Here is a 57,671-nt window from a genome sequence, read left to right as displayed (position 1 = left end):
CTTTGATATTCTTCTAAAGGTTCTGCAACACTATCAAAACCTCTATCTAGTGCTTTTTGATTTACATTTTGAACAGCGTGCCTTCCTTCATAAATGATCGGTACAATTGCGCCATCTTCAACGGCTTGAATTATAGTATAAGCATCAATAATTCCACCGAATTTTTGTGCTGTACTTTTTTCTTTTTTCATTAAAGGTGTTCCTGTAAATGCAAGAAAACAAGCATTAGGTAAAACCTTTTGCATTTTTACGTTGAATGTTCCGTATTGTGTTCGGTGACCTTCATCAATTAATACAAAAATATTATTACTTACTAAAGGTGTTGAACCTAGTTGATTTACAGCTGCTTCAAACTTATTAATAATTGTAGTTACAACTGCATCGCTTTTACTTTGCAATAAATCTACTAATTGATTTCCTGTTTTGGCATTATGAACTGGTACTTGAACTTTCTCAAATGTATCAGTAATTTGATGATCTAAGTCTGTTCTATCAGTAACTAATATTATTTTAGGATTTTTTACAGTCAAATAAATTTTCTTTGCAAGCATTGCCATTGTTAATGACTTACCACTTCCTTGAGTATGCCAAACCACTCCACCTTGTCTTTTACCTTCATCAATAGATTGAATTCTTTCGATAATTTTATTGATTGCAAAAAACTGCTGGTAACGTGCAATTTTCTTGAAAGATCCTCCTTCAAAAAGCACAAAATCTTTTATTAATGGCAATAATCTTTCAGGACGACAAAGCCAATATAAATAACGGTCTTGCTCACTTACTGAAATCGTTTCTTTTTCTTTTAATTCAATAATTCGTTGCTCCCAATCTTTTCTACTTAAAAAAAGTTTTTGCTTTTGCTCGTTCGATAAAGGTTGGTTTACAAGTTTAAAAATTTCACCCTCTGTATATTCTTTACTTTCTTTCCACGATGCCCAAAACTCTTCTTTAGTATCTGTAGTTGCATATTTAGCCTGCAAAGTAGCCAAACTTAAAAGTAATTGACTGTAAATATAAAGATGTCGTATTCCATCTTCTTGTTGGTTTCTTGTATGTTGTGAAATAGCTTCTGTAAGAGGTTCTTTTATATCTGGTCTTTTGCATTCTATAACACATAACGGAATTCCATTTACAAACAAAACAACATCTGGTCGGTAATGATCTTTACTACCTGTTCGCATAACACTATATTCTTCTGTAACATGGAAAACATTGTTGTTTAAATTTTTCCAATCAATGTATTGCAAAGTGAAACTTTTTTTATCTCCATCAATACTTTGCTCTAAAGCTTTGCCTAAAGTGATAAGCTCATACGCTTTTTTACTTGCAGCCATGTAGCCTTCATTCATAGGAATATCTTTTAGCGACTGAATACCGTTTTCGATATTAGCATCACTAAAAAAAGCCGTTTTAGTGGAACTTACTTGAATACTATTAATTTCCTGTAACTGCTTTCTTAAAATAGGCTCCAGTATAACCAAACCTGTTTTATTACCTCGAAGTTCTTCTGCTTCTATTGGAGTTAAGTACGTATAGCCCAACTTTTGCAACATTTGCAAAGCAGGAATTTGAGAAACTTGGTCTTCTTTGAAGGATGGAATTTCCATTTTTTAAATTTTTAATAAAGTTTCATAACCTTCCTTTTCAAATTCATAACTTGTCATAAAAGGAATAGGAAGTTTTTGTTTTCTCAGATATGGAGTTAACATATCTTCATTTGTAACGAAAACAGATTTTATTTCAAAATCTGAAACATCAATTTTATATTTATTACTTAATTGATCTCTATTTGCTAAAAGCCATTCATGTCTTCTAAGATGCTTATCAATCCATCCCATTTCAGAATTACTACCGAACAACTTTTGCACTTCTTCAATCATCTCTTTAATATTTCTGCTAGGTGACATACTTTTACACTCAATGCTAAAAATAATTTTCTTTTTTGTATCAATAATCAAAATGTCAATGTCTCCAATATCAATATTGTTTTTGAGCGAATAACTTGGCCCAATAAATACATCATTCTCGATTATCAATCCATCGGGATCAATTGAATTCTTTATTTTCTTAACTAAGGCTTCACCTCTTTCGTTAGCAAATTTACCTAGTAACCTTTTTACGTTGCTATTTTCAAAAACTCTTAATCTATCTGAATAGAATTGTCCAGCTAAATAAATCCTGCTATCTAAAAGATTTCTAACACCCCAATAAACAACTTTACTTTCTAAACTTTTTTCAGAATCTACAATAACTATTGGTTTTCTCAAAAAAGAAAGCATCCTATTAAATCGCCATGGCATAATATCAACATAATCATAACCTTCAGGTAATTTATCCACTTTGCCACGATTAGTGATTGACAAATAATCAATAGCGCATTGAAATTCAACTTTATCGAAATCATTCACATATTTGTTTACCTCATCCCTTAATTTATTTAGAAAAAAAGAAGCGTATGGGGTAGTTTGAAAAAAACCAATATGACAAAGACCTTCTATAAATTCACAAATTCTAGAAAAAGATATACCATAATCTGCAATAAAAGCATTGTCTAAATTTTCAGGAACATCTTTCCCTTTAGAATTTTCATTTTGAGGAAATACTTGGTTAAATGTAGAGATCGCATCTGTAATGTTTTCATTTGTTTTTGATGTATAATATGGATCAAAAATATCTTTAAATTGAGTTTTTTCTACTCCAATTCTTCCAGAATTTAGAACACTCAATTTAACATCGAACAAGTTATAATGAATTTGATCACTAATTGAACCCCATGAAATAATCTGATCCATTATCGCAACGAGCTCATCAATTCCTCCATCTGAAATAATCTTTTCGCCTTTACTTGGTTCTGCTCCAACATGTTCAATTAGACATCTTAAAGCCATAGAGGACTTATTTATCTTTTTTAAGTCCTCTTGCAAATCAATTTGATGCTGGTCAACAGTAACAAAACATGCTATACGAGTTGGAGTATGAACTCTTAATTCTTCACGTTTTCGTATTATACTTTCATATTGACTAATAAAACGTTTGAGCAATTCAGTTGAATCATATTTAATAATTTCACTTCTTAAATGAGGGAGAAGAGCTTTTTGAACAATCTTGAACGACAAATCATCTTTAGCGTTCTGAGTTACAATTTCGCCTACAGAAGGGCATAAAGTTCCCAATAATGGTACAATAGAATCTAAAACAATACTTGTATCATATTCTTGTACATAACGATGTCCAATGAGATTTCTTGGATCTAGTAATAAATTGTCATTCGTATCAAGCACAAAAAATTTCTTTTTCATACCTAATGGAGCTTTACTTTCAATTATTTGAGTTATTCTATCGTTAGAAATTAATTGTTGATTATTAACCTCTAAAATTTTATTAATTCCTATTATCAGATGTTTGACAATTTCTCTTTCGCCAGCATTATCTGAACCATACAGATAAGGTATAATTAAATCTGGGATAACAATATTAAATGAATCCTCGACAGCTATCGTTTGGAATTTATCTGATAAGCCTTCTTCTCTTTTAAAATCTCTTTCAATTGTTTCAAATTTCTTAATAGAATCCAAATCAAAAGTTACTGTTAAAGGCATACTGCCTATTACTCTCAAATCTTCTTTAATGTCTGCTTGTATTTGCCAAAGCCAGTATACAATAGCATCATTAACTTGCCACAAAACATTACGTATTTCACCAGTTAAATCCTCTAATCCAAACTTAGGTGTAACCCAAATAGGTTGATAAAATCCTTCAATTAAAAACTCAAGTTTTGAGCTAAGCAACCCCATTGGATCAACATAAACAGGCATATATGAGTCTTTTTGAACAACTTGTACATTAACCAATCTTCCTTCTATGTTTTTAAGAGCTGAGTGCTTATCTGTTTTATGTTTAGACTGTTTTATCAAATCGTCAGCATAACCAACCTGAACACTTATAGAGTCATATTTTCTTTCATCAGTAAGATAAAAAGAGTCGTGATGATCTTTATAGATTTTATATTGATCTAGAAACGAAAAACTAATCATTCCAATAGGACTTACTTGCTCTTCTCGTGCAATTGAAAACTTCCAAAGATCTAAAGCGTCCATATCTTTAAGATTCCATAAAACATCAAATTCAAAAATTGGGATTGCAATAGTTCTTGCAAATTCACTTTTCATAACTGGATACATAAATTCTCTCCCAATTGGCGAAATAATAGTCAAATCTAAAATCTCATAATCCGCATACTCTGGTATGGCTAATAGTTTAGATTTAATATCTTTTTTATGTATTTCTTTATCCTCATTGTCGTCAAATACATTTTTGCTAATGGTTTTACTCATTTTAAAATTTAAGCCTTCATCAGATAGATATTGAATGTAAGCTATTTTATCATCATCAAATCGATATAGTCCTTCTCTAACATGATTTTTTTTATTTATTGGGACTCCAATCACATCTATATAATTAAATTTCATATGACCTAACTGCATTTGCAAGTTATTCCATAAAAAATTATGATAAGCATCATTCAATTCTTTCATACATCCCATTCTTTCTGCGATCGACCATATATAATCTGTAATTGCAAAGCTTAAAGTTGAAGGTGAAACAACAATAAATTGGTTATCGATTTTTAATATCGGTTTATATATTAATGGACTTTCTTCAACAAATCTAGAATGTATATCTGGCGAATTAATATCTAACAAAAACTCATCTATTGCTCCAAATGCAATTCCATTTTCAAGACACAATTGTTTTATCTCTTCCTCAGAAAATATTACAGCTTCTTTTAATCTATCAAGAGAATTATCATTTGGTACAATTATCTTTTCATTTACTTCGAGACCTTCTTGATATCTTTTGTATCCTAGCCTCAGCGCAATTTTATTTGATATAGCAAGGATTAGTGTAATCGTGTGAGTGGAATTAATTCTAAACTGCTTAGGAAGTTTTGAATCAGGCCAATGATAAATTGCAGCAAGTAAATTATCCAATGTAAAAATTCCATTTTCGGTTATTCCAGGAAACAACAAATAATCACCCCCATAAAATGTAACTAAATCAGAAAACAAATTAACTGTTGGATCCTCTAAGTAATGGGAAGGATACTCAGCCTCTAAAAATTCTCGCAGGATTATTGCACTAGGCACTTCTTCACTTTTATTAAAGTTTTGAACAGCCATTCGTGCTAATTCTTCCATTCTCACATTTTTCCCATGATTTTCGGGAAGTAATGAAAGTCCAGCAAACGATTTAAGTAATGAAGCAGTATTATATTTAGTAAAAAAAGTATCTACGTCATTATCTTTTTTATGGAATGATTTAGCACCTTTTACATAGTCTTCCTTAGGCTTATTTATACAACACCTTTTATATTTTTCACCACTACCACATGGACATTTATCATTTCTTCCTATTTTCATTTTTATCATTTATTACCACAACTCAGGCTTTAACCATTTAGCGAGTGTTGATTCTTCATACTTATCGTTAAATCCAAATTCGTTTATTTTTGCTATACAATCGATATAAACCCTACTTCCTAATAGAGAATTAACCAAAATTGCAAAGTCAAGAACCTTCATAGATTTTCAATATTTATATTTATGCCTAAATTATTTGTTTGATTTTTTTAAAGTAATATCAAAACGGTATTATATTTCACAAGCAAAAACATATTCTTTTGCCATTTAGCAATCTCTATTTAATATTCTTAATTGCAATGTAAGCTCCTAAAATAAGAAAAAGTACATTAACTAAATACCGAATATTTTCCTCCTTTTGTAACCAATGTTTATTTTGTATCCAAAAAAATTTATGGTTTTGCCATTTGGTTAATCCTATGTGAATTCCTTTAACAGGATGTTCTGTATTACCATAATAATTTAAAAAATATATTTTCTTATTTTTAAATTCTAAACAATAGATCCTTTTAAAATATAACTCTTTATCAGAATAAAGAGGATGTGAAGTATCATTCAAAATGTACCTGCCTTTTTTGATTTCTATGATTCTACCTTCCGATCCAATAAATTTACCTGTATTGGGTTCATCACATTTAAGTACTGCTATTTTCATATCAATTTATTTTCAACCTTTTCTTCCCCGTTAACAAAACCTGCATCAACCCTTTTTTCTGTTCTTTTAGTTGCTCAAGCTTCTTTTTTAGCAATTGTAATTCATCATCAGTACATTGCAATACATTTGCAATTGCGCTTTGTTCTTCGATTTCAGGTAATTTTATATCCAATTTCAAAAAATCTTTTTTACTCATTACTCTATTCCTACCTGCCCCTCCAGGTGAAATTAAATCTAACATACTTTTAAACTTCGTGCCAAGTATAAAAAACTTAAAATAAAGAGGGATTGCTTGTACTTCATTAAAAGTATAAGTAGGAAATCTATGAGACACAAGACCTCCTTCATCCTTTTTTGTAGCAATTGCAACTGCTTGTTCCCATGCAAAAGTGATATTAATTACTAAATCATTTTCTTTTACAACAAATAATTTATCCATTGCTATTGATTTGGGATCAAAATCATGTTTATGAAAAACCCCTTTCCCATGACTTCGTAATCCTAAAGCTAAAAATGGTTTTGAGGGTTTTTCTATTTCTCTAGGAGTATAAATCAATAATTCATTCAAAGATTTGACCTTCCATTTATCATTACACCCTTTCAATCGTTTTTTACCCGAAAGTAATTGCTGCATCAATGCTTTTTTAGAGAGTTCTTTTTGAGCAATTAATGCATTTTGTTTTTCAATGGCTTTATCCCAAGTGGAGAGGCAATTGGCTATGGCGGCTTGTTCTGGAATTGGTGGAATTGGAAATTTAAACTGTTTTAAATCACTTCCATTTATTGAATTTATTGTAGCCCCTAAATTTTTATGAATTTCACAATTAAAATAATCTGTATCAAATAATTGAAATAAATATTTATTTTGAACACTTCTAAAAACCGTCATGAATGCACCAAAAGCAACTCCTTCAACTTGCTCTGTAATTAAAGTGTTCTTTCCAATCAATGATTTACTGCCATTTCTAACGCAAATAAGTATGTCATCTACTTTCACAGGATTATATTTCCCCTCTTTTACATTTACATAAACATTATCATTAAATTCAAGTTGTCTATTTTGAACATTTGACGACCTTAATACTAAAATTCCATTTTCATTTATATCTTCTGGAGAATAAGTCAAGCCCGAAACTATCTCTCCTAATTTTCCTAACTTCTTCACTTCCCAATCCTCAGGAATTAAACCTAAAGGAGAGTTTTTGTATTTGGTGGTAGGTTGTATTGTTGTGTTCATTTATTTATTTTTTAAATTTGATAGGTATAGAAAAACGTTGTTTTCTATATAGGTTATTTTAATATGTACATGAAATAGTATTTTCGCATGCATGTTTTTTTAATATGTATACAAAATCATGTTTTCGTATACACGTTTTAACTAATATGCATGCAAAAAGGCGTTTTTGTATACATGTTTAATTATCCTTTCCCGTTTACATTACTCAAAAGAGTATAGAGAGCAACATTAATATAATAGTTATCTCTTCCAAATTTATGCTTCTCTAACAATCCTATACGAACCAACTCATCTAAATATTTCGTGGCTGTAAGTCTATGAATATTCAATTCCTTCATCACAAACTCAATTTTAGTATAAGGATGTCTAAAAAGGTTATTTAATAAATCTTGGCTATATATCTTTGGCAATTCCAACCGCATTTTCTTTTTAAAATTCAGCATTTCAATCTTAATACCATCTATCAATAAAATAGTTTGCTTTGCCGTTTGCTCAACTCCATCAAGCATAAACATGATCCAATCTTCCCAATTGTCATTATCTCTAACTTCTTGAAGCAATCGGTAATAAGTTGTTTTGTTTTCATTGATATATCTACTCAAATAAAGAATTGGTATTTTCAACAAGTCCTGTTTAACCAAATATAGAATATTAATAATACGTCCTGTTCTACCATTACCATCATAAAATGGGTGAATACTCTCAAACTGATGATGAATAATTGCCATTTTAACCAATGGATCCAAGTCACTCATTTCGTCATCATTGATAAAAACTTCTAGGTTTTGCATTAAAATAACAATTTCTTCTGGATGCTGTGGTGGTGTATAAACCACTTCTCCAGTCTTATCATTTTTTAAAGCGGTTCCTGGAATTTTTCTGAAACCTGCTTTGTTTTCTTCTAATTCAGATTGCATTTCAAGGATAAATGAATTTATTAAAAGTTTGTTTGTTTTCACTTTTGCAAAACCCGATTGTAATGCTTTTGAATAATTATAAACTTCCTTTGCAGCTAAAGATTTAAAATCGTGAGCTAAAAAATCACTTTGAAAAAGTTCATCATGAGTGGTCACAATGTTTTCAATTGCAGAACTGTCTTTTGCTTCTTGCAAAGACAATGTATTTATTAAAATACTCTCATTAGGAATCGCATTAGCAGCACCTTTCAATTCAGCTAATGCTTGATGCGCCTTTGCTACTTTTTTTAAAATTGCTTTATTTTCGACATCCCGTTGCAATGGTAAAAGTGAAATAGATGGTTTCATAGTCTTAATCAATTAATTCCTGTAAGTATACATTCATTTGTTTTTGCACGTTTTGCAAATCCAATTCTAGTTTTGCAATTTCTTGTTGCACTGCTTTAATGTCTATAGCCGCTTCTTCTTCAAAAGTATCTACATAACGAGGTATATTGAGATTGAAGTCGTTTTCAATAATTTCTTCAACCGTAGCCACATAACTGTATTTATCTTCACAAATACCGTTTTGCAAAATACCTTCATGGAATTTGTCATATGTTGCAACTATTTTTGCAATATCCGTATCTCGTAATTTATTTTGGTTTTTACCACTTTCAAAATGTTTACTTGCATCAATAAATAATACATCGGTGTTTTTACCTTTATCTTTATTAAACACTAAAATGGCAGCAGGAATACCTGTACCAAAAAACAAGTTGGATGGCAAACCAATAACTGCTTCAAGCAAATTATCTTCAATTGTTTTTTCTCTAATTTTCCCTTCGCTACTTCCTCTAAACAAAACTCCATGAGGCACAACTACACCTGCCTTACCTGTTTCATTCAAAGTTTCAATCATGTGGCTAATAAATGCCCAGTCGCCTTTACTTTTAGAAGGAACACCTCTCCAAAAACGATTATAAATATCTCCAGAAGCCATGTCAGCACCCCATTTATCTAATGAAAAAGGTGGGTTTGCAACAACAGTATCAAACTTCATCAATTGATCTCCTTCTTTAAGTTTTGGATTTCTTATAGTATCTCCCCAACGAATAGTTGCATTATCAAATCCATGCAAAAACATATTCATTACTGCTAATGCCCATGTACTTCCGTTGGCTTCTTGACCGTAAAGAGAAAAGTTATTACTTCCAACTTCTCTACCTGCTTTAATTAGCAAAGAACCAGAACCGCAAGTTGGATCACATATCCTTGCGCCTTCTTTAGATTTGGTCAATTTAGCCAACAAAGTAGAAACTTCACTTGGAGTAAAAAATTCGCCAGCTTTTTTCCCAGCATCACCTGCAAAATTTGCAATAAGGTATTCGTAAGCATTACCTATTACATCTTCACGCTCTAAATGTGAAGGAGACAAATCTAATTCTGCAAAATCTCCTAATAGATTTTTTAATCGGGTATTTTTATCTTTTACATCACCTAGATTGCTACTATTAAAATCAATATTTCTAAAAATTCCGCTGCCATCTTCACTGCTCAATTTTTCTCGATTGGCTTCTTCTAAATCTGCTAATGCAATATTGATAAGTTCCCCAACATTGGCTTCGCTCCTATTATCAAATAAGTAATCAAAACTACAATGTTCTGGAACTTGAAAACGCTCCATTTTCAAGGCTCTATCTGTACGAGTTGCATCACCATTGTACTTTTGCAAATAGTCTGCTCGCTTTTCTTTATTAACATCACTAATGTATTTCAAGAACAACATAGTCAGGATGTAATCTTTATATTGAGAAGGATCAATAATACCTCTAAAAGTATCACATGCTTTCCAAACTGTTTGATTTATTTCCTTTTGATTTATTTTCTGGCTCATTTTATTGAATTGATTTGTAGGTTAGTTCGTTAATATATTCTTGTCTAAGTTTTCCTATTTGCTTATGAATACGTTTCTCTATGACTTGTAATTTAGAGACTTCTAATATAGCCATTTGTTTTGATATTTGTGGAATAGAAATTTCAATTTGCTCTAAGATAGTTTTGCTAATAGAGGGTATCGCAGATCCTTTTGCAAAACTCCAAAGCAGACTTTGCGTTTGCGGATGGTTTAAATACCATGCTATATAATCTGAAGTAACATTTTCAGACTGCATTTGCAAAACTAAAAAAGTCGTAGAAGCAACAGCAGGTTGAAATTTGCCATCATATACAACAGCAAAAAAATCTCTACCTTTAGATGCAAATAACACATCACCAACATTGAGTATATGACTTGTGAATTTAGTTGTATTACTCAAAATAGGATTTAATGTTTTATTCCAATAACGTTGTTTATCAAAATCAGTTGATTGAATATAAAACAAATCAGGATTTGCACCACCTTTAGCAAATACTCCCGATTTAATTTTTATAACTTCACCTAGTTTTTTTATCATAATTAATTTTAGTACAATGATTACTTTAATAAATATTATACAAATTTAATAAAAATTAATTAACTTTACACTTTTATTTTAAAGTATATTGCGTACTAATTTTATTAATAATTAAAAATCATTTTAAATATGAGCTATTTTGGACATCTAAAAGACATACAGTTTAACAAAAAAAACCAAAGTGATGTTATTGATGTTTTGATGAAGGAAGGGCTATTTATAGCCGCCGACAGAATCAAAAGTTCTGGATTTAAAGATGGAATTCTTGATTTCGACTATAGTACATTAACAAAATGTATAGAACCAACAGAAGAGTTTAGGGATGAGTTTTATTTCTTCATAATCAAAATATGCAAAAACGACATTGATAAAGAGAAAATGCTTTTCTTTAAATCATTTAATGAGGAAATATATGGTTTAGATAAAATAAACCAAAAAAATATAGGTCTAAAATATTTCAAGAAATTATACGATGAGATTTACCTAGATGAAATAACATTCTTTACCGAACAAAAATCCTATAATGGAATTGTACACAGTGTTAACTTTAGCAAACTTGAAATGCTATATTATCAATACAACACCTTCAAATCAAATTTATTTTATAAAATAAAAGCAAATAAATACTTAGATGGTGATCACAACTATTTTGCAAAAGAGAATTTGCAAAAGAAATATGATCTATCTGAAGAGATAAACTTTGAAACTAAACTTCAAATTTTAGTAGAATTAAATGATCGATTTATTTTTGAAGAAGATTTATTTTTTGCTGAAATACGATTTGACAAAGCTGTATTCAAAAAGTATCGTGAAATTTTTACCACTTTAGAGTCTTACCAATTTGCCAACAAAAAAATCAATAGCTTTTTAGAAAATAAAAAAGCCAATATTGAGAGTTTATATGAAGTATTAATAAATGAAAAAGTAATTTTTGACAACAAAACAAGCTTCATGAAATTTTTAAAAAATGAGTATGATTTAGTCCTAACAAAAATTATTAGTTATGATAAAAATGTAAACTATTTTCATGACGAAAGAGTGGTGCTTTTTCAAGAAGAATGGAGCAATCTGGCGTCCAAAAAAGAGCGAAATTAACCATCTGACATATTTCAGCCTTTTTCTGACATATATTTACTATATTCTGACATACATCTGACATACATTTAATTTTTTGTTAATCTGAATGTTAAGTTAATTGCAATCAATTAATCTTAACAAATATTAACATGAAAAAATTAGATTTCCTTAAGGCATTTGAGAACTTAATATTAGAAGTTCAAGAACTCAAAAAACTACACTTTAGAGCTTTATTCATCTTAGAAAATCAAACTCTATTACAGCCTGAAACATTAAATCCAAACGAAGAATGGATTTCAGTAAAAGAAACCTGCAAAATAGTAGGCTGTAGCGAAGTAACTTTATGGAAACTTCGCAAAGAAAACATCTTACCCTATTCAAGATTAAAGAGAACTATTCGATTCAAAAAAGTTGATGTTTATAATTATTTAAATCAAAAATAATTATGAAGTCATTAACATTGAACCTAAAAAACCCAGCTTCACTAAAAGAGAGGCTAGAATTGAATGTACTTGATAATAAAATTACACTTTATTGTTCAAATGAATTTAATTATCTAACAACTTGGATATTTGAAAAAATATTTCTTGCCAATATCACGAAAAATCGAATAGTTTATTTTAGGATTAAAAAAGTAACATTATGAATATTAATACTCCAGAAAACAACTTTGGCTTAATGGAATTCAAATATGAGCTAAAAAATGAATTTAAGGTTTTAGAAAACAATCCTCCAAGTAATTGTTTCAACATTAAGACAGTTACAAAATGGATTGATGAAGCAAAAACTAGACCTATACCCAAAATGCTATTTAGCGAACTTTGGTTTGAAAACGAATTATGTATCCTTTTTTCTGATACGAATTTAGGAAAATCTGCACTTGCTATTCAAATTGCAAATAGTATAAGTAAAGGATTTAGTATATATGGTTTTAAGCTTGAAGTAATGCCTCAAAAAGTACTTTTTTTTGATTTTGAGTTATCCGACAAACAATTAGAGAAAAGGTATTCTAATAATTTTATAGACCATTATGAATTTAATGATAATTTTTTAAGAGCTGAAATTAATCCCGAACAAGATACACCAGAAGAATTTAAATCTTTTGAAGAATATCTATGCAATTCTATTGAACAAGCGGTAATAAATGAAAATGTTAGAATATTAATAATTGACAATCTAACATATTTAAAAAACGATACTGAAAAAGCAAAAGATGCCTTACAGCTAATGAAACTTCTTAATAATTTAAAAAGAAAATATTTACTTTCAATACTTGTCCTTGCGCATACTCCTAAAAGAGATGCTACTAAACCAATATCAAAAAATGATTTATCAGGCAGCAAAATGTTAATGAACTTTTGCGATAGCTGTTTTGCAATTGGGGAAAGTTTTCAAGAAAGTAATTTGCGGTATTTGAAACAAATTAAACAACGGAATACTGAACAAATTTACGATACTCATAATGTAATTACCTGTAAAATAGAAAACCCTTCAAACTTCTTACAATTTACTTTTGTTGGTTATGAAAATGAATTTGATCACCTAAAACAATATACACCAAAAAGTTCAGATGAAAGAATGTCTAAAATATTAGAATTAAAGGGACAAGGATTGCCAAACACTAAAATAGCGGAACTAATTGGCTGCACAGAAGGGAACATTAGAAACATTTTGAAAAATCAAGACATTTAAAATGACAGCAACGTTAACATATCAAATAATAATGTCACTCTCTGAAAACGAGAAGGAAACGTTATTTGATATGTTAACACCTCATTTTGAAAAATTTGATTTGGATGAATTTGTTTCGGAAGAAATTGAAATAGGTTTTTCTGACAAACAACTCACAGACTACTTAATAAAAACAGTTTTTGGTAAATATAAAAAATCGTAATATTCGAAATATTCGTAATGGTTACGAATTTTACGAATATTACGAATAAGAATATAATCATGTATAGATACTCATTAGATAAATCAAGTAAAAAACACTTTTGCCCAAATTGCAAAAAGAAAACTTTTGTAAAATACTTCGATCAAGTAACTAATGAGTACCTAGAAAACTCATTTGGAAGATGTGATAGAGAGAGTAATTGCAAATACCATAAAAGACCTAAAGAAAACAATTATACGATTGATTTGCCTATTGAGATTAAAAAAAGCAAATCAACAATAAACAAAAATGAAATTGCAAAACATGGTGGCAATTTTAAAAATAATAATTTTATTCAATTTTTAAAAAACCATTTCTCTAATGAAGAAATTAGAAGCATTATACTAAAGTATCTAATTGGCACATCAACCCACTGGGATGGATCAACGATATTCTGGCAAATAAACAATCAAGAAGAAATTGTAACTGGAAAAGTTATGCTTTTTGATATTAATTTAGGTAAGAGAATAAAAAAACCATACTCACATATAAACTGGATGCATAAAATACTGAAATTAAAAGATTATGAATTACAGCAATGCCTTTTTGGCTTACATCTTATAAGTACATATACTGGTGATACCATTGCAATAGTAGAATCCGAAAAAACTGCTGTAATAATGAGTATGATAGTTCCAGAACATTTATGGCTAGCAACTGGCAGTAAAAATAATTTTAAAAAAGAATTACTTTACCCTATTAAAAATTATAAAATTTTGGTATTTCCAGACAAATCAGAATTTGAAGACTGGAATAAAAGAACAAGTGAGTTAAATCAAATAGGCTTTAAAATTAAATGCAGTAACTTAATTGAAGGTAAAGAAGTTGAAAACGGATATGATTTAGCCGATTACTACATTGAAAAAAGGCTATTTTCAAAAAACGAAAAAATCTATTCAAAAGCGGAAACTACCGTAAACAGATTAATGAAAATAAATCCCGAAATCCTTAATCTTATTGAAACATTTGATTTAGTTGATAATTGTTATAACGAGATAAAAATGAGGTAATTATTTTTTCATTTAAGAAATTTGCAACAATATTAATATAATTTCTTAAAATTAATTAATATTCATTAATTTTGCAATCTGTTTGATTAATAACCGAACACAGTTCCGTACATGTTTTAATAAAGATTATAATCATTATTAGCAATATACCTCAGTTTTTCGATCAAAAATCGAATTCATAACCCTGAGGTCGGGAGTTCAAATCTCCCTCTCGCTACAAAAATAAACCCTTATTATTCAATGTATTAAGGTTTTTTTTGAAAATAATGGAATATTTGTTTTTTGGAGTAAGGAAATGGAGTAAGGAATTTTAGATTTAAAATCTATTTTACGACAAAAATGAATTTATAAAGAATTCTGGAAACAGAAAAATAATTATAAACTAATATTTTGGGTTTTAATTTACATATCCAGAGTTCTTGTTTTTATAAAGACTGGCGAATAATCAAGGTACTTTTATTTTCAATTTGTTCCTTTTTTCCTTTCAAAATCATTTGGGCTAGAATTTTTCCCATCGCAACAAAATCAGTGGATATGGTAGTGATGCCATTTTCTACCACTTTTTTCAAAGGTGTTTCATTATAAGATATGATTCCGAAATCTCCACCAAGTTTTAAATTTTGTAGCTTAGATTTTTCAATAACTTTTACTAAATCCCTATCGTCAGGAATAATATATACTTCCCCTTTTTTTATTTCCCTATCTTTAAACTCAGTAATAACCGTACTGCTAAAGCCGTAGTCTTTACAGAATTTTTGGAAGCCAATTTTCATCCCTAAGGGCTCCCTAAATCCAGGAAAAATCAGGATTAGTTTTTCGTATTTGTTTAATTTGGTTTTACCATTTTCTAAGCCATTGTAAATATCTTTTTGGTGATTTTGATATACTGCTGGAAATAATTTTAATTCTGCATTTGTTTGGTCTAATATATAAATTTCATCAACTGGTAGGGTTTTTATGATTGCCGTTGCTCCAACTAAATTAGTGGGCATAATAATGTATTTGGTATAATTTCCATTGCTGTCATTGATTATTTTTTGAAAAACTTGAAGATTAAAATGATGAAAGAAAATATCAACTTGTATGGCTTTTCCAATGTTTTCAATAAAGGAATTGTATAGGTCTTCCTTGAAAATATTCAGTTCCTCAAAAAGCAATAAAACGCGTTGTTTTATTTTGACTTCAGTACTTTTTACATAGTAGCCTTTGCCTAGAATAGCATATATAATGCCTCGTTTTTTTAACTCTTCATAGGCCTGTAATACGGTGTCACGAGATATCGAAAACTCAAGGCATACTTTGTTTATGGAGGGGAGTTTTTCATCTTTTTTTAAATGACCTTTCTCAATTGTTTTTTCAATTGAGGAAATGATTTGTTTGTACTTTGGAATTCCTTGATTATTTTGAACAGTTATGACACGCATAATTTTTTTTACAAAAATACATAAAAACCGGTAGGTACTAGTATGTAAAATACTGATAATTGATTTAATTTTGAATTTCACTTTTGATAAAATTTTTCTAAAAAAAATAATGAATTCATTTTTAAATACAGGTTCTACAATTAAATTCTATGGATATATGCCTGATGGAGCTATCGTAAACTCTTGTGATTTAACAAATAAAAACGGAATGCAATTGAAGGTTATTACTTTTGGAGCCACGATAACTTCATTAAAAATACCTTTGAAAAATGGTAGTTTTATTGATGTGGTCTTGGGTTTCGATACTTTGGAAGCCTATTTAAATTCTTTCCATTTAAAAAGTGCACCATATTTTGGAGCAACAGTAGGGCGTTATGCAGGCAGAATTAATAATAGTACTTTTAGTTTGAATGGCAAATTGATTGATTTGAACAGCAATAATAATGGGCACTCCTTGCATGGAGGAAATAGTGGCTTTAGCCAAAAACAATGGAAGATAAAAAACGTGAATGAAGGGAAAAACCCATCCATAACTTTAAGTTATTTCAGCCCTGATGGGGAAGAAAATTACCCTGGAGATTTAGCAATAGATTTAACCTACACTTTATCAGATCAAAATGAATTGATTATTGAGTATGTTGCCACTACGTTGGAGGATACAGTAATAAACTTGACCCATCACAGCTATTTTAATCTTGATGGACATAATTCTAATATTCAAGAACAGGATTTGTCAATTAATTCCAATAATATATTGGAAACCAATGAACATAATATTCCAACGGGTCAATTTTTGAATTTAGAAAATAACCTTTTTGATTTTAACCAAGCCAAAAAATGCCCTCAAACAATAGATACTACTTTTGTTTTGAATGATGGTGATAAAATCTCGGCTTCCCTTTTCAACCCTAAAAATAATTTGGGAATGTTGGTATTTACGAATCAACCGGCTGTACATATTTATGTGGGAGGAAATTGTTTTAATACAATAAAAGGCAAAGAAAATGCAGATTACCACCATTTGAGTGGAATTTGTTTTGAAACTCAAAATTTTCCAGATGCACCTAATCACAATCATTTCCCTAATGCTGTTTTAAGAAAAAACGAAGTATATCAACACAAGACTATGTATAAATTTTCAAAATTAGGCAAGGCCAATTTTAAAGAAATTTAAATATAAACAATCAAATTATAAATAATGAATGAGATTTTAATACAAGACACATCTGATTTTTTTAAAGAAAAATATGGAAATGTACCCACTGAAATAGTGCTTTCCCCGGGGAGAATTAATATTATTGGCGAACACATCGATTATAATGATGGGTATGTATTGCCAGCTGCCATTGATAAAATTATTTGTTTTACTTTTAATAAAAACAATTCGGATACCGCCAATATCCAAGCAATTGATTTGAAAGAGTCAATAGTTATTGACGTTACAAAAGAAGAAATAGTAAGTGAAATCGTATGGACTAATTATTTACGCGGTGTTTTGTTTCAATTAAAATTAAAAGGACACAAAATAGGAGGTTTTAACTGCGCCTTTAGTAGTAATATTCCAATTGGTTCTGGTTTATCTTCTTCTGCAGCTTTGGAATGTGGATTTTTATTCGGAATTAACAAAATGTTTAATTTGGGAATAAAACCAATCGATATGGCTTTAATGGGACAAAGTGCAGAGCACTGGGTTGGAATTAATTGTGGTATCATGGATCAGTTTTCTAGTGTAATGGGATTAGAAAACAAAGTAATAAAAATTGATTGCCGTACTTTGGATTATACCTACCACGATGCCGATTTTGTTGATTATTCTTTAATTTTATTAGATAGCAATGTATCACATTCCTTATATACATCCGAATACAATAATCGACGTATAGAATGTGATGAAGGATTAAGCATCATCAATGACAATCATCCTGAAATTAATAGCTTCAGAGACTGTAATGAAGAATTATTAATTGGTTTGAAATCTAAAATGACGGATAATGTCTTTAAAAGAAGTTTATATGCCGTAAAAGAAATAAAACGTGTCATTCAAGCTTGTGCAGCCCTTGATAAAGGAGATATTAAAACATTAGGGGAATTAATGTTTGAAACCCATCAGGGATTGTCTAAAGATTATGAAGTAAGCTGCGCCGAATTAGATTATCTAGTAGATTTGGCCAAAGCCGAAGAGGATATAATAGGTTCTCGATTAATGGGAGGTGGCTTTGGTGGTTGCACCATCACTTTGGTAAAAAAGGGAAGCGAAAATGCCATCAAAGAGAAATTTACCAAATTATATGCAGCCCAGTTTAATATAGAATTAAAAATTTACGATGTAAAAATTTCAAACGGAACATCACTTTATAAAACTAATTAGGAATGAAAAAATTTGATATTCACGAAGATCCGCACAGAAGATACAATCCTTTAATAAACGAATGGGTATTAGTATCGCCACACCGCGCCAAAAGGCCATGGCAAGGTCAGAATGAAACCATTTCTACTGTAAAAATGCCTGAGTACGACCAAGAATGTTACTTGTGTCCAAGTAATGTTCGCGCCAATGGAGAAGTAAATCCGCAATACACTAGCTCATTTGTATTTGATAATGATTTTGCAGCAATGAGGCAAGATGAAATTACTTTTGATGACAATATGGAACCTACTTTTTTTAAAGTCAAACCAGAACGGGGTATTTCGAGGGTAGTTTGTTTCTCTCCAAAACATAATGAAACATTACCCGAAATGGAAGTTGGCCAAATTGAGAATGTAGTTCGTGCTTGGCAAAAAGAATATACGTTTTTAGGAAACAAGGATTTTATAAATTATGTACAGATTTTTGAAAATAAAGGAAGTGTAATGGGATGCAGCAATCCCCATCCTCATGGCCAAATTTGGGCACAATCATCACTGCCCACCCAAGTAGCTCGCACCCAAGCCAATTTGAAAGTATATTATGACCAACATAAAAGGAGTTTGTTGCAAGATTATTTAACCCAAGAACTGCAACAAAAAGAACGTATTGTTATCGAAAACGAGTATTTTGTGGCTTTAGTGCCTTTTTGGGCAATTTGGCCTTTTGAAACACTAATTATAAGCAAGCGCCACTTTGGTAGAATCACCAATATGACCGCCTCCGAAATCACTTCCTATGCAGCGATATTGAAAATTTTGACCATAAAGTATGACAATTTATTCGAGACTTCTTTTCCTTATTCATCAGGAATTCATCAAGCGCCAACCGATGGGGAACTTCACCCAGAATGGCAATTTCACATGCATTTTTACCCGCCTTTGTTGCGTTCCGCTTCGGTTAAAAAATTTATGGTAGGATACGAAATGATGGGGGAATCACAACGGGATATTACACCTGAAAAAAGTGCCCAAATGTTAAGAGGTTTGTCCGACGTACATTATAAAAGTAAATAAGACATGAAAATAGTAGTAACTGGAGGTTTAGGATTTATCGGTTCACATACAGTAGTAGAATTGCAAAATAAAGGTTTTGAAGTTGTGATTATCGATAATCTTTCCAACTCTTCTGAAGCAGTTTTGAAAGGTATTGTAGCCATTACTGGTAAAAATCCCCTATTTGAGAAATTAGATTTAAGGGAAAAAGTATCGGTGCAAGAATTTTTTAAAAAGCACAATGATGTAAGTGGTGTAATTCACTTTGCAGCTTCAAAGGCAGTAGGCGAAAGCGTTAAAAATCCATTGTTGTATTATGAAAATAATATTGCTTCTCTGGTATATTTGTTGCAAGAATTAGAACAAAAAGCCGAAGCCCATTTTATTTTCAGTTCTTCCTGCACGGTTTACGGTCAAGCCGATGTCATGCCAATTGATGAAAATGCACCTATCAAACCCGCAATGTCTCCTTATGGAAATACCAAGCAAATAGGGGAAGAGATTATAACTGACGTTGCAAAAGTGAGTACTATCAACGCAATTTTGTTGCGTTATTTTAATCCAATTGGTTCGCACCCATCTGCAGAAATAGGAGAATTGCCAATTGGTGTTCCTCAGAATTTGGTTCCATTCATTACACAGACTGGTATTGGTTTGCGAAAGGAATTAATGGTTTATGGCAATGATTATCCTACAGTTGATGGAACTTGTATTCGAGATTATATTCATGTAGTCGATTTGGCTAAGGCACACGTAGTGGCTTTAGAACGCCTTTTAGAAAATAAAAATGAAGAAAAAGTTGAAATTTTCAACTTGGGAACAGGAATAGGTAGCTCCGTTCTTGAAGTGATATCGAGCTTTGAAAAAGTAAGCGGAAAACCATTTCCATATAAAATTGTTGACAGAAGAGAAGGAGATGTCACCATGGCTTATGCCAGTACAGACAAAGCTAATACTATCTTGGGCTGGAAAACAGCATCGACTTTGGATGAGGCAATGGAAAGCGCTTGGAAATGGGAACAGAAAGTTAGGAAAAAATAACTTTCAATAGAATCTCTAAATAAACATAGATTATCAATTTTTTTATACTATTATTTTAATTAACCTAAAAAACCAAAATTATGAATACACTACAATTTACAGACTACATGGTCTTTCTTGTTTACTTTTTTATAGTAGCTGGATATGGCTATTGGATTTACAAACGAAAACAAACAGCCAAAAACTCTGCTTCGCATGATTACTTCTTGGCTGAAGGATCGTTAACTTGGTGGGCTATTGGTACTTCCTTAATTGCTTCCAACATTTCTTCTGAACAATTTATTGCCATGTCAGGAAATGGATTTAAAATGGGATTGGCAATCGCAACTTATGAATGGATGGCAGCCTTAACCTTGATAATTGTTGCCGTATTTTTTATTCCTGTTTACCTAAAGAATAAGATATATACAATGCCGCAGTTCCTTAATCAAAGATACAACGGAGATATTGCTATGATTATGGCTGTTTTCTGGTTGTTATTGTATGTAATTGTAAATTTGACTTCTATACTATACCTTGGGGCCTTAGCTATCAATGGAATTTCAGGTATTAATCTCGATTTGTGCATGTATGGTTTGGCATTCTTTGCTATTATTATTTCGCTTGGAGGTATGAAAGTTATCGGTTATACCGATGTTATACAGGTGGTATTCCTAATTTTTGGAGGTTTAGTAACTACATATTTAGCATTAGATAAAGTAGCCGAATTAAATGGACAACACGGAATGGTAAGCGGATTCAATTATATGATGAATCAATCTGGTGACCATTTCCACATGATATTTCAAAAAGACAGTCCAAATTTTCCAAGTTTACCAGGACTTACCGTTTTATTAGGAGGTATGTGGATTGTGAACTTGAATTATTGGGGTTGTAATCAATACATAACTCAAAGAGCTTTGGGAGCTGATTTAAAAACAGCGAGAACTGGAATTCTATTCGCTGCTTTCTTGAAATTATTAATGCCTGTTATTGTTGTTTTACCTGGTATTGCTGCTTATGTAATCTATACAAAAGGAGGATTACAAACAGAATTGTTAGGGCCTGACGGCGTTTTAAATCCAGATAGATCCTACCCTGTATTATTAAATTTATTGCCAGTTGGGTTAAAAGGTTTGTCTTTTGCTGCATTGACCGCAGCAGTTGTTGCGTCATTAGCAGGAAAAGTGAATAGTATTGCTACTATTTTTACATTGGATATTTACAAGAAAAAAATTGATGTAGATTGTAGTGAACAGAAAATGGTTAAAGTAGGAAAATGGGCTGTGTTTATCGCTATGATGTTAGCAGTAATTATTGCTCCACACTTAGGAATTGATAAAAAAGGGGGATTCGAATTTATTCAAGAGTACACTGGATTTGTTAGCCCTGGAATTTTCGCCATGTTTGTTTTAGGATTCTTTTGGAAAAAAACGAGTTCTAATGCTGCCCTATTTGCAACTATTGGAGGTTTTATATTGTCAGTGGTATTTAAGTTTTTACCCAATTGGATGAATTTAGAATTTTTAAATTCAACAGGATTCTCAGTATTAGTCCCTCAAGAGAATGGAACAAGTTTGTATGAAATTCCATTCATTGACCGTATGGGATTTGTATTTGTAATCTGTGTGGCTGTAATGATAGTTATTAGTTTATTTGACCAAAAAAGAGGAATAAAATCGAAAGGATTAGAAATAGATTCATCCATGTTTAAAGTAAATAGTGGCTTTTTAGCTGGTAGTTTATTAGTAACTGGTATCTTGGTTGCCTTGTATACTATTTTCTGGTAGAAACTGGTTCGTTTTTATATTTCAAAGCCCCATTATAAATTTAATGGGGCTTTTCTTTGGTTTATATTGGACTGAAGAAATATTGAAGCTATTTGAAACTAAAAGACCAAGTGTATGAGACTTTTTGAAAATTCGAAAGTGGTCTAAAATATTTTAATTTGTATTTACTATATTTTTATAAAAACGAAATTAAAAAAATATACTTTACCCATTCTTCTAATTGTTTTTTTGTTTGTATCCTCTGGCTACAGTCAAAAATTGGTCTATGAAATAGGACCATTGGTGTTAAAATCCAATTCCTTAGAAGATGGATTAGGACAATTTGTAACTACCGATTTGCTAAATGCCAGTCCCAAAAACACTATTGCATTAAAACCAGAGGCTACACCCTTGACCAAAAAGATGTGGGCAATTGCCCTCAATGATGTCGAGCTCAACTTGATTACCAACGATCATGGGACTTATTTTGCCGCAGGACGACGGTACACCGACCGTGTTTATACCCGTGACATATCCTATGCAGTAATTTTAGGTCTTAATGCTTTGTGCCCCAAAGAGATGATGACTTCACTTCGGGTAACAAGAAATGTAGTGTCTAAAATGGGTTACAAAGTTTCAATAGAAGGGGTTGTTAAAAAAATCGATGCTCCTTGAAAAATAAATACTGATGCTAGAAAACAAATTAGGGCACTATTCAAAAGCTACAGTATTACCCGGAGCAGGAGTGCCAGAACAAGTTCCTTGAGCATCAGCAGTTATGTTTTCTAAATTTCCATTTGATTTATTGTCTTCTCTAGTTATGCTTATCCATTCAAGCTAGACAAGAGTATCAATCAAAACACGACGATTTTTAAGGCTTTATTATTCATAAGTTCCCATTGGTTTATTTCGCAATTTTTGATTTTTCTTTAGTAGTCTAAATCCTAAATGTATTCCTATTAATAGCATAGGTAGCAAGTAATCGTCTATAGGAAAAGCAGCTTCATCGATGGTAGTACTTTCTAAATCTTCATCCTCAGTATCATCTCCAATAGTTTTTGCAGAACTTTGTGCAAAATTATCACTTATTCCAAGTTGTGCAAAACCGTTTAAATTAGATAAATTTATCAAACAAAACACAATTATTTTTAGTACATTATTTTTCATGTTTTCTATTTTTTTTTAAATAGGATTATTGAATTATTTTTTTAGTGATTTTACTTCCATTGGCAGCAGTAATTTCCACTAGTAACACTTGATTGGTAGCCGTTGTTGACAATTTAGCTTCTGAGGCATTGATTTGTTTTTTCTCCACCAACAAACGCCCTTGTAAATCATACACACGAACACGCTCCATGATGGTTGTACCAGAATTGATTTTAATTTCGCCATTTTCACCAAAAACAATCACGCTATTGGCCGTAAATGTTGGATTGTTAACTCCCAATGTACTTTGGTACACCACTTCAAATCTTGAATTGAATGTTCCGATGGTACTTGCAAAAGAGTAACTTCCTGCGCTTAAATCAACAACCGTATTCAGCAAATTGTCTTTCAAGAAAACCGCTTGACCTGTACTGAACAATCCATCAACGTGGTCAATAGCAATGTTGTAGTTTCCTGCTGTATTGGTTTTGAAACCTAGCGGAACCGTATCTGTCGTTGCAAAAGGAAGCGCGCGACCTTGAATGGTATATTCCTCGTCATTGATTATAGATGTTAATGCAATTGGGGCATCATTGATGTATTTACCATCAATAGCATTGTCTACGCCTGAAGTAGCTTCTGGCAGGTATCCTACTAACATTTGGCTAAAAAACCCAGTAGTTGTAGTCAAATTCAACCAAAAACGGCTTCTTTCCTCTGTAGATGTTCTAAGAAAAACAGCTGAAGTACTTGGATTTACTCTCATGCCATTGGTAAAATTTAAAGTGATGTCAGCACTAGGAGAAACAAAAAACCCTTGTCCAACGGCAATATCTTCAGAAGGTGTTAACCCTCCTGACGCAGCTGTTTCACCAACTGAATTTCTAGTTGCATAAGCTGTTCCAGAGGCTCCATTTGTTTTTCTCCAGAAATATAAGGTCCCTGCGTATGGGTTTTCGTTATAAAATACGGCTACATTTATAGTTGAAGGATACGGATTTCCAACAGCATAGTAATTTCCTGAGATAAGTCCCTCCACTGAAATGTTTCCATTGTGAGGTTTTCCTGTGAAAACACCATTAAAAGTGTATGGAGTTCCAGCATTCCAAGTATTAGGAGCTCTTATTAAGTAACCCTTTGCATCAGCAAAGTTCGTTGTTGATGACACTGCGCTGTACAAATCGGTAGCTGAATCATAAGTATAAAAACGTGTTGCCAAAGTGTTTGGCGAGAAATCCTGCAATTCCTGACTTACCACTGGCGAACTCCATAACGTATAATCATATAATTGAATAGAAGCGCTGTTTCTTTTTACAGTAATAGCTCCTGAATTTGCATTTCCTATAGTAGCACTTCCTTGAATCAGGTTGGTATTGTTTTCAAATACCACCGATGGTGTTGTTAAAGTTGAACCGTTAATCAAGTTATTTTTTACAGTTAAATTACCTGAAGTTTGTGTAAAAGAACCTGAACCAGAAACATTCAAATTATTATTTACGGTTTTGTTTGCACTTAAAGATAGAGATGCTGTTCCTGAAATAGTAAGATCATTTAAAACTGTACCGTCAGCTGGCATCTCGTGCCCTGGAGTTTGAGCACCCGTACCATTATAAGTAACATTTACTAAACTTCCAAAAATTGGTGCTGAAGCTAATGACCCATCTTTACGAATTATCGTCGCTGGACTAACTACTGAGTCGACTGTCAAACTACCTAAAGTAACATTATTAGTCGTGTTAGTAAGAACTCCGCTAGTCAAAGTTAAATTTCCATTTACAGTAACTGGATTCGTCAATGTTAGTCCTGAAATATTAGTGACGTTAAAATTTTTAACCGTTGTAGGCAAATCAGCTCCTGTAACTTGAGCTGAAGTTCCAATATAAGTATAATTAGCGGATGGACTATAGGTACGAGTTGTAGTTCGGATTGGACCATCAGTCGTGTTTAAACCATTTGCATTAGCTATCTGAACAGTACAATCAGCACCAACAGTGAAAGTTCCAGCTCCAGTTATTCCGTTTGGGGAAGTTGGATTTGAAGCGTCTAGTGTACCGCCAGTAATTGTATTTCCATCGCTTGTTATGCTACTTACCAAATTCATAGTACCTCCCGAGGCAACATTTAAAGTACCAGGTACATAAGAAGTAATGATACCCGTTAATGTTGGCGAAACATTTATTTTTGTCGCATTAATTATTCCTCCTGATTCAACATTTAAGGTGAACGTTTTACCTGTAGAAGCTGTCGACTGTAAATTACCTCCGATATTTAGGGTTCCGTAAACATTAACAATGACATTGGATGGTGCAGGAGTCTGCCCATTTGATGTGTTTGAAAAGTTACCTCGTAATGTGACGGTTTTACCCGCATTAAAAGTATAAGTAACAGGGATATCCATATCCACAGTACCATATGTTCGCAAAGAACCCGCCGTTTTAGTAAACGTAACATTCGCATCGAACGTAACATTCGCAGGGGTTGTTGTTACGGTTGTTGACACCGGTTTCATAGAATACGGATAAATACTACCACTACCACTAATAGTTAGATTACTTCCAGCATAATCAAGCGATAGATTTTTTGTACTATTATCAACAGCAGGAACTCCCGATTCTGAATTTCCAAAACTACCATTACAAACAAAAGAAGTACCATAAACTGTTAATATTTTATCACCACCCAATGGCGACACTAAACTACCTCCGGCGTTTATTGTTATGTTATAACAGGACTTGTTTGAATTTACATTTACACTATGACCTGCAGCAATAGTTACATTATCATCTAGCCCAGGAGCAACACTACCAACCCAAGTTGTTCCAGTTCCCCAATCACCAGTTCCAGCTGATACGATATTATTGCGAGCGGTAAATTGATTGTTTGTTGCCGGAGATGTAGTTAAATAGTTTTCGGTTCCACCAGAACCATTAAAGGAATACACTTTAACATAATAAGCGGTATTAACACTAAGTCCCGTAACGCTCACACTAGTTCCTGTGCCATTATAAACTACTCTGCCATCTCCAATTAATTGCCCTGATGCGTAAGCGGTATTGGCTGTATAAGAAACAGAATCAGAAGGATCGGTACTAACTGCACTTCCTGCTTTAATAATAACAAGACTGTTTGAACCATTACCAGCTGACCAGTTAATGTCAAAACTAGTTGTTGTTACATTAGCAAAAGTAAGTCCAGATGCTTGAGATGTTGGTTCTGTTACAGCAGCTGCAGCTGCTGTCGTGGAAGATTCATAACTAAGCGGAGCAGAATAGTTAAACGCTTTATCAACTGAATATATACGATAATAATATGGTGTTGAAGCAGCAAGTACTGCATTAGTTAGTCCAAGTCCTGTATCTGTAAAAGAAGTTCCCGTTCCAATATAAACTACAGTCTCTCCTATAGCGAGAGTATTACCTAGGCTATAAATACCTTTCACATTTGGGTTCGTACGTGTATCTGGATTTGCCGGAGCAGTAGTTCCACGAACCACGACATAACCTCCACCATCAACTCCACCAGAATCTGCGATCCAAGAAATAGTTTGTGAATAAGATAAAAGATTTGATGTAGCAGCTGAATTTGCAGTTAAAGGAGCTGTTCCATCTGCAGCATCAGAATTGGTAGAAACTGGATAAATAGCAAAATCATCAAATTCAAACGTACCAGTATTTTGCACATTTATAGTAGCATATAAAAAATCATTAGCTGCATTCGCAAAATTAATAATACCTTCATAGAGAGACCATCCAGTTTTATTTTCACTTGTAAGCGTAGTTGAATTTTTGTTGCCAGGAGCAACAAAAGCGGAAGCCTGAAGAGTACTACCAGTAGGTGCTCCATCTAAATCCCCCTTATAATAAAATTGAATTCTAAAATATTTTCCAACATCTTCGGTTCTCATAACACTTGTTGGCGATTGAATTTTTCTTTGATTTGTGCCAGTTTGAACCATTTTCACATAATTAACTCCTGTGCGTGGAGTTGTAATTTCTTTAGTAACTGTTACAGCTGTAGCTGAACTTTTCGTCCAAGATGTAGTGGCTGTTGAAACAATATTAGTGTTTGCAAAAGTAAGACCAGTATCGGGTCCTTCAAATCCACCGTTCATATTGGGATAAGCACCAATAACTTGTTGCCCATAGCCTAGATTTGTAAATAGCAACAGCAAGAAAATGCTGTAAAAAAAGCTTTTTGGTTTATTTAATTTAAGTAATTTGTTTTTCATAATTATTTTATTTTGGTTAAATTTTCTGGGTTAATATTTTGTAAATATAAAGTTACCTCTAAAACATAATAGGTAAAAAAGTACCATTTATAAGGTTGAAAAGTTTCAAACTGTTTATCAATATGAACCCGTTGGGTGTAATTAAATTTTTTATATTTTAATAATTGCAAACTACTGGTTTCTTTATTTTTTTAATTAATAAATGATTCATAAAATATATTTAATTAATAAGTTTAATAACACTGCGATTAAACTAAAATTTCAATAATTACATCGCAAAATAAAATATTTTAAAGAAAAAAAAAGTCCGAAAAAAGGATAAAAATTGTACCGCATAATTTAACATGCCGTATTTTTAAATAAAGAAAATAGTGGGAAATACTATTGCTATTAGCTGGAGAACTATTATTATACAGGAAATAAAAAGTTAACAAATCGTAAAATTTTCAGTAAAAAAATCAGATAACATAAAAAAATGAAAACAAAAAACTAATAAATCAGTTAAATTATAGTGCTTATTAAAAAATAGAGTGAAATTATTTGAGGAAATTATAAATAAAATGGCTATTACTATACAACGATATATACAAATCAGTTGACCATTAAAAAAAGAAAATAAATGAATATATAAACTAATCCGTTGGGTGTATTTAATTTATTAGTTATATAATGTTATTTATAGGTCTTTCAAAAATATATTTATTAATAAATTGTACCAAAGTTAAAGCTGTTATTTTTGCTTAAATTCTTGTTTAAAAACCTTGAAAAGATTTCGCATAATTTCGTCTAATCATAAATTAATCATAAATTAATCATAAATTAATCATACAATTGTGAAAACAATGTTTCTATTCTTTTTCTTGATTTTCTATAGTCGTAAGCCTTTATTAAATAGCCTTTTAATTCGTCCTTTTTGGTGTTTCTAATTTAACGTTTGCCGTCTGAAATAAATTTAATACTTTGAGATAAAAACCTCCGTACCCAAGTATTAAACAATCAGATATTTGTTGTTTTATGTTTTTAAAAATTGATGTCATTAACTTCTGCTTTAGTAGTGTCTAAAGAATGAAAAACACCGGTAATTAAAAAAAATCAGTGTAGTTTATATACATAAGACCAACTGTTTTGTGAAGCACAAAAATCTTTGGAGGGAGCAGTTTAAAATTTGTTTTTACATATTTTAATTCTGTTGTGTCGTGAAAATTTACAAATTTCTAGCATCATACTTTCCAATATTAAATAAACATCAAATTCAAAATAATTAGAAGCTAATTTGTCCTTACTTTTTATGAATATAAAAAAAAATTCTACTTTTTTTATTGAACTGACTACAATCTATAAGATTACGAATTTCATAGGAATTAATCTGTTTGAAAAGTGATTTTTCACAATTAATCGACATAAATTCAGCTGTCAAATTCAGCCCAATAATCTCTAAATCAGACATTTTATTATTCTGCCAACTCCGGATTTATATTCTAATTCACAATTCAAAGTACCTATAACTTCTAAAACTCTTAAATGATTTTTAGCTAGATTCTTCATAAATGTTTGGTTGTTTAGCGACTTCAAGACGCTAAATTTCAATATCCTGACCAACATTTAATCAACATATTTAATTTCAATAATTGCACCGAACGTATTATAGTGTAATACTACCTTTAAAAACATCATTTTGTGGATGAAATAAATACTATCTTACTTCAGGGGTAATGCGTTTAAAAAGAGATTGATAAAAGAATATTTTGTTCTCCGTTGAAATTCGTTCCTAAGTAAGAAATAGAAGGCGTTCTCTTCTAAAATAGAAGGCTTGACTATGCTATTAAAAAAATTATTTTACGATCTTAAAGCAGTCAATTACAAATAAAATAATCACCCCCAATTTCTTTATTTGAAACAAAAAGACCAAGTGTATGAGACTTTTTCGATAGCCGAAAGTCGTCTAAAATATTTTAATTTGTATTTTACTATTTTATTTATAAAAAAGAAATTGAAAAAGTATACTTTACCTGTTCTTCTAACTGTTTTTTTGTTTGCATCCTCTGCCTTCAGTCAAAAATTGGTGTATGAGCAACGACCATTGGTATTGAAAGCCAATTCCTTAGAAGATGGGTTAGGACAATTTGTAACTGCCGATTTGCCAAATGTGAGCCCCAAAAACACTAGTGCATTAAAACCAGAGGCCACACCTCTATTCAAAAAAATGTGGGCAATCGCCCTTAATGATGTCGAGCTCAACTTGATTACCAACGATTATGGAACTTATTTTGCTGCGGGACGACGCTATACAGACCGAGTGTATACTCGCGACATTTCTTATGCGGGAATTTTAGGTCTTAATGCTTTGTATGCCAAAGAGATGATGACTTCACTCTGTGTAACGAGAAATGTAGTATCTAAAATGGGTTACAAAGTTTCTACAGAAGAGATTATTAAAGAAATTGATGCTCCTTGGGAAGTAATTACAGACGATAGAAAACAAATAATGGCTCAGTTCAAAAGTAACAGTATTACCCGTCGTACCGATGATGTAGTCTGGATTTGGGCTGCGGATGATTTGTTTAAATCACATCCTGAAGTAGCCGACTGGAATTGGTTTTACACTAATGGTAAAAGTAATTTTGACACCCTTTATGCTCCTTGGCATGATAAAGCAGATGGTTTATACAGAGGTCAAAACACTTTTCAGGACTTGCAATCCGATGGCTATCCAGAGGGCTATTCCCAGGCTGATTGTGTGTTGATAAAAAGTACCTCTACCAATTGTTTGTACTATAAAGCAATGCTGTCACTAGCTAATGCTGCTCAAAAGTGTAACTTACCCGAAGAATCAAAAGCTTGGACAAAAAAAGCTCAGTTGCTCAAAAAAGCTATTCTCAAAGAATTACTATTGCCCGATGGCACTTTTACTTACTTTAAAGACAAAAACGGAAAAGTATTGCCCAACCAGCACAATCTGGGAACGGCTTTTGCAATTCTATTTGGTATTGTAAAAGGAGAAGCCGCCAGAAAAGCAATAAACAATTATCCCCACAATCAATACGGAATCCCTTTGATTCATCCGTTTTTAGGTGATGGAAAAGGAGATCACAATGCCGCCGCTTGGCCTTTTTGCGATACTTTTTTCTTGCAAGCCAAGGAAATTGCAGACGGTAAAGACTATACAGGTTATAATGCGGCATTACTGGCACGAACAATGGGAACTAAATTTTCTGAAAAAAGAGATAAAGAATGGGGCGGTTTTGGTTCGTTTCACGAAAAAGTACCCTTGCCCTCCGGTTTAATTTCGGGTTCGGGTTCACAACTATGGACATCGGCGGCTTTTATGAACGTATGTTTGAGAGCCAAACTTGTTGATTTAAAATAATTTAGATGAAGTCAAACAGCATTAAATCAAATAATAAACAAATGAATAGATTAAAAATAGTTTTCAGTTTAGTTCTTGTGATGGTATTACCAAAGCTTCTAGCCCAACCCCTGATTAAATATTCCAATGGCAATCCAGAATACAGTATTCAATGGGACAAACAATTTGCACAGATTAATGCATTGGTACCTGAAATTGAAATCAACGATAAATGGGTTTCAGTTAAAGATTTTAAAAGTATCCGTTGGGAGAAAAAAGAAGGCACTCGATTGAGTGAAGTGAACAATTATAATGGCAAAGTCGACTATTTGTATCTTATTTGCGAGAACCATCCCATGATTTCCAATTTTACAATTGTATTCGAATTAATGGAAGGACGCCCCTATTTGGTAATGAACTCATCATTAAAAGCTTCGGAGAAATTCAAATTGGGCGGAATCAAATTGTTCAATTCTGCACAAGAAAATATTGTTTTGCCAGGCAATAGCAAAGATTGGATGGTTTTTACCGAAAGTGCCTCTGCCCCGCATACAGGGGGTCTTATGTACCCGTATCAATTGAATACAAAAAAGGCAAAAGAAGGAACATACTCTAAAGCGCATACCGGAGTTTGGTTGAGTATGTTGGTCAACGACAAAAAAAATTGTGCTTTTTCTTTTGCAAGCATAGCCAGTGAATTATGGCCTAATAATTTCAAATGGGAATTACCTGTTAAAGACGATTTCAATAAACTAAAAGTTTCTGCTCGAAGTGGTGCTATTTTCGAAAGAGAAAAAATTTGGGTTCCTGCTGGAAATACAATTACTACCGATGCTTTTTTGGTTGGCTATTGGGAAAAACAACGTCCTACAAATGTATTATTGGAAACTGGAAAAATTATGGGTGAAAATGTGCGAAAAGGAAAACCGATGCACTTTCCAGAAGCTGGGTGGAGTTCTTGGCATTCCTATGATCGAAAGATTACTGAAAAATCATTTTTAAGTTCTGCTGATTTTATAAATACCAATTTGAAAGAGTACGGTTGGAAAACCATTCAAATAGATGGCGGCTGGTGGACCGAACCAGGACTTTATAGGGTGAATGATGTCACTTTTCCTAATGGTATTCGATATCTGTCAGATTATGTAAATAAGTTGGGTCTTGACTTTGGTCTTCATGTAAGTCCTTTACGAACTAATCCTAAAGATCCAATTACTTCAAAACATCCTGATTGGATTTTGAAACCATCCTACAATAAAAAAATAGCAAAAGGAGATGATGAAATGGTGACAACTGTAGGAACAGTTTATGTTGATGGAAGCCACCCTGAAGTACCCGCTTTTTCGGCAGCAAGATACCAACAAATCGTGGAAGGCTACAGACCTTCGTTTATGAAATGGGACCACACTTATGGAGGTTTAGAAGAAGGTGTACGATTTGATTCCACCATGACTTTTATGCAGGCTCACAATAAAACGATTCGTGCCATTAGAAGATCTTTGCCTGATGATTTAATCGTGACACGCAGTATGGGTTATGTATTTGGTGCTCTAGAATGTTATGATGCCATCCGAATTGGTAACGACATCAATCACCCTGGCTATAAATCAGAAGCAGAACCCTATACCAACATCACCTATGGCAAAACCTTGGGAACTATTGAAGAGGAAAGAGTGGAAAAAGGCTTAATTCGATTCGCTCGTGCCGTGGCACAAAACTATTATATTCACAAAAACATAGCCATTGTAGATCCAGATGCTTTTTTTGTTTCTCCGCAATATACCATTGATGAAGCAAAATGTCACATGACTTTGGAAGCCATAATGGGTGGACTTTTCTTTTTTGGGGATAAAGTCGAATCATTACCTGCTGAACGATTGGAATTATTAAAAAATAGGGATATTATCGCAGTGAACAAACTTGGCGTTCATGCGGTTCCTCTCGATTTATTTTCGGGAGTAGACATTCCAACCATTTGGAAATTAGAAACAAAAGACCGTCTGATCATTACCATATTCAATTGGATGGATAAGGATGTTAGTAAAACATACAATCTAAAAACGGATTTCGAGTTGAATAATTCAAAATACAAATTGACGGAATTATGGACTAAAGAGAATTACAAAATCGAGTCCAATAAGTTAACATTGGATCAACCTGCTCATACTGTAAAAATAATTGAGTTTGTGAAAAAATAATTTATGGAAAGAAGAAAATTTGTTTTAGACACTTTAAAAACTATCCCGCTGATTTTAATCGCACCCAATTTATTTGCTTCTTATTGCAAAGATGATGACATTACAAATCCCAATGGGAAAACCGTCCTTATAATTGGGGCAGGAATATCAGGACTTGCAGCCGCAAAAAAATTAAAAGACAAAGGATTTACTGTAATTGTGTTGGAAGCGCAAGAAAAAATTGGAGGACGACTTCGGACAGACAGAAGTATGGGAATTGCTTTTGACGAAGGTGCTAGTTGGATTCATGGGCCAAATGGAAACCCCATAACAAAATTAGCTTCGCAAGCAGGTGCAAATACCTACCTAACAGATGATGATAATCTTGTGGTTTTTGACAACAACGGAACGGCCTATTCCGACGCTTTTCTAGATAGACAATATACCAAATTTGAAAACGCACTAAATGCAGTTAGACGTGCAGGGACAAAACGGCAGAGTTTTCAAACTATTTTTAACTCATTATATCCTACACAAGCCAACAATAGGCTATGGAAATATATGCTTTCTGCTTATTTGGAATTTGATACGGGAGGCGATATTTCAAAATTGTCTTCAAAATATTTTTATGATGATGAAGCATTTCCGGGAAAAGATGTAATTGTTACCAATGGCTTCGATAAAGTGGCAAATTTTTTAGGGCAAGGTTTGGATATTAGATTGAACAGTAGAGTTACAGAAATAAATTATAACGCAACAAAATCATTGGTGAAAGTAAACGAAAATTCAATTGAAGCAGATTATGTAATTGTTAGTGTGCCATTGGGAGTTTTGAAAAACAATAGCATTTCCTTTCAACCAAGTTTGCCAGCATCAAAATTATCTGCTATTCAAAACATCCAAATGGGTAATGTAAACAAGTTTTTATTTATTTGGGATACCCCTTTTTGGGACACCAATATACAATACATCGGCTATACGCCAGAAACAAAAGGCAAATTCAATTATTTAATGAATATGTCGAAGTTTTTGCCAACAACCAACGGCTTAATGACATTTGCTTTTGGTGATTACGCAACTGTTACCGAAACCATGACCGATGCCCAAATAAGTGGTGAAGTAATTGCTCAACTGAAAACCATTTATGGAAATAGCATACCTAATCCGACAAATATGTTACGAACGAAATGGGGGCAAAACATCAATACTTTCGGTGCTTATTCTTTTGCAACAAATGGAACTACAAGTGCCGATTTCGACACATTGTCTAATGAAATAAATAACAAAGTATTTTTTGCGGGCGAGCATACTGAAAGAGACTATCGAGGTACTGTACACGGAGCATATTTAAGCGGTATTAGAGAAGCGGATAAAATAATTGCATTATAAAAAATGACTGATAATAGTTAGGGTTTTTTATCAGACTGGCTGCAGTGCAAAATTCAACAATTGTAGATTTTAAAAACTTTTGTACATTAGCTAAGCATTGTATTTAAACCCTATTGAATGCAAGACCCAAAACGTTATAATAAAAGTATACAATATGAGTATTTTGACAAAAAAGTTGGCAGTTATGCTGGTATTATTTTCTTTACCAGCAGTAATAAATGCCCAGATTGAAAAAACAAAAATCACTAAACCTAACATCCTTATCATCTTGGCAGATGATTTGGGATATTCGGATATAGGCTGTTATGGAGGTGAGATTAAAACTCCAAATATAGACCGACTTGCCGCAAGAGGAGTAAAGTTTGCACAAATGTACAACACGGCGAAATGTTCGCCATCAAGAGCCTCTATGCTAACGGGTCTTTACTATCAGCGCACCAATGCTGATTATACTAATGCTGCAACTATAGGAGAGGTTTTAAGACCTGCAGGATACAATACTTTTTGGTCCGGAAAGCAACACGCAAAATTCAATCCCGTAACTCGTGGTTTTGATCGGTATTATGGTATGATAGGTGGTTGCGAAAACCATTTTAATCCTGGATTTTCGGCGGCTCCTGGCCAACCAGTCCCTGCTCATAAAATTGCTGGAAATAAATGGGCGTTAGACGATAAAAATAGTCCAGAAAATAGTAATTATATCCCTCAAGATTCAAAATTTTATGATACCGATGCCTTCACAGATCGTGCTTTGACTTGGCTAGAGCAATATAAAAATGACAACAAACCCTTTTTTCTTTATATGGCGTATACGGCACCGCACTGGCCTTTGCAAGCCTGGCCTGAAGATATCGCTAAATATAAAGGCATTTATGATAATGGCTATGAAGCAGTTCGTCAAGCACGATACAAACGTCAAATAAAACTGGGATTAATAGACCCAAAGATCGCTCCCCTACCACCGATGGAAATTGGTCAAACAAAACCCAAATGGGAAAGTCTTTCTCTTGAGGAACGAAAAAAAGAAGCCAAACTAATGGAAATTTATGCTGCAATGGTTGATCGCTTGGATCAAAATATTGGACGCTTACTTAAACAAATAGAAGCTCAAGGACAACTAGAAAACACTTTAGTCTTCTTTCTCTCCGATAATGGCGGTTGTGCGGTTGATCCAAAAGTGGATTATTTAGATGCCAATGCTCCTTTGGGTAGCGTGGCAAGTTATCCGAGCTACGGGCAAAATTGGGCAACGGTTAGCGACACGCCCTTGCGAAAATGGAAAACGACCAGTCACGAAGGAGGAATCAATACCCCGTTAATTGTTAATTGGCCGGCGGCTATAAAAGCAAGGAAAGACTGGAATCAAGAACCTGTTCATCTTATTGATATTATGCCTACGGTCTTAGCTGTTTCTGAAAGCAATTACCCGGGGGAATCTAAAGAAACTACTATTCCTGTTTCAGACGGCATCAGTTTATTGCCTGCTTTAAAAGGGGAGAAACTTGCGCGAAAAAGCCCTATTTTTTATCAATTTTCCAAAAGTGCTGCCGTTCGTGATGGAGAATGGAAACTCGTACGTTTAGGTCCTAATTGGGAATTATACAATATGAATAAGGATCGAACGGAAACCAATGATTTGATCGCGCAACATCCAAATATTGCCAAGAAAATGAAAATGCAGTGGTTGGCTTGGTGGAAAGATTGCACAAAAACAGAATGGACTGGGAAAGCCCCAAAAGAAGCCAAAGATGAGTAAATAAATCACTGTTTTATATTTTAAACCATTATTAAATTTAACAGTCTTAAATCGTAAATAATAAAATTTTAATTATGAATAAATATAGTTTAGAAAGCTTTAATAGTACAAAAAAAATTATCCTTATTGCCCTCATCGCTTTCTCTAACATAGCTGTAAGTCAGGTAGGGCCGCAACCTAGCTCTTTTGGTGTTTGGGATCGTGGAGAAGCAATGAATATAAAAGAGTATCCATTTTTAAAAGGGACTTCCTGCGATTTTTCCTGGGATGAAGTGGAGAAATCGCCTGGAGAATATGACTGGTCTATATTAGACAATGCTGTTGAAAGAGCCTATAAAGAAAAAATATCATTATATATTTCGTTTGCAGCAGGACCTAAAACACCCGAATGGGTTTATGAAAAAGGGGTGCCAAAAGTAATTACAAACGCTACTAAAAACCCAGGAGCATTTGATCATTATCCTTATTATCTATCTCCAGAATATAAAAAGTATTACCACCGTTTTCTAACAGAAGTAGCTAAACATATTAGTAGCTTTTCTAAAGAGAAAATAAGAGCTATTTCATTTATTCAAGTTAAAACTGGATGTACAGGAGATGAGTGTGCTTATAAAGGCGAACCTGTAGATGCAATTTATTCTTTACCTGTGAAAAGTGCAAAATGGAGAGAATTCCGTCTTGAAACCTTTGCCTTGCATGATCAATTGTTTGGTAAAAAATCAGGATTGAATATTAGTATGCTTCTCAACAATCTAGAACCTCAAAGTAAAGACGGTAAAAATAATTTTGTTCAAGAATGGGATTGGGCTACTAAAAACCTTAAAGATGGTTTTGGTATCAAAAATGGAGCACTTTCGAGAGGACATCATTTAAGCGGAGAAATTGATGCAGTGAATACTTTTTTGCCTTACCTAGTCGACCCAAAAGGGGTAACACTTTTTCGTCGTTCAGAAATGGACCAAACCTGGACGCGTCCTTGGTATCAACTAAATGTTCAACTCAACTTTTACTGGGGAGCAATCAATGCATTGAATGCGGGTCAAAGTGTTTGGGATGTCACAAGCGGCGCTTTGAAGGTTAGCAAGGAACAAGGCTTTGATTATTCTTTCTATTTTTTCAATAAGTATGCAGGGCAAATACACCCTGAAACAGCGACCGATGCTTTCTGTGCTTTGCATAAAGGTTTGAATGCAGCCGATACAAAGGCTTATTCAGAGGATACATATGGTAAAGCCACACATGGAAATATAGAGCGTATGGAAAAAATTACTGCCGAATATGCTAAGTATGGAGCGGCTAACGACGATAAAAATGCACTTAAAATGGGGCAAGTGAAACAACGTGGCAACCAAGTTGGTTTTAATGATGCGGGCTGGGAAATTTGGCCCGATAATTATTCCAGATTACTCTATCAAATTGAACCAGATGCTACTTCAATTCCATTATGGCGAGTGGGCGGACCTATCACGACTACCTCTTCTATTTATTCAAGGTTTGCTAGAGGATTCGAACACGCAACGGGAAAAGATGCAATGTACTTCAAACTTCATGAAGGTTTTTCTAAGGATAATAAACCTAAAGTAATGTCGATAACTGTGGTTTGGTATGATGCCACTGAAGGTTCTAAATGGAAACTAGATTACGATGCAGGAACCAAAACCATGAAGACAGCAATGACGGTAACCGGAAAAGGGGACAAAAAATGGCATCATGAAGTGATAACTATTAAAGATGCCGTTTTCAAAAATGGTGGAACAAAAGGGGCTGACTTTGTAGTATTGAATGCGGATGACAAAGATGATATATTTAGCCTTGTAGAAGTTCATCGCGGAGAACAAGAGCTCCCTTTATTAAGACCTCAAGAAGAGAATCGCGCTTTCAAAGGTAGTGCTAAAGGAACCAAATATGGAAAAGGCGAAAACGCTGTTGAGGGAGATAAAGAGAAGAAAGGGAAAAGAGGGGATAAAGAGGAAAAAAGGGAGAAGAGAAAAAAAGATAAAAGAAATAAATAGCACTATGAAACGTGTAAGAATTAAAAAATGGGCTTCTTTCTTATTGTTTATATTAGTATTATCTCAATTGACATTTTCTCAAAAAAAGGGAAATGAAAAAAAAGATTTCGAGCGCCCACAGTGGGCGGGATTCTTTACTAATTGCAAGAATGAAAGAATTGATACAGAGCGATTTCCTTTCATTAAAGGGGCTGCTGATAGAGTTAAGTGGGCTGATATTGAGACAAGCCCAGAGGTGTATGACTGGTCGAAAATGGATTCTCAAATCCATAATGCCTTAAAGGGTAAGTATTATTACTATTTCGTCTTATGGACTGGTCCTCACTCACCAGAATGGATTTATGAACAAGGGGTTCCCAAAGTGGTTGTGAATGGAGGAAAGGGCAAAGAATATTTTCCCTATTACCTCAATCAAAATTACATCAATTACTTTCATCGTTTTATCGGCAAGCTGGCGGATCACATCGCCTCACTTCCTGAGAAGGAGCGAAACGTCTTTGCGTTTATACAGCCGGCTTTTGGTTCAACGGGGGACAGGCAGCTCTACAAGGGCATTCCAAAAGATCCGAAATACAAAATCAACGCCCAAGAGTATCTCGAGTTTTGCAGCGGAGCAACGAAACGGTTCTACGAAGCCTTCGATAAGCCAGAACTCAAACATATCCGATTCCTTTTTAATGTGGACGATGAGAGCAATCCTGCAGTGCTAAAAGGTGCTAAGAGTGCAAAAATGGGCGAAATACTTTACGCAAATTGGCTTCGCCAAAACTACCCGATTGAGCTCCGAAAACAGCAATTTACCATTGCCATTGGTTATCAAGCCAATGGTGAAATAAAGCAGGATAACGAGCTTCGTCCCACTTTTTACGGGCTAAACGGAAGGCAGCCTGAGTTTGTGCGCGGCGAGTTTTCTAAATTCGGGCAGGGCGGAATATTTCAAGAAAATCTGGTTTGGAATTATTACTGGACTGCCATTTCCACTGTGGATAGAGGGCTTGATCTTTGGGAGGTTGATTATAACACGGTAAAAACGGGCAAATACGATGAAGGGTTCGCCTTCGCCAGTCGCTATTCCTATTACAAGCAACCGCAGACTAGCCCGTATGCCTTTATCGCCCTTCGTGATGTGCTCGATAGTGCCGATACTATTCGCTTTCCTGAGGGAAATTATGGGAAGGCTGTACAGAGCAACGCAGAGCGGGTGAATAAAATTGAAGCGGAATTCAATAAATACGGGGCAATAGTCGGTGATATGCATGCAGCTACTTCCCTCTCAGGATCCAATTATCTCTATGAAGCCAAGGCGATGAACGATGTAGGATTTGAGCTCATTGCCAGAAATTATAGCCGATTTATTACGCAGATCGACCCGAATGAAACCAGTCTCGGGTTATGGCGGGTTGGCCCAACGAATCAGCCCTATGGCCGATATGCGCGGGGGTTTGAAAATTCAAATGGACGTAACCGGATGTGTTTTGATCTGGATGACAATTTTTTATCTACGAAAGCTAAGGAGCCAATCACTTTGAAAATCATCTATTTGGATAAGGGTAGCGGAAATTTTTCTGTTCGTTATGATTCTTCATCCAATCCGGACAAAATCGCAGTTACCATCTCCAAAGCCAACAGTGGCAGATGGGTGAGCAAAAGTATCGTCATCGCCGATGGGGCGTTTGCCAATAAAGGTCCCCGAAATAGCGATTTCTCTTTGGTTAATGAGGATAATGAGGACGACGTTTTTCATATGATTGAAATTATGAAGAGCAACCCGAAAAATTAATTTTCACAAAGATGTCTTGTACCGAAATAGGGTTACACAAAAGACCCATATGGTTTTGATTTTTCATGCTTAAATTAGAGTTTATAAATATCTAAAAGGGATAACCAATAATCCTATTATAACAATACAAAAATTACAAAGAGGCTGTATCAATTTTATTTTGAACAGTCTCTTTTTAAGTTAGTAAAAATCTATTTTGAATATTATTTTTTCAATAACTATTTCATGATTTGTATTATAATAACCAAAAAATAGTATCGTTTTTTGATTTATTTAATTGCCTCAATCTATAAATGAAACAAATCTATATTACAAATGAGACTATTTGCATCTATATAAAAAGAAGTCCTACAGTAAATTTGTATCCAAGATCCAGGAGGTTAGAAAATTTATGTTTAATAATAATTACAAAATCAGATTAGAATTTTTAATCCAGTCTTGATTTGTAAAATGAAACAAAACTGTCTTTCAATCAGATTTGTTAAAAGCTAAAACTAAAATACATATTCATTAAATAAAATGACAAAGAAAATTAAAATAATAGTTACAACACTTTCAATAGTATTTTTAAACGTTTTAATGTCTTTTGCCGGAACAAATCAGCAATGGAAAGAGATTAGAGTTGATGTTAAGGCTAACGGAACGTTATCTACTACCAATAGTCTAAAAAAAATTGAGAATGGCTTTCAGCAGTTGTCGATAACAATATCTAACAAAGGAAATAAACCAGTTACAATTGAAACAATCTCTGTAACTATTCCGATAGAGGCACAGTTGTCTGACAACTTGGACATGGTTTATGGAGGTAGTTGTATGGGGCGCACGCCTTTGCTTAAACAGAAGATAGGCAGTCAAACAAATCGTAGTTCGAGTAACATGTATGAGATGTTACGATTATCAGACGGTCAATATTTATTTGCAGGTGCAACTTCTTGGAGAATATTTATGCCAAATTTCACATTAAAACAAGGTGCTTTCGAAGTATGGTCTGATGGAGAAGGCAAACAACTAAAACCAGGGCAGACCATAGAATACGAACAAATCGTCCTTAAACGTGCTAACAATTGGCTTGAATTACTGGATCAATTTGGAACGGCGATTGCTGCCGAAAATAAAATTACCAAGCTAAAACCCGCCGATTTCAAAGGATGGGCAACTTGGGATTATTATGGTAGAGTATTCACACCAAAAGATATTTATGGTAATATGGACCAATTGAATCAATTGGCTCCCGAAGTTAATATGATTCAAATTGATGGCGGATGGTGGACTGAAAGAGGAGATTATAAAACTTTGAACCCAGCTCTTTTACCTGGAGGTATCAAAGAGATTGTTAGCCGGATTACAGCCGAAGGAAAAACTCCAGGAATACATTTTGATGGGTTTAGAGGTGATGAAGCTTCTGAAATTTATAAAACGCATCCCGAGTACTTCCTTCACGATCAGGATGGGAATTTGGTTGTCGAAGAGAATGAAAAAGCAGACAAAGTCATGCATTATATTTACTTCGATTACTCCCATCCAGGAGCAAGGGCACATATCGCAGATTGCATAAAAAACATGAAGGATAATTGGGGAATTCGTTATTTCAAGGTGGATTTTATGCGCTACGGCCTCGAGAATGATACCAAACTTAAAAACAAACATGTTAAAAGTTTCAAAGCCTACGATACTACAATCACAGGAGTAGAACGTTTTCGTTTAGGGATGAAAACCATGCGGGAAGCCATGGGAGATGACATCTATTTCTTAGGCTGTTCTGCTGTTTTTGGTCCAACTATTGGGTTTGTAGACGGTATGCGAACTGGTGGCGACATCAATCCCATCTACCAAGCTTTTCCTGAGCGTTGTTTGGGTAATCTAAGCAACTTTTACCTAAGTGGTAAAGTTTTCAATGGAGATGCTGATTACCTCGTTTTCCGCGAAGCCATAGACGAAGACGCAACAGTGTCTAAAGAAGATGTAAAACACGGACATAGTATGACGATGAATGAAGCTCAAATGTGGGCCGATTTTAATAAACTATACGGTACTGCCCGTTTGCAAAGTGATAATTTAATGACACTTCGCCCAGAACGTAAAGCATTAGTGAAAGAAGTTTTTGAGTTTCCAGCAATGGAAGAGACTGTTCCTTTAGATTTTTGGAAACATGGTACTAACAAGCAGGATGGGTTCGAGTTAATAATTGCCCGAAAGGATAAGGACATTTACCTTGGTGTTTTCAATTGGGGTGATAAACCTAAAGAATATGAATTGAAAGCTTTTGGAAAAACAAACCCCGTGCTTTTAGAAGGTCGTCATTCTCAAATCATAAAATACGAAGGAAAGAAATCATTTGATGAACTATGCGAGAACATGAAATCATTATAAGATGCTGGTGTTAAGTAAGTAGAAGCGTTTGCAAGGTCAAAAAATAGGTTGACTCATAATTAAACATAAATGAAAAAAAAAGTTAAAAACTATTTAATTAATATATTTATATTCTGGACGCTTTCTGTACATACTCAAAGTACCATTTTACCGGTTAATTCCTATGGCGTTTGGGACAGATCAAATGCTTATGACATTTCAGTTAATACGGATTACAACTATTTGAAAGGAATAAGTGCCGATGTGAACTGGGAAGATGTACAATCAAATAACTCCATTCAATACGATTGGTCTGAAATTCAAACTATATTACAAACAGCCTACACCAACAATCAGATGGTTAATATAAGCGTTGGAGTTGGCCCTGATGCACCTGTTTGGATATATACCAATGGTGTTCCTAGTGTGATTACTAATGATACACAACATCCAAATTGGACAAAATATCCGTATTATTTAGATGCCGACTACAAAACGTATTATTTCAATATGATAAGCAATTTTGGTAATTTCTTACGAACACTACCAGCAAATCTATTCAATCATATTGCATATGTTCAAGTAAAAACTGGATGTACAGGTGATGAAGTTGCCTATAAGGGAACACCTCTTAATTCCTCTTATACTATTTCCAATAATCAATGGCGTGCATTTCGCCTAGAAGTATTCGAGAAATTTAGATTAGCATTCAACACAGGTAATAGTAGCACTCAGATTGGGCTTCTTTTTAATAATATTGATCCTGTTGACGAACCCTCAGAGTGGCAATGGGTAAATAATAATGTTACCTATGGATTTGGAATAAAAGGCGGAGCGTATGCTAGAGGGCACCATCTTTCAGACGAATTAGATTTTAAAACTACTTGGACTCCTTATCTAATTAATCCGCTAGGATTACATTTGTTTTCTGCTGCCGAAATGGATCAAACTTGGACTAAACCATTGTACCAAATTAATGTTCCATTAGGGTTTTATTGGGGTGCATTAGGCGGGCTTAATACAGGTCTTTCCGTTTGGCTCGTTACCCAAAGTGCTTTGCAAGAAGCACAATCAAGACCAGAATTACATGATGTTTTTAAGATGTTTAATAAATATTCCAAACAAGTATATCCTAGTACGGCAGATGCTGCCTATTCCATTTTTCATGAAGGATTAAATTCTCAAAATACTATTAAATTTCCAGTTAATATCTATGGTCAAGCCAATCAGCAAAATCAGTCACGATATACTGCTATTTGCAATGCCTATTCAAGCCGTGGTGCTCGAATGGATGATGTTTCTGCGGCTACTCAAGGACAAGTTTATCAGCGTGATCAACAAACAGGTTATAACGATGCTGGATGGAATATTGAAGAAGGAAATTACGAGAGATGGATAACACAAATAAATCCAGATTTAACATCAATTGGTCTTTTCAGGGTAAGAGGAAATATCAATTCAAATTCATCTAAATATGATCGTTTTGCACGATCTTTTCAAAATAGTAGTGGCAAAAATACAATGTATTTTAAATTTCATTCTGATGTTTTTTTACTTTCAGCTCCTGCCAATTTAACATTTAAAATTACGTGGCTAGACAAAAATCAAAATTCGACTTGGGCACTAAAATATTATAATTCAACTGGCTTACAGACTGCCTTAAATATAACTGGTATTGGTGACAATCAATGGAAAACAACAAATGTAACGCTACAAAATCCAATAATTAACCAAAATGGCGTTTTAGGTTCTGATTTTATGTTGGTTAATACCGATAACATTGATGATATCTTTCATGGTATTGAGGTAGATATTACACGAGCAAATACCTTAAATTCAATAGATTATAATTCAGATAACTATGAAAAATTACTTTATCCAAACCCAACATCGTCAATTCTTTATTGGAATAAAGATATTACAGTAGATGAAATTATTGTTTATAATTCAAAAGGGCAAGTAGTTTTAAACGTCAATAAACCTGAAAACAATTCATTTAGCTTACTAAATTTAGAGAAAGGGATTTATATTATTGAATTTCTTAAAGAGAAAAAAAGAGTATTAACCAAGAAAATAATAAAAGAATAACAGCTGCTATACTTAAAAACAATGTAATGGCTTTTTAATTTATAAAAGCATTAAACCTTTTTATGTATTGAAAGTCTAAAAAGTTTTAACTTCAAAACAAATATAAAAATGAAAAAATTAATTTTAGTAGCTTTATTGGCTGCGGGTTTGAATGGGTTTGCTCAAGAAGCAGATAAAAAAGGAGGTGCTGATAAAATGTTGCAAAAAATGACAACAGAATTATCTTTAACAGCTGATCAACAAGCAGTATTAAGGCCGATTATTGAAGAACAAGTGGCATTGAAAAAAGACAGCAAAGAAAGTCCAGATCATGCTGAAGCTAACAAGGTAAAGGTAAAAGAACTTAATAAAAAAATTAAAGAAATATTAACACCTGCACAGTTAGAAATTCAAAAAGCCAACAGAGAGAAAGCTAAAGCTGAAGAAAAAAATGAAGGTAAAGAATAAAACCAAACTTTTAATGTCAATAAAAACTTCCGAATTTCCGGAAGTTTTTTTTTGGAGTAAAGTCAATTATTCAATAACTATTTTGCAGTAGATATAATTGTATTTTGATTTTTATACAAGCAGTTATACAATTCGAATAACTCCCGAACTTTGTAAATTGAGACAAATTGACACTATAAAAGAGACTTTTTGGACTAGCATAAATCTTCTTAGTAGCTTATTTTTGACCCTACAATTAATTATTTATTAAGATTAAAATTTAATTTTCCTCCTTATAAAATTTTATTTTTTTTAAGATATTTATATTTATTCGTAAAATTGTAAAACAAATCAACTTATTAATTAACTCTAACAAATGAAATTTAAATTAGTAACAATTATTTTTTTAACATTTTCTATATCGCTATTCGCTCAGACGACGATAGAAGGAGTTGTTAATGATGTTAAGGGATTGCCTTTGCCTGGGGTTAATGTGATTATAAAAGGAACTAAAAACGGGGTTTCAACTGATTTTGATGGCGTTTTTAAAATAAAGGCAAAAATTGGTGATGTCTTAATTATTTCAAGTTTAGGTTTTGATAAAAAAGAAGTCAAAATAAAAGGAAATTCTATTAATATTGTTCTTGGAGAATTAACTGAAGTTTTGAATGAAGTTGTAGTAATTGGGTATGGTACTGTCAAGAAAAAGGATTTAACTGGAGCTGTTTCATCTGTAAGAGCAACAAGTATTGAGAAAGGGGATCCAATAGATCTTCAAACGGCTTTATCAGGTCGTGTTGCTGGTCTTCAAATAACACAAAATGATAATGGTTTAGGATCGGGTGTAAAGGCAATTATTCGCGGTGGAAGTTCTCTTACCAGTGGCAATCAGCCCTTATATGTTATTGATGGCTTTCCAATTGTTCCAGATGAAAATGCTTCGTCAAATCCATTATCGGATATAGACCCCGGCCAAATCAAGTCTATCGAAGTTTTAAAAGATGCATCTGCAACAGCTATCTACGGTGCTAGGGGGTCGAATGGAGTAATTATTATTACAACAAAACTAGGAAAGGAAGGAAAACCAGTCATAACTGCATCATTAAGCACCGGTACATCATTTGCAACAAGATTTCCAAGGGTACTTACTGATTCAGAGTTTTTAGATTATCGTATAATTACAGATAAAGTAAATTATTTGAATGGAACCACAGATAACTTGAGTACCTATTGGCAAGATAAAAAAGACACTAATGCGCAAGGGGTAGACTGGGCCAAAGAGGCGACTCAACTAGCTTCAACAAGGAGAATCGATTATAGTATTGGTGGTGGAAGTAAAGATGGATTAAATTATCAAATTTCAGGAAATCATTTAAATCAAGAAGGTGTAGTTATTGAGACTAATTTTAAAAGATATAATTTAAATTCGAACATAGTTCAATCTATTGGGAAAAATACTAGAATTGGAACTAATATTAAATTAGCATTTACCAAAAACATCGGAAGAAGTCTTGATAAAGATGCCGATGGTGTTTTTAAAAAGGTTTTTTCAACCAATCCTTTTCAGCCTATTAATTATCAACTTGGAGATATTGACATTGATTCAGAGACAAACTCTGGAGATAATGAAAATGTTATTACGTATCTTAAAGAAGTGGATAATGAAACTCAAAGTACTAGGATAATTGGAAACGTTTTTTACGAAACAAAAGTGGCTAATAATTTGACTTTTTATACTAGCTATGGATTTAATCGAGGGTATATCAATAACCAGGTGTTTTTACCTTCAACTGTATTGAAAGGATTAAAGGAAAATGGAATAGCGGAATTTGAAAAAATTGAAACTTTAAATCAAGTATTTGAATCTAGATTCAATTATAAGAAAGTATTTGATAAGCACAATATTAATGCTACAGCAGTTGGAGAATTTTCAGATAATCGAAAAAGTATATTTACTAGTGGAGCAACAGGTTTTAGTAATCAAACGAATGGTTTTAATGATTTGTCAAGCGCAGTTTTACCTACTTTTCCTTTAAACAATATAGCTAAAGAAAACTTAGTATCTTTTTTGGGTAGAGTGTCGTACGGGTATAATAATAAATACCTTTTAACTACTTCCATTAGAGCGGATGGTTCATCAAAATTTGGTAAAGATAATAAATGGGGTTATTTCCCTTCTGTTGCATTAGGTTGGACATTGTCAGAGGAATCATTTATCCGAAAATTGAATATTTTTGATAACTTCAAGTTGAGAGCATCCTATGGAGTAACTGGTAATAACCAGATACCAGCTTATAGCTCGTTAAATTTATTAGAGTCTGGAAATTATGTTTTTAATGATGTGTTTTATTCTGGAGTAGTACCGCTTCATGTATCTAATCCTGACTTGAAATGGGAAACTACTGCACAATACAATTTAGGTATTGATTTAGGTTTTTTTAAAAATCGTTTAACCATTACTGCCGAAGCCTATTCTAAAACAACAACCGATTTATTGTTAGACGTTCAATTGCCTTTATCCTCAGGTTATGAAACTGCTTTAAAAAATATTGGGTCTTTTAGCAATAAAGGGTTTGAATTAACAATTAATTCAATCAATATTGATAATAGTGTTTTTAAATGGAGGTCTGATTTTACTTTTTCTTTTAATAGAAATAAGGTGCTAGATTTAGGAGATAAGTTTGAATTTTATTTTGATGCTAATATTTTTCCTAGTAAATTCATGAATGAAATATTAATTCGTGTAGGACAGTCAACAGGTATTTATTATGGATACATTGAAGATCAAATTATTAATAATCAAACAGAAGCGGCAAATAGCCCTATACAAGTTGGTGTTGGAATTCCAGATATTAATAATAACGGACAAGTAAAGATTTATGACGTCAACGGAGATGGTTTAATCAATAGTTATGACAAAGTGCCAATAGCGAATACAAATCCAGATTTTATAGGAGGATTGAACAATGAATTCACGTATAAAAATTTTGACTTTAGTTTCTTTTTACGCTTTTCCTATGGTAACGATGTAATAAATGGAAATATTGGAAATTTAGATAAGGGAAGTATTAATAATTGGAACACATTAAAATCTATGTCCGATAATTCTTATAGTGCAGCATATAATCCAACTGGCACCTTTCATGGCGAAAATACAAATGGAGTTTATTCTTCTTTATTTAGAAGTGCTTACGTGGAAGACGGCTCTTTTTTAAAGTGTGACTTTATCACATTAGGTTATGCAATGCCTAAATCGGTTGTTGAAAGTTTAAAAGTCAATAAATTTAGACTGTTTGCCAGAATAAATAATCCGTTTATGATTACTAGATATTCTTGGTTTGATCCAGAAGTTAATTCAATAGGAGGAACAGCAGGTAGAGTTGGAGGTGGTGTAGATCTTGGTAGTTATCCACGCAGCACTACCATAACATTGGGCCTTTCTCTTAATTTTTAAAATAAAATGAAATGAAAAATAAAATCAAATATTTATATCTTATTGTATTGGCTTCAGGTTTTGTAGCCTGTAGTGACTTATTAGAAGAAGTTCCAGTTTCTCAACCATTAGCTGAAAATTCATTTGAAACAGAAGCCAATGCCATAGCTGCAATTGTAGGTGTATATAGTTCGTTGCATCTAGAAGGAGTATATGGAAAGAGTCAAAGTCTTTTTTCTACAGATGAACATAACGCAGGATCAAAAGTGCCGCTTTCAGGACTAAACTTATACTCTTTCACTGCAGATAATATTGAAGTAATTTTGCCTATTTGGAGAGATCATTATAAGGGAATAAATCGAGCTAATCTAGCAATATCTAAAATTCCAAGTATTGATATGGATGTTGCTAAAAGAAATAATTTAGTGGCCGAAGCAAAATTTATTAGGGCATTATTGTACTTTAATTTGATTCGCTATTTTGGGGATGTGCCTTATAGAGATATAGAAACGACTTCATTTAATGATCTCAATATTACTAGAACTCCTGTAGCTACTATATATGAAAATATAATTGAAGATCTTGAATATGGCGTGGATCATTTAAAAGTAAAAACAGCCTTTTTAGCAGGACATGCTACACAAGATGCCGCTAAAACTTTATTAGCGAGCGTCTATCTTACAAGAGGTAGTATGGCTAGAAGGGATAATACTGGTAATAGTCTTCCCGATTTTGCTTTGGCGGCTAGTTATTCTAAAGAGGTAATAGATTCAAATAGATATCAGTTGTGTCCTTATTTTCCAGATGCATTTATAGTGGAAAATAAAAATAATGCTGAAATTGTTTTTGATGTACAATTTAAATCACCTGGATTAGGGGTAGGAAATACAATTGGTATTAATATGGGTATTCCTTCAGATGCATCAGGGGTAGATAATTTGATCTCTGGTGGCTCACAAGGTGCTATAAGAGCGAATCCGTACCACCAATATTATTATGAAAAAGCAGATAGCGTTCGATTGCAATGGACAGATGCGAGAATTAAAATAGTTTCCGCTACCGGTAAGTTTACAAGATTGAGTGCGATAGATAAAGAACCTGTAGCAGCTGCAAAATTTAGGCGTTATCCTGTTCGTAGTCCTAATTTCGTGCTTCAAACAAGTGATTATGATGTCAACTGGCCAATATTTAGGTATGCAGAAGTTTTGTTAATTTATGCAGAGGCTATAAACGAAACTAGTGGCCCAACACAACCGGCTATAGACGCTTTAAACCAACTTAGAAGTAGGGCTAGAAATGTTAATGGACAAGGAGTTCACGCTGATGTTTTACCACGTAACTTGACACTTCAAAAATCTACTGGTTTAGTTGATTTGACTCTTAGTAACCCTTTGGTTTCATCTCAAGCAGCTTTTAGAGATTATATCTTCTATGAGCGAAGTAGAGAGTTAAGTGCTGAAGGAAAAAGATGGTTTGATTTAGTTCGTTGGGGTTCCCTAAAGACTACTTTACGAAATATGGTTACTAAAATGAGTGCGAAGTCATTAGAAGCGCCTGTAGTTCAATGGCCTCCTTTGCCTTCAATTACACAGCCGGCTCCAACTACACAAAATAAATGGACTAATTATTGGGCAGGAGGTAATGGACAAATTTTCGAATGGAATAAAATTACTTCCAATGTTCAAGATTTTCATATGTTACTTCCAATACCAAATAATGAGAGAATGGCAAATCCATCTATAGGACCTAATAATCCTGGATACAATTAATTAAAGAAATATATAATATGAAAACCAAATATTCAATAAGTATTTTAGTGCTTTTAACGATTTTGTTTTGTTTCACTTCCTGTGAGAAAGATGACATAGATACCTGGGTAAGTATAGAAGCTGATAAAACTACAGTAGCTATTAATGAAACTGTAACATTTAAAATGTCAGGTAATGCCGAAACCTATGTGGTTTATACCGGTGACACTGGACACGATTTTACAAAAAGTTATTTAGTAATTACTGGAGGAAGAAAAGTTGATCAAGAGGATTATGTGCTAACACAAGCTAAGTTAGACACTTGGACCCCTATTTTGACTGCTGAAATTGCAACTTATAATATTTTAAATCCCAATTCACCACTTAATGCCAATGCTATAATTGCTGGCTTAGTGAGTTTAGTGGACAAATCGTATTATAAAGATACTGCAGCAATTAGAATTAGAGAGTTAATGCCAACACTTAAAACTTTTAATGAATGCCAAAACCTAGTTGGTACTTATTTCACTAATTTAAGTGTATTATTAACTCCTGTGGGGGGATTTTCTACTGGTGTAGCTATAAACAGATATAATTTGAATTATTCCTATAAATTTTCTACTCCTGGAACCTATGTAGTAACTTTATTAGGTACAAGAGTAGGCGATAAAATTTATTCGGGTTCTGGTTATATTTATAATAGCACTGCATCGGCTAGTGAATATAATTATGAAAGAAATACAAGCACGGTAACGATTGTCGTGCAATAATATATATCCATGATTTTATTGAAAATTTAACTCTTAAACCTGTCAATAGACAGGTTTATTTGTTTTAAAAAATGAATTTAATCAATACATATAATGTGTTATATTCTATAAATAGATTAATTCTGAAACATTAAATTATTGAACAAGTATAACATCCTGAACTCTAATTATTAAAATAGGGAATCAATTTTGTAGGGAATCAATTGTCAAAGATTGTAGATTATCATATAATTGGATGTCAGAACCTAAAAGTTATTTTGTTCCAATTTTACACCAATCAGTATCGTATAAAAGCTAAGTGTTTTTTTGCCTTTTGCTTATTATGCATAAAAGTTAATTAATTACTTTAGTCCTTCAATTTGTTTTTTAAAATATATTCTGAAGGCGACATTTTGCAATGGGATTTGAACCACTTAGAAAAATACTGTGGATTAGAATGACCTATGGAATAAGCAACTTCAGAAATATTTAGATCTGATTCTAGTAAAAGTGCAGTAGCTTTTTTCAATCGCACCGAATCTATAAACTCTTTACCAGTAGTACCTGTTATTATCTTAACTTTTCTAAAAAAGGTGGAACGACTCATTGAAAATTCATCCGCTATATTGATTATATTCAAATTATCCACTTCTATATTATCATTAACATACTTTAATAGTTTTTCAATAAATTCCTTGTCTTTACTATTTGTGGTTAAGTCACCAGCATCCTCATATTTATTATTCAAAAATAGGTTTTTAACTTTATTTCTGGATTCTATTAGGTTTTTGATGGTTAGGTTTAAAATTTTAATATTAAATGGTTTTGGAACAAAGTAATCTGCCCCAGAATTTACTCCTTCAAATTGAGTGTTCATATCGCCCTGAGACGTTAAAAGAATTATTGGGATATGCGAAGTTTTTATATCATTCTTAAGAATCTTACATAGTTCTAGACCATTAATTATAGGCATAACCACGTCACTGATAATTATATCAGGCTGCAATTCATTTGCCATTTTAACTCCTATTTCCCCATTTTCTGCGGTATATATATTGTAATTGCCCGAAAAGTAATCGGCCATATTTTCAATCAAATCTATATTGTCATCTACATATAAAATTGTTGGTTTTTCAGCATTGAATTCAATATTTTTAGCAACTAATTCATCATTAACAACTTCATCGTTTTCATCAAAATCAGTAGTACTGAGAGTTCTAGGCATATCATTATCCCAAAGGATTCTATCTGATTTTTCTTCATTAGAATATGTGTTTTCATCCAAAGGTAAATTCAAAGTAAAAGTAGTTCCAATATTCATTTCACTTGTGACTGAAATAGTTCCTTTATGAAGTTCAACCATTGATTTTGTCAAAGACAAACCTATTCCAAATCCATTAACATAGCGGTCCATATTTCCTCCATGATGGTAGAATCTATTGAATATTTTAGAAATATAATTAGGGTCAATTCCTGAGCCATTATCGATGACTTTAATTATTAAAAATCCTTTATCCGCAGAAGGGAATGCTTTAATAATAATTCTACCCCCATTACTGGTATGTTTAATGGCATTGGAAACTAAATTATACATTATTTTTCCAAGAGCATTTTTATCAAACCAAATAAATAATTCAGGTTCAAAAGATTCAATTGAGATTTTAATTTCTTTAGATTTAGCCAAAGACTTGAAAATAACTTTGATATTTTTTAAAAACGAAATCATTTCATTTTTCTGAACTTTTAGTTGGTAATTACCCGTTTCCATTTTGTGAATCGCCAATAATTCATTGGTCAATTCCAAAAGATTATTTACTTGTTTATCAATAGTTAATGCTTCTTTTTCTTGTTTTGGATTAAGCTTAAAATTAGAAATCAATTTTTCAATTGAACATAAAATTAGGGTTAGTGGCGTTCTGATTTCATGAGAAATGTTGATAAAGAATTCCAATTTAGATTTATTGATTCTCTCCATCTGCTCCTGATATTGTTTTTCTAATTGCTCTTTATTTTTTTTGTCAAGTCGTTTTTTTGTAATTGATGAAATTAATTTAATTAAAAAATAAAGTACTATTAAATAGAGACAAAATGCCGGAAATGTTAGCCAAAATAATGGTTTAATTACTATAGATAATGAGGTAAATTCTGATTCCCATTTCCCATCTTCATTAGATACTTTCATTTTAAATGTATAATTTCCTGGTGGTAAATTTTTATAATTCACCTCATGAGTATTAGCTGATGCGATTAACCAATTTTCATCAAATCCTTCCAAAATATAGGAATATTTACAATTTTTTTGATTGTAGTAATTGGGAGATAAAAAGTTGATTTTTAAATTATTTTCGAAATGACGTAGTTTGAGGCTAGAAGAATCATTCTTTGGTCTTCTATCATTTACATTTATACCATTTATAATTATGTCACTAATATTTACAGGTTCGTTGTAATTGACCTGTTTTGTTTTATTGGGAGAAAAAGAAGAAATACCATCAATACCACCGAAATATAGTAATCCGTTGGAATCGGAATAGCAGGAATGTTCTGTAAATTCATAGTTTTGAATACCATCGTTTATGTCATAAATTGTTGTCTTATATGCTTGATTTAATTTAACCAAACCTCTGTTAGTACCTATCCATATATTTTCTTGCTTGTCGGTTTCGATTGATTGTATTAAATTACTAGGAAGTCCTTCTCGAATAGTGATTTTTTTAATTTTTGAAGCAACTCCGTCTTTATTTAACTTAATTTGAAACAACCCGTTTTTTGTACCCACCCAAGAATTATTTTTGTTATCCAAAAGTATGTCACATATATAGTCATTATTATCCAGACTATTTAGGTTTTGATTATAATGGGAAAAGTTATTTATAGTAAAATCATTATTTAATTTGGCTACAACGAGTCCTTTTGTTTGAGTTCCAATCCATAAAAAATTGTGTGCGGGATCATATTTAACAATACGGACGAAATTTATAGAATTTAAAGAAGATGGGGTCAAATTTTTGTAGGTGACAAGATTCATTAATTCAAAATCATTCGTTAATGTAAAACTCATGAGATTATTGTCAGTTCCTAGCCAGTAATGATTTTTGACATGCGCAATTGAAAAAACAATGGGATTGGTCTTATTGTTCGTATTTAGTTTTTTAGTGATATAATTATTTTTTTCAAAAGTGACTAGATATAAACCGTCAGAGGCGCCTACTAGAATGTGTTTATTATCGATTTTAGATAATGCGAAAATCGACTTCCCATTCAGTATTGACTTCACTATTAATTGATTTGTAGTATCATAAATAAAAAGCCCTTCAAATAAAGTACCTACCCACAAATTACCATTTTCATCTTTAATAATTGATCGGGTATTACTTACTATTGAGTTGTTTTTATAATCTTTAATCTGATAGTTTTTAAATTTTAGTCCAGAGTTATTTTGAAAAAACACACCGTTACCTAATGATCCAATCCACAGGGTTTTATCTCGAGAAATAAAAATACTTTTAATTTTTCTAGTAGGTAAATCAATTGCGGTAATAGTTGAAGAGGTAAAATCATTATTTCTGAGAGCTTCTTTATTTATTTTAATAGCCCCGTCGGCTCGGGATGTCACAATAAGATTGTTTTGATGATCTTGAAGGATATTTGCTATTCTGGAAAAATTGACGGTCGAATCCTTTTTTGGATAAATTTTGGTTACTAAATAGTTTCCTTTATCTCCTTTTAAATGAAATAATCCCTTGTTTTGAGTACCTATCCAGATATTAGAAAAGTTATCTTGAAAAAAGGCAGATATAGTAACATCCGCTGAGGGTTCTATGCGAATTTTAGTTAAAATAATTAATTTATTGCTACTGATTTTAGTTAAAATAACTTGGTTTTTATTAGTTAGCCAATAATTTCCATTTTTATCTTTTTCATGAATTTTTAAAGATTCAAGGTCTAAACTAGCAGAAATTTTATATCGAATACTCTTTTCGCAAATTGATTTTGTGTTTTCGTCAGTAAAAAGTTCTTTTCCCGAACTGATACTCCAAAGTCCATTTTGACTGGTGAACATAATTTTACCATCAATCAATTTAATAGATTGTATATGTTGACCAAAAACACTGTTTTTAGGATTGTATTTTTTTAAATTGTATAATTTATGTGTAATGGGATTATAAACAGTAAGGCCTTGTTCTGTAGCAATCCAAATATTACCAGCAAAATCCTGTGTAATTGAATTTATAGTATTGTCTGAAAGCTCGTTGAATGAATTTCCTGCATAAAACGTTTTAATATTGATGCCATCATAACGATTCAGTCCATAGTGAGTACCAAACCACATATACCCATCTCTATCTTGAAATATGGAAGTTATGCCATTTTGCGACAAACCTTTTTTGTTGTCTATGTTTTTAAAATTAACAATATTAGGCTGTATACCGTATGAATGGATGCAAAAAAATAATGAAATTAGTAGTATAAAAATTCTAAGCATTTTAGGTTATTTATTGATAATAATGAGAACAAGGGGTCTTAAAGAAAGAAATATTTATTAAATAATTAGTTTAACACTTTAATAATCAATTATTTAAAGCTCATCTTACGCGCATTTAAATAAATGATTAATCCGCTAAAAGCTATAAAATTAACCCGTTGGGTGTAATTAGTTTTCATTGCTAATTGGCAGCAATTTGTCACACTGAGCTTGTCGAAGTGTCCTTTTTTTTTTAAGTCTTCGACAAGCTCAGACGGACATTTGAATTCAAATTGACTATAAATTGTAATCGAAATGAGTCATTATTGACAGATTTCATTAATTGCACCCAACGGGTTAAAATTAACAAAAATCTACTCAATAATCTGCGTAAGATTTGAAAAAGATTTAAAATTATGCTTGCCCAAAAAAATCACAAAATTAAGACAGGTAAAAATAACCTCATACCAATTGTAATTTTAAAATGGTCTAATCTATTTTGAAATTTTCAATGGTTAATAACGACAATAAATTTAATACAATCTATTAGAATGTTATACTGCTAATGGAATAAAACCACCAAAAAGAAGTGGCAAGCAAAATAAAAAGAGGCTGTCCTTTCGGACAGCCTCTTTTACAAAAAACGATTATTATGAAATTTTTAATTCTTAATTACTCGTAGTGTTTTAACATTGGCGCCATTGTTTACAATTACATTGTAAATTCCAGATTCGTAGTTTCTACCTACTTCAACTGAATCAGAGTTCACTTGAAGGTTTTCAATCAAACGTCCTGCCATATCATACACCTGCACTCCTGTTGCTCCTTTGCTTGATGATTGAACATCAAGTGTGAATACATCTGAAGATGGATTTGGATAGGCTATAACATTGAACTCCTCAGTTGAGGCTACCAATCTTACAATGCTAGTTAAGCTAGAACAAGTAGCTTGTTTTGTCAATGCAAGTGCTTTAGTTGTTAAGCAGGGTCCAAAAGCATTAGCTGATCTGATAACTAAACTTTTATCAGTTGTAGAAAATGCCGCAGTTCCGTTATAAATAACTTTAAAAGTCAAGTCAGAAGTAGTTAATATATTATTAGTAGAACTAGTGCTAGTAGCACTTGAAACACCATTCGTAGAACTAACCACAGATCCTGCTGGAGCAGTAATTATATAACTAGTTGCACCTACAGGAGCAGTAATGGTATAACTAAATCCTTCTGATCTATTACAAACTGAAAGTGAACCACTAACTGCTGCAACCACAACAGGAAGTCCTCCAGTAACGGCTAGCAATTTATCCGTTCTTGTAATATTAGTTCCTGTATTAGCAGTTATTGACGAACCAATACTGTTTACCGCTTTTACTCCAAAGTAAATCAATCCTGCAACTGGTGTAGTACCATTAAACTTGACATAGATAAACGGATCAGTACTAGTTGATGTATTATCAGCTGTAAAACCACCTAAGTCACTTACTCTAGTAACACAAGATGGTAATTCCCATGAATAAGTATTTGCCAAAACTGAAGCAGCTGCAATCAATTTTAATGTTGCGCTTGAACCAACATATTTACTTACAATTGCAACAGCAGTAGTAGGTGTAGCAGAAGCTAAATCATTCAACACTAAAGTTGCTGGAGCAGCCGGAACAACAGTAACTAGTTTTAACAACTTAGCGGTAGAAGCGGTAGCTGGAATAACAGTTGAAGCTGAATTATTAGTTACAGAAGAACCAACACCATTTACTGCTGTTACACCAAAGTATATCGATCCAGCAGCTGGATTAGTTCCATTAAACTTAACATAGATAAACGGATCAGTACTAGTTGATGTATTATCAGCTGTCGAACCACCTAAATCAGTTACTCTAGTCACACAAGATGGGATTTCCCAAGCGTATGAAATGGCTAAAGCAGATGTAGCTGCAAGTAATTTAACCGTTGCTCCTTGTCCGATCATTTTACTAATCACTGTTATAGCAGTAGTACTTAATCCATTGTTCATTGCCAAAGAGGCTGGTGCAGCAGGAACTACCGTAGCCAATTTTAACAACTTAGCAGTAGATTCCAAGCCAATGTTAGCAGTTACAGAAGAACCAACACCGTTTACTGCTTTAACACCTAAGTATATAAATCCAGCAGCTGGATTAGTACCATTAAACTTAACATAGATAAACGGATCAGTACTAGTTGATGTATTATCAGCTGTCGAACCACCTAAATCAGTTACTCTAGTCACACAAGATGGGATTTCCCAAGCGTATGAAATGGCTAAAGCAG

Annotated in this window: 35 protein-coding genes and 1 pseudogene (1 of these 36 running past the window's edge); 23 read left to right on the top strand and 13 right to left on the bottom strand. The window is 32.8% G+C overall.

Translation table 11 applies throughout. The features are described 5' to 3' along the window. From ACIQ2J_RS06605 to ACIQ2J_RS06575, 7 genes are all read right to left on the bottom strand, one after another. Positions 1-1,607, bottom strand: partial view of a type I restriction endonuclease subunit R gene (locus ACIQ2J_RS06605; RefSeq protein ID WP_396167739.1) — the 5' portion only. It extends 1,558 nt beyond the left edge of the window; the window shows 1,607 of its 3,165 coding nt (coding positions 1-1,607); it begins with the start codon at positions 1,605-1,607; its stop codon lies beyond the left edge, outside the window. A 3-nt stretch (positions 1,608-1,610) separates the two neighbouring features. After that, the gene (locus tag ACIQ2J_RS06600) at positions 1,611-5,420 is read right to left on the bottom strand and encodes a YecA family protein (protein ID WP_396167737.1); all 3,810 of its coding nucleotides are present in this window, start codon (positions 5,418-5,420) and stop codon (positions 1,611-1,613) included. A 277-nt stretch (positions 5,421-5,697) separates the two neighbouring features. Continuing rightward, positions 5,698-6,075, bottom strand: coding sequence for a hypothetical protein (locus tag ACIQ2J_RS06595; RefSeq protein WP_396167736.1), 378 nt, complete (start codon positions 6,073-6,075; stop codon positions 5,698-5,700). A gap of 1 nt (position 6,076) precedes the next feature. Further along, positions 6,077-7,312 carry a restriction endonuclease subunit S gene (locus tag ACIQ2J_RS06590; RefSeq protein WP_396167734.1) on the bottom strand — a complete coding sequence of 412 codons (1,236 nt, stop codon included), beginning with the start codon at positions 7,310-7,312 and terminating at the stop codon, positions 6,077-6,079. A 182-nt stretch (positions 7,313-7,494) separates the two neighbouring features. Next, complete coding sequence (locus ACIQ2J_RS06585; protein WP_396167731.1) at positions 7,495-8,577, bottom strand: Fic family protein; 1,083 nt, start codon at positions 8,575-8,577, stop codon at positions 7,495-7,497. Positions 8,578-8,581: 4 nt separating this feature from the next. Then, positions 8,582-10,105 carry a type I restriction-modification system subunit M gene (locus tag ACIQ2J_RS06580; RefSeq protein WP_396167729.1) on the bottom strand — a complete coding sequence of 508 codons (1,524 nt, stop codon included), beginning with the start codon at positions 10,103-10,105 and terminating at the stop codon, positions 8,582-8,584. 1 nt (position 10,106) lies between these two features. Further along, the gene (locus tag ACIQ2J_RS06575; protein WP_396167726.1) at positions 10,107-10,664 is read right to left on the bottom strand and encodes a restriction endonuclease subunit S; all 558 of its coding nucleotides are present in this window, start codon (positions 10,662-10,664) and stop codon (positions 10,107-10,109) included. A gap of 129 nt (positions 10,665-10,793) precedes the next feature. Between ACIQ2J_RS06575 and ACIQ2J_RS06570 the strand changes: the two genes are divergently transcribed. The 5 genes from ACIQ2J_RS06570 to ACIQ2J_RS06550 all read left to right on the top strand — a co-directional run bounded on the left by ACIQ2J_RS06570 (position 10,794) and on the right by ACIQ2J_RS06550 (position 14,684). Continuing rightward, positions 10,794-11,759 (top strand): hypothetical protein, encoded by a 966-nt coding sequence (locus tag ACIQ2J_RS06570; protein ID WP_396167724.1) that lies wholly within the window; start codon positions 10,794-10,796, stop codon positions 11,757-11,759. A 131-nt stretch (positions 11,760-11,890) separates the two neighbouring features. Further along, on the top strand, positions 11,891-12,184 hold the full coding sequence (locus tag ACIQ2J_RS06565) for a helix-turn-helix transcriptional regulator (protein WP_396167720.1): 294 nt from the start codon (positions 11,891-11,893) through the stop codon (positions 12,182-12,184). A 199-nt stretch (positions 12,185-12,383) separates the two neighbouring features. Continuing rightward, positions 12,384-13,433 (top strand): AAA family ATPase, encoded by a 1,050-nt coding sequence (locus ACIQ2J_RS06560; protein ID WP_396167718.1) that lies wholly within the window; start codon positions 12,384-12,386, stop codon positions 13,431-13,433. Between the two features lies 1 nt (position 13,434). Beyond that, positions 13,435-13,635 (top strand): hypothetical protein, encoded by a 201-nt coding sequence (locus ACIQ2J_RS06555; protein ID WP_396167716.1) that lies wholly within the window; start codon positions 13,435-13,437, stop codon positions 13,633-13,635. 59 nt (positions 13,636-13,694) lie between these two features. After that, positions 13,695-14,684, top strand: coding sequence for a DUF6371 domain-containing protein (locus ACIQ2J_RS06550; protein WP_396167714.1), 990 nt, complete (start codon positions 13,695-13,697; stop codon positions 14,682-14,684). A gap of 425 nt (positions 14,685-15,109) precedes the next feature. On the opposite strand, the gene ACIQ2J_RS06545 is transcribed toward ACIQ2J_RS06550, so the two are convergent. After that, a complete protein-coding gene (locus tag ACIQ2J_RS06545; RefSeq protein ID WP_396167712.1) occupies positions 15,110-16,108 on the bottom strand; it encodes a GntR family transcriptional regulator in 999 nt (332 codons plus the stop codon). A 109-nt stretch (positions 16,109-16,217) separates the two neighbouring features. On the opposite strand from ACIQ2J_RS06545, the gene ACIQ2J_RS06540 reads away from it, so the two are divergent. The 6 genes from ACIQ2J_RS06540 (at position 16,218) to ACIQ2J_RS06515 (ending at position 22,971) form a co-directional block, all read left to right on the top strand. Continuing rightward, positions 16,218-17,282, top strand: coding sequence for an aldose epimerase family protein (locus ACIQ2J_RS06540; protein ID WP_396167709.1), 1,065 nt, complete (start codon positions 16,218-16,220; stop codon positions 17,280-17,282). A gap of 24 nt (positions 17,283-17,306) precedes the next feature. Next, on the top strand, positions 17,307-18,476 hold the full coding sequence (galK, locus tag ACIQ2J_RS06535) for a galactokinase (RefSeq protein WP_396167707.1): 1,170 nt from the start codon (positions 17,307-17,309) through the stop codon (positions 18,474-18,476). A 2-nt stretch (positions 18,477-18,478) separates the two neighbouring features. Then, positions 18,479-19,528, top strand: coding sequence for a UDP-glucose--hexose-1-phosphate uridylyltransferase (locus tag ACIQ2J_RS06530; protein WP_396167705.1), 1,050 nt, complete (start codon positions 18,479-18,481; stop codon positions 19,526-19,528). A 3-nt stretch (positions 19,529-19,531) separates the two neighbouring features. After that, positions 19,532-20,548, top strand: coding sequence for a UDP-glucose 4-epimerase GalE (gene galE, locus ACIQ2J_RS06525; protein ID WP_396167703.1), 1,017 nt, complete (start codon positions 19,532-19,534; stop codon positions 20,546-20,548). Positions 20,549-20,628: 80 nt separating this feature from the next. After that, the gene (locus ACIQ2J_RS06520) at positions 20,629-22,317 is read left to right on the top strand and encodes a sodium/sugar symporter (protein ID WP_396167701.1); all 1,689 of its coding nucleotides are present in this window, start codon (positions 20,629-20,631) and stop codon (positions 22,315-22,317) included. A 228-nt stretch (positions 22,318-22,545) separates the two neighbouring features. Then, positions 22,546-22,971 (top strand): hypothetical protein, encoded by a 426-nt coding sequence (locus tag ACIQ2J_RS06515; RefSeq protein ID WP_396167699.1) that lies wholly within the window; start codon positions 22,546-22,548, stop codon positions 22,969-22,971. A gap of 207 nt (positions 22,972-23,178) precedes the next feature. Here ACIQ2J_RS06515 and ACIQ2J_RS06510 read toward each other — a convergent pair whose 3' ends face one another. From ACIQ2J_RS06510 to ACIQ2J_RS06500, 3 genes and pseudogenes are all read right to left on the bottom strand, one after another. Continuing rightward, positions 23,179-23,463: a hypothetical protein gene (locus ACIQ2J_RS06510; RefSeq protein WP_396167697.1), complete on the bottom strand. Its 285-nt coding sequence runs from the start codon at positions 23,461-23,463 to the stop codon at positions 23,179-23,181. A 25-nt stretch (positions 23,464-23,488) separates the two neighbouring features. Next, on the bottom strand, positions 23,489-27,670 hold the full coding sequence (locus ACIQ2J_RS06505) for a beta strand repeat-containing protein (RefSeq protein WP_396167695.1): 4,182 nt from the start codon (positions 27,668-27,670) through the stop codon (positions 23,489-23,491). Positions 27,671-28,332: 662 nt separating this feature from the next. Continuing rightward, positions 28,333-29,164, bottom strand: a pseudogene (locus ACIQ2J_RS06500) (transposase). A 496-nt stretch (positions 29,165-29,660) separates the two neighbouring features. Between ACIQ2J_RS06500 and ACIQ2J_RS06495 the strand changes: the two are divergent. The 12 genes from ACIQ2J_RS06495 (at position 29,661) to ACIQ2J_RS06440 (ending at position 50,944) form a co-directional block, all read left to right on the top strand. Beyond that, positions 29,661-31,037 (top strand): hypothetical protein, encoded by a 1,377-nt coding sequence (locus ACIQ2J_RS06495; protein ID WP_396167693.1) that lies wholly within the window; start codon positions 29,661-29,663, stop codon positions 31,035-31,037. Positions 31,038-31,078: 41 nt separating this feature from the next. Next, positions 31,079-33,214: an alpha-galactosidase gene (locus ACIQ2J_RS06490; protein WP_396167691.1), complete on the top strand. Its 2,136-nt coding sequence runs from the start codon at positions 31,079-31,081 to the stop codon at positions 33,212-33,214. 3 nt (positions 33,215-33,217) lie between these two features. Further along, the gene (locus ACIQ2J_RS06485) at positions 33,218-34,582 is read left to right on the top strand and encodes a flavin monoamine oxidase family protein (RefSeq protein WP_396167688.1); all 1,365 of its coding nucleotides are present in this window, start codon (positions 33,218-33,220) and stop codon (positions 34,580-34,582) included. A gap of 184 nt (positions 34,583-34,766) precedes the next feature. Further along, positions 34,767-36,338, top strand: coding sequence for an arylsulfatase (locus tag ACIQ2J_RS06480; protein ID WP_396167686.1), 1,572 nt, complete (start codon positions 34,767-34,769; stop codon positions 36,336-36,338). Between the two features lie 74 nt (positions 36,339-36,412). Then, entirely contained in the window at positions 36,413-38,350 is a 1,938-nt protein-coding gene (locus ACIQ2J_RS06475; protein ID WP_396167683.1) for a beta-galactosidase, read from the top strand. Beyond that, complete coding sequence (locus ACIQ2J_RS06470; protein WP_396167942.1) at positions 38,244-40,130, top strand: hypothetical protein; 1,887 nt, start codon at positions 38,244-38,246, stop codon at positions 40,128-40,130. Before ACIQ2J_RS06475 ends, ACIQ2J_RS06470 begins: the two co-directional genes overlap by 107 nt. A 519-nt stretch (positions 40,131-40,649) precedes the next feature. After that, entirely contained in the window at positions 40,650-42,500 is a 1,851-nt protein-coding gene (locus tag ACIQ2J_RS06465; protein WP_396167681.1) for a glycoside hydrolase family 36 protein, read from the top strand. A gap of 69 nt (positions 42,501-42,569) precedes the next feature. Then, complete coding sequence (locus tag ACIQ2J_RS06460) at positions 42,570-44,567, top strand: T9SS type A sorting domain-containing protein (protein ID WP_396167679.1); 1,998 nt, start codon at positions 42,570-42,572, stop codon at positions 44,565-44,567. A 108-nt stretch (positions 44,568-44,675) separates the two neighbouring features. Next, positions 44,676-45,014: a hypothetical protein gene (locus tag ACIQ2J_RS06455; RefSeq protein ID WP_396167676.1), complete on the top strand. Its 339-nt coding sequence runs from the start codon at positions 44,676-44,678 to the stop codon at positions 45,012-45,014. 355 nt (positions 45,015-45,369) lie between these two features. Next, positions 45,370-48,447, top strand: a complete 3,078-nt coding sequence (locus tag ACIQ2J_RS06450) for a SusC/RagA family TonB-linked outer membrane protein (protein WP_396167673.1) — start codon at positions 45,370-45,372, stop codon at positions 48,445-48,447. An 11-nt stretch (positions 48,448-48,458) separates the two neighbouring features. Next, positions 48,459-50,195 carry a RagB/SusD family nutrient uptake outer membrane protein gene (locus tag ACIQ2J_RS06445; protein WP_396167671.1) on the top strand — a complete coding sequence of 579 codons (1,737 nt, stop codon included), beginning with the start codon at positions 48,459-48,461 and terminating at the stop codon, positions 50,193-50,195. 17 nt (positions 50,196-50,212) lie between these two features. Beyond that, positions 50,213-50,944, top strand: coding sequence for a DUF5017 domain-containing protein (locus ACIQ2J_RS06440; protein WP_396167669.1), 732 nt, complete (start codon positions 50,213-50,215; stop codon positions 50,942-50,944). 346 nt (positions 50,945-51,290) lie between these two features. Here ACIQ2J_RS06440 and ACIQ2J_RS06435 read toward each other — a convergent pair whose 3' ends face one another. Further along, positions 51,291-55,409 carry a two-component regulator propeller domain-containing protein gene (locus ACIQ2J_RS06435; protein WP_396167667.1) on the bottom strand — a complete coding sequence of 1,373 codons (4,119 nt, stop codon included), beginning with the start codon at positions 55,407-55,409 and terminating at the stop codon, positions 51,291-51,293. A gap of 640 nt (positions 55,410-56,049) precedes the next feature. Continuing rightward, positions 56,050-57,671: T9SS type A sorting domain-containing protein (locus tag ACIQ2J_RS06430; protein WP_396167663.1), on the bottom strand; the 1,622-nt coding region annotated here is incomplete at its 5' end.

Source organism: Flavobacterium sp., from assembly GCF_044357305.1.
Taxonomy (GTDB): domain Bacteria; phylum Bacteroidota; class Bacteroidia; order Flavobacteriales; family Flavobacteriaceae; genus Flavobacterium.
Note: the sequence above shows the minus strand (reverse complement) of the source record. Positions and strands in the feature narration are given on the sequence as shown.

Excerpts from the sequence above, each read along its gene's own strand:
- ACIQ2J_RS06490 (WP_396167691.1), top strand. The coding sequence starts at position 31,079 with ATGAATAGATTAAAAATAGTTTTCAGTTTAGTTCTTGTGATGGTATTA.
- ACIQ2J_RS06590 (WP_396167734.1), bottom strand. The coding sequence starts at position 7,312 with ATGAACACAACAATACAACCTACCACCAAATACAAAAACTCTCCTTTA.
- ACIQ2J_RS06580 (WP_396167729.1), bottom strand. The coding sequence starts at position 10,105 with ATGAGCCAGAAAATAAATCAAAAGGAAATAAATCAAACAGTTTGGAAA.
- ACIQ2J_RS06595 (WP_396167736.1), bottom strand. The coding sequence starts at position 6,075 with ATGAAAATAGCAGTACTTAAATGTGATGAACCCAATACAGGTAAATTT.
- ACIQ2J_RS06585 (WP_396167731.1), bottom strand. The coding sequence starts at position 8,577 with ATGAAACCATCTATTTCACTTTTACCATTGCAACGGGATGTCGAAAAT.
- ACIQ2J_RS06565 (WP_396167720.1), top strand. The coding sequence starts at position 11,891 with ATGAAAAAATTAGATTTCCTTAAGGCATTTGAGAACTTAATATTAGAA.
- ACIQ2J_RS06520 (WP_396167701.1), top strand. The coding sequence starts at position 20,629 with ATGAATACACTACAATTTACAGACTACATGGTCTTTCTTGTTTACTTT.
- ACIQ2J_RS06575 (WP_396167726.1), bottom strand. The coding sequence starts at position 10,664 with ATGATAAAAAAACTAGGTGAAGTTATAAAAATTAAATCGGGAGTATTT.
- ACIQ2J_RS06555 (WP_396167716.1), top strand. The coding sequence starts at position 13,435 with ATGACAGCAACGTTAACATATCAAATAATAATGTCACTCTCTGAAAAC.
- ACIQ2J_RS06485 (WP_396167688.1), top strand. The coding sequence starts at position 33,218 with ATGGAAAGAAGAAAATTTGTTTTAGACACTTTAAAAACTATCCCGCTG.
- ACIQ2J_RS06440 (WP_396167669.1), top strand. The coding sequence starts at position 50,213 with ATGAAAACCAAATATTCAATAAGTATTTTAGTGCTTTTAACGATTTTG.
- ACIQ2J_RS06510 (WP_396167697.1), bottom strand. The coding sequence starts at position 23,463 with ATGAAAAATAATGTACTAAAAATAATTGTGTTTTGTTTGATAAATTTA.
- ACIQ2J_RS06460 (WP_396167679.1), top strand. The coding sequence starts at position 42,570 with ATGAAAAAAAAAGTTAAAAACTATTTAATTAATATATTTATATTCTGG.
- ACIQ2J_RS06470 (WP_396167942.1), top strand. The coding sequence starts at position 38,244 with ATGGAAAAGGCGAAAACGCTGTTGAGGGAGATAAAGAGAAGAAAGGGA.
- ACIQ2J_RS06480 (WP_396167686.1), top strand. The coding sequence starts at position 34,767 with ATGCTGGTATTATTTTCTTTACCAGCAGTAATAAATGCCCAGATTGAA.
- ACIQ2J_RS06505 (WP_396167695.1), bottom strand. The coding sequence starts at position 27,670 with ATGAAAAACAAATTACTTAAATTAAATAAACCAAAAAGCTTTTTTTAC.
- ACIQ2J_RS06550 (WP_396167714.1), top strand. The coding sequence starts at position 13,695 with ATGTATAGATACTCATTAGATAAATCAAGTAAAAAACACTTTTGCCCA.
- galK (WP_396167707.1), top strand. The coding sequence starts at position 17,307 with ATGAATGAGATTTTAATACAAGACACATCTGATTTTTTTAAAGAAAAA.
- ACIQ2J_RS06600 (WP_396167737.1), bottom strand. The coding sequence starts at position 5,420 with ATGAAAATAGGAAGAAATGATAAATGTCCATGTGGTAGTGGTGAAAAA.
- ACIQ2J_RS06560 (WP_396167718.1), top strand. The coding sequence starts at position 12,384 with ATGAATATTAATACTCCAGAAAACAACTTTGGCTTAATGGAATTCAAA.
- ACIQ2J_RS06545 (WP_396167712.1), bottom strand. The coding sequence starts at position 16,108 with ATGCGTGTCATAACTGTTCAAAATAATCAAGGAATTCCAAAGTACAAA.
- ACIQ2J_RS06475 (WP_396167683.1), top strand. The coding sequence starts at position 36,413 with ATGAATAAATATAGTTTAGAAAGCTTTAATAGTACAAAAAAAATTATC.
- galE (WP_396167703.1), top strand. The coding sequence starts at position 19,532 with ATGAAAATAGTAGTAACTGGAGGTTTAGGATTTATCGGTTCACATACA.
- ACIQ2J_RS06455 (WP_396167676.1), top strand. The coding sequence starts at position 44,676 with ATGAAAAAATTAATTTTAGTAGCTTTATTGGCTGCGGGTTTGAATGGG.
- ACIQ2J_RS06570 (WP_396167724.1), top strand. The coding sequence starts at position 10,794 with ATGAGCTATTTTGGACATCTAAAAGACATACAGTTTAACAAAAAAAAC.
- ACIQ2J_RS06445 (WP_396167671.1), top strand. The coding sequence starts at position 48,459 with ATGAAAAATAAAATCAAATATTTATATCTTATTGTATTGGCTTCAGGT.
- ACIQ2J_RS06465 (WP_396167681.1), top strand. The coding sequence starts at position 40,650 with ATGACAAAGAAAATTAAAATAATAGTTACAACACTTTCAATAGTATTT.
- ACIQ2J_RS06530 (WP_396167705.1), top strand. The coding sequence starts at position 18,479 with ATGAAAAAATTTGATATTCACGAAGATCCGCACAGAAGATACAATCCT.
- ACIQ2J_RS06540 (WP_396167709.1), top strand. The coding sequence starts at position 16,218 with ATGAATTCATTTTTAAATACAGGTTCTACAATTAAATTCTATGGATAT.
- ACIQ2J_RS06435 (WP_396167667.1), bottom strand. The coding sequence starts at position 55,409 with ATGCTTAGAATTTTTATACTACTAATTTCATTATTTTTTTGCATCCAT.
- ACIQ2J_RS06450 (WP_396167673.1), top strand. The coding sequence starts at position 45,370 with ATGAAATTTAAATTAGTAACAATTATTTTTTTAACATTTTCTATATCG.